Below are 57,671 nucleotides of genomic sequence, written 5' to 3' on the forward strand. Positions count from 1 at the left end.
TCAAAATGTCGGACAATTGAACAGGCAAAGCCTGTCCTTGTCCGAAGCCAATTCATCTCCCACTTTCACTGGTGCTAAAAGCACCTTCACGTTTAGAAGTGAGAGACTTCTTGGCTGTAAAGTTAAAACCAATCAAAAAACTTAATGATAAACATAATAAAACTAGCAACGCTTAACATCGAGGAACGAAATAAAATGCGCGGATCATCTTCCCCCGACGCTAGCGACTGGCGAAGCGATTTCGCAGTGAGACCTAAAAAAGTAGCAATGATTCCCCAAAGGAGGACGACGACAACCGTCCATAAAGAGAGCCACTCCTCTACTAATACGATCCCCGTCACGATCGTTCCAATCAGCGCAATATGTGCAAACAACATAATTGGTCGGTAAAGTTTTTTTATGTATATCGCACTCTCTCCCTTAATTCCCGCAATGAAAAACGGAAAAGGAATGAGCATAAAAAAAGCAATCGCCATGAACCAATGAATCGCTAAACTGAGAATGAATGTCCAATTCACACCTTCACTTCTCCTTTCTCCCTAGTCATTATATCAAAAATGAGATCCATTCACTATTCTTCAACCGATGAAATTTCTATGATATGATAGGAAACAAGAGGGGTATAAGAGGTGAAAGCAATGCCATCTGATTGGTTCATGTGGTTTATCGTTTTTTGGTCTGTCTTTCTCGTCGTTGTGATGTTTATCGGTGGATTTTTCATGTTTCGTAAGTTTCTAAAAAGCATGCCGAAAGAAGACGGAAAATCAACGCTCGATTGGCAAGACTATTACATAAGGAAAACACTTCATTTATGGTCACAAGATAAAAAAGATTTGTTAGAAGAACTCGTCGAACCTGTTCCAGAATTGTTTCGAGACGTGGCTCGGAATAAAATTGCAGGAAAAATTGGCGAATTAGCCCTCAAAGAGAATGCCGATCATATTAGTGAAGACTTATTAATTCGAGGATATATTATTGCAACACCGAAGCGAGATCATAAATTTTTGCGGAAGAAACTGAAAGAAAAAGAAATCGATATGCGTCCATACGAACATTTATTTTCTAAGTAAAAAGGCTGTCTCCTAACATTGAGGATCAGCCTTTTTCTTTATTTTTTATTTTGTTGCTTTTGCATCGCTTTCATCATTTGATTAATTTTTTTCTGAGACGGATTTTGTCCCATTTGCATCAACATCACACGCAACATTTGCTCATCAATTGGTGGATTTTTTTTCAAATAATTCATCATCGTTTTTCTCGCAATAAAAAAACCGAGTAAAGCTCCTACAACTAAACAGATGAAGCCTACGAGTACAAACCAAAACCAGTCCATGGTTGTAATGTCCTCCTTACCATTCCATAAAAATAAAATAAATATTCATGATAGATACGCATGACCCATACAATTATAACGTATCCGACTATTGATGGAAAGAGGAGGAGAGACATTTTGTTTTTACAAAACAGAAAATACTTTTAAAGGTTTCAACCAACCATATTTTTCTTTTTCTAAGCAAACAGCGAATACATACGGGGAAACCTTTCCGATCGCATCAAATACTTGCCATTCTTCTTTTTTCTCTCCCGCATGTTGATAGATGGCACAATGAGAATGGACATAAAGTGTGCTATCTGAATGTTTCGAATAATATTTGTATCCGCTACTTATTTCTTCTTCATAAAATCCGATTGCTTGTAGTTGACCCCGTTTTGGTATCGTCCATCCTGTATGCCAGTCGTTTTTCGTAATATATTGAATTTGTTTGTTTAATAACGGTTTCGCCCAATCATAAGACTCTTGATAATCTTTGAATAAACGATATAATTTATCTTCTGATTGATAGTATTGAAAAGCCACATCCTCCGAGATAATGACAAATTGATATTCTGTCACGTTTTTCTCTCCTTTCCGTACTTTCCTCTATTTTAACGAAAGTGAAATAAAAGGAGTGTCATTTTCTGAAAATAATAATAACTTGTTTTGTCGAATGGTTGGTTTTCCCAAAAACAATTGCTCAAAATGATTGATACCCAGATAAGCTGTCTTTAAAACTTAAGAGAAAAATTTCATTCATAGATTGAATTTGATAGAATGGACGGAAGGGAGGGATGAATTCATGAGTATCTATGATTACACGGTCACTACCATCCATGGAGAAGAAAAATCTTTAAAAAATTATGAAGGACAAGTACTACTCATCGTTAATACAGCTAGTAAATGTGGATTTACACCCCAATTTGAAGAACTACAACAACTGTACGAAAAATATCGCAACGAAGGCTTTGTCGTATTAGGTTTTCCATGTAATCAGTTTGGTAACCAAGATCCGGGAACGAACGAAGAAATCGAATCATTTTGTAAAATGAATTACGGTGTCACTTTCCCAATGTTTGCAAAAATTGATGTAAACGGTGAAAATGCTCATCCTCTATACAAATATTTAACAAAGGAAACGAGTGGCATTTTATCGGACAAAATCAAATGGAATTTTACCAAATTTCTCATTAATCGGGAAGGAAAAGTCGTTGACCGTTTTGCCCCACAAGTAAAACCTCATACTTTAGAGTCAAACATTGAAAAAGAATTACGTCAATAAGATACAAAAAGCAGACAAAGAGGACTTTCTCTTCGTCTGCTTTTCATCTTTATTTTTTCAACAATGCTTGTACGTGCGAAATGACATTCTCCACCGTAAATCCATATTCTTTAACGACTTGATCTCCCGGCGCTGAAGCACCAAAACGATCAATGCCAAGCACTTTCCCGTTTGGTCCGACATATTTATACCAAGGTTGCGTCGCTCCCATTTCCATTGCTAGCACTGGAGTATTTTTCGGAAGAATGGTCTCTTTATAAGCATCATCTTGTTGGTCAAACACATCTGTATTTGGCATGCTGACAACATTTACAGCGATCCCTTCTGCTTCTAATTGTTTGCTTGCTTCCACAGCAAGGGATACTTCAGAACCAGTTGCCAACAGGACGATATCCGGCGCTTTGACATCACCGTGAATAATATAGGCTCCTCTTTTCATTCCTTCTTCCGCTTTTTCTTTCGTTCCTGGAAGCGTCGGTACGCCTTGACGCGTTAAAATAAGGGCAGTTGGGGTGTTCTTACTTTGCAATGCAAATTTCCACGCAGCCACCGTTTCATTCCCATCTGCAGGACGTATGACATGTACATTGGGAATCGCACGTAAAGAAGCAATATGTTCAATTGGCTCATGAGTCGGTCCGTCTTCTCCGACTGCAATACTGTCGTGGGTAAAAATGTACGTGACAGGCACTTCCATTAAAGCACTTAAACGTAATGCCGGACGTAAATAATCAGAGAAAACGAGAAATGTTGCTACATAAGGATGGACGCCACCGTGTAATTTCATTCCATTGGCAGCGGCTGCCATCGCAAATTCCCGCACACCAAACCAAATGTTACGCCCTTGATAGTTATCACGTTGAAAGTCTGTTTCTTCTTTAATGAGCGTTTTGTTCGAAGACGCCAAATCGGCAGACCCTCCAAATAGCGAGGGAATGGAGGCAGACAACGCTTGTAACGCTTCCCCGGAAGCTGCTCTCGTCGCTAGTTTTTCATCGGTATATGTTGGAAGGGCGGAGTCCCAATTGTCCGGTAATTCTCCCTTCATTGCTTTCAGAAATTGCTCCGCAAGTTCTGGATAGGCTTTTTTGTATTGCTGAAATGTATCATTCCATGCTTCTTCCTTTTTTCTTTGTTCTTCTTTGATTGCGTGAAAATGTTCTTTCACTTTTGGTGGGACGTAAAAATCTTCCGGTGCCTCCCACTGATAATTCTTTTTGACAATCTCCATTTCTTCTTTTCCTAACGGTGCGCCGTGGGCAGCATTGGTACCACCTTTATTGGGAGATCCGAACCCAATTTCCGTTTTCACTTCAATCAACGTTGGACGATCGCTGGCTTTCGCTTCTTTTAATGCTGCTTCAATCGCTTCCACATTATTTCCGTCTTCCACAAAAATAGTGTGCCATCCATACGCTTCGTAACGCGCTAGCACATTTTCTGAAAAAGATTGATGTAAGTCTCCATCTAACGAAATGTCGTTGGAATCATACAACACAATCAACCGGTTTAATTTTAAATGACCAGCAAGAGACGCTGCTTCCGCTGATACGCCTTCCATTAAATCGCCGTCACCACATAAGACGTAAGTGTAGTGGTCCACGATGTTGAAATCATCCCTATTGTACGTTGCAGCAAGATGCCGTTCTGACATTGCCATTCCAGTAGCCATCGCAAGACCTTGTCCCAATGGACCTGTCGTTGCTTCTACTCCTGGTGTATCGCCAACTTCCGGATGACCCGGTGTTTTACTTTGCCATTGGCGGAAGTTTTTTAAGTCATCGATCGATACGTCATATCCACTGAGATGAAGCAAGCTATACAATAAGGCAGAACCGTGCCCCGCCGACAATACAAAACGATCTCTATTTACCCAGTCCGGATTGCCCGGATGATGATTCATACATTTCGTCCATAGTGTATAGGCCATCGGAGCTGCCCCCATCGGCAAACCAGGATGACCTGAATTTGCTTTTTCAATGCTATCAATTGAAAGCGTCCTGATCGTATTTATGGCAAGTTCATCGATTGTTCCCACTGCCATGCTCCCCATCCTTTCCATCAACATATATGTAACTTAACCCTACGTGTTTCATCATATACGTTCTTTCCTAATTGCACAAGGGATAGTGATGACTTTCGTAGGTATGTTTCAAAAAGCGTCATACTTCACAAACAATGATCCATGCTTTGAAACGCGGAAATGGCAGAAGTTATGAAAAATATCACAAAAACGAACCAACTGTCTTTTCAATTGGTTCGTTTTTCAACGATTATTTTTTTGTTGGTGTCACATCATTTCCTAATGGATCAATCACTTTTACATTTTCCAATTGGCTTTTAAAAGAAGAACGGAACTTCATTAAATATTCATTCCGCAATTCTTTTTGTTCTTCTCTTTCACTCGCTGTCAGCCCGGTTGTTTTAGCCCGTTTTGCTAGCTCATTGATGCGAGCAATTTTTTCTTGCGAGAGCATTGTTGACCTCCTCAAAACATGTAAGGTTTATTTTTTAAATGTAATATAAAAAGATACCATCATGCAACGTGTAAACATGAGCAAAAAGAAGCATTATTTCTGATTATTCTTACTTAGCAAAAGAAGTGTAGCTATTCCTCCGTATTGATATCACCTTTCTCTTTTACATACGCTTGATAACGACGATGTACCGTTGCTTTTGAAACATCATAACCAAAACCGCGGAGTGTCGCGGCAATTTCCGCAAAGGTTAGTTCCCTGCGACGCAAACGGATGATTTCTTCTATTGGCACCTCTTTCTTTTTGCGCCCGCCTTCCTGAAGGCGAGATAAGTTTTTTTCAGGGCGATACCCTTTTGCTATCGCTCGCTCCATTCCTCTTTTAATTTTCAAGTTATGTATTTTTCGTTGATACTCTTCCACGATTGATAAAATTTCCATCAACATATGATCGCTTTCTGATAGCTGTAACTCTCCGTCGTCCCGAACGGTATAAATGTCTATTCCTTCTTTTTTTAATTGATGAAGAAGGGCGATTTTCGCATGCCCCCTTCCTAGTCTCGTATCGTCTTGAATACACAAAACGGATGCTTTTTTGTCCGCAAATATTTCCAGCATTTCTAATAGTCCTTCTCGTTCAACCGTATAGCCGCTCGCTTGTTCTAGAATGATTTTTTCCACTTGAAAACCGCGTGTTTCCGCCAAATGCAGTAATTCTTCCTTTTGTCTTTCTAACGAGGTTCTTTGTTCCTCTTTCGTCGTGCTTACTCTTCCGTAAATAATACAGCGTTCTTTCACTCTTCAACCTCCATCACTTCTTCCAATTGTCCTCCTTGATAGCTTACCATCTCTCTTTCAAAAAGATCGCCTTGAGACAAGGACCATTTCGATGCAAACATAATGAAAACAATCGACAAAATAAATAATATCACAATCAACCATTCTTCTACCGTTAAATGTTTCATAGTGATCCTCCTAAACAGAATGTACGTTCTGATCTTTGTTTTTATTATAAACAAGAACCTTTGTTCCCGTCAACGATTTTTAGAACGAATGTTTGAGTACATACGTTTCCCATGGTATAATCTTGGTAATTGATAAACTGTTTCAATGGAGGTGGTAACAAGATGTCAAAACTATCAAAAAGACAGCAACAAATTTTAGATTTTATTAAAGAGGAAGTAAAGCAGAAAGGATATCCTCCGTCAGTGCGAGAAATTGGTAGTGCGGTCGGACTGGCCTCTAGCTCCACGGTGCATGGACATTTATCGCGATTAGAAAGTAAAGGGTATATTCGTAGAGATCCGACCAAACCACGAGCAATTGAAATATTGGAATTAGAAGAAGAAAACGTTGTAAAACAAGAGACAAAATACGTTCCCGTCATCGGAAAAGTTACAGCTGGTGAGCCGATTACCGCAGTTGAAAACATCGAAGAGTATATCCCTTTACCAGAGCGTATGATTGCTGATGAGGAAGTATTCGTCTTAACGATCGAAGGGGAAAGTATGATTGAAGCAGGGATTTTTGATGGGGATTTAGTGATTGTAAGACAACAACAGACGGCCAACAACGGGGAGATTGTCGTGGCAATGACAGAAGAGCATGAAGCGACGGTAAAACGTTTTTACAAAGAAGACAATTATATTCGTCTTCAACCAGAAAACGCAACAATGGAGCCAATTGTCGTTGAGAACTGTACGATTTTAGGGAAGGTAATCGGAGTGTTTCGAACCATCCACTAAATGGTTGTGCCCCCTCAAAAACTGAAGCAAATATAAAAGAGTCCGTTTTGAACGATTGGATCAAAACGGACTCGTGCTTTTTCATAACATCGTTAAGAAATGGAGAAACAATTGGTGTCGCTCGCATGTCGCAACACTTCTTTTATTTGGAACGGAATGGAGACACTAATATTTTCCCGTGATCAAACCGTTCGAAAGCATCATCGCTGACTACTTATTGAGACATTAACATGTACCAGGACCGCATCTAATCAGACAGCTTCAAAAAGGATCATCTGTTTTTAGCTGTTTGTATCATTCTCGTTCCAACGAGAGAAGCTGTTCATCTATTAACCTTTGCATGGCGTGAGTTACAGCTATTTTTACGTGGGTATATGTAAGACCTCCTTGAATATATAAGGCGTAAGGAGGACGAAGAGGACCGTCTGCAGATAATTCGATACTTGACCCTTGGATAAACGCTCCGGCAGCCATAATCACTTTGCTGTCATATCCAGGCATGTCGGAAGCAACAGGAGTCACGTAACTATCGACCGGGGAGGCGTGTTGAATCGCTTCTGCAAAAGTAATCATTCGCTTTTCGTCTTCAAAATGAATCGATTGAATCAAATCGGTTCTTTTTTCGTTTGAGGAAGGAAAAGCAGTGAGACCTACTTCTTCTGCCAACGAGGCGGTAAAATATGCTCCTAACAGCGCTTCTTGTACGACGTGAGGAGCAAGAAACAACCCTTGGTACATTTCCTGTAGCATATGTATCGTCGCCCCGGTTTCCAACCCGATTCCTGGTGCGGCAAAGCGTGCAGCTACTTCTTCGATATATTGTTCCTTACCCGCAATATATCCACCCGTTCTCACGATTCCACCACCGGGGTTTTTAATGAGAGAGCCGGCAAGTAAGTCTGCCCCAATGTGACCAGGTTCTTTCTCTTCCACAAACTCCCCATAACAGTTATCTACAAATATGATCATATCCGGGTAAGACGCTTTAATCTCTTGGATAAGCGTTTCCATGCGCGCAATATCAAGGGATGGTCGCTTCGCATATCCTTTCGAACGTTGAAAAGCGATCACTTTCGTTTCTTTTTTTACTCGCGAAAGTATTTCTTCCGCTTCTGGATATCCATCTTGATTTAATGGAGCAATGTCGCACGTCATCCCATACTCTTTCAATGTTCCTTTTTCATTCCCAGTCAAACCGATAACAGTTTGGAGCGTATCATATGGAAGACCGACATACAACAAATGATCTCCTGGACGCATGACCCCAAATAAGGCAGTTGTAATCGCATGAGTCCCGGAAACGAATTGTTGCCGAACAAGAGCGCTTTCTGTTCCAAATACTTTTGCATATATTCGATCCAACGTATCTCGACCGGTGTCATCGTAACCATACCCAGTGGACGATTGAAAATGAAAAGAAGCCACTTCTTCTTCTCGAAAAATTTGTAACACTCGTTCTTGATGATGTTCTTCTATTTGTTTCACTACTTTTTTCCATTGATTCACTTTTTCCTCTGCCCGCTCAATACACGCGGTAAGTAAAGATGATTGTTTCGTCATGTTATTCCAACTTTCTAGCTGTTCATTTTATATTTTGAAATCGTTCCGTGAACGGGATGTTCCTTTAGAACGTAGCCTTCTATTTCATATCGTTCTGTCGTCTTAGCCATTTTCTCATGCATGACCATCGTATACTGTTGAATATCAGCGATAGCTTTTCCATCTGCAATCGGAACGGAGACAGCGTAGTACGTCATTTGATCTTTTAAAACTTGCTCCATTCGTTCCAAAAGGCGATAAATATCTTTTTCTTCCAAGAGAGAGATGCGAAGAGACGGTTCTTTATCTGTCGGTAATAATAGAGGATCTTCCACCATATCCATTTTATTATAAATAGTGATGACCGGCAGGTGATCTACTTCCAACTCTTTTAACAATGCTTCTACCGTTTCCATTTGTGCCCTTACTTCAGGATGAGAAGCATCAACGACGTGTAGCAAAATATCTGCTTCTTTCACTTCTTCCAGTGTCGATCGGAAAGCAGCAATCAGGGTTGTCGGTAAGTCTTGAATAAAACCGACAGTGTCCGTCACCAAAGCAGGATACCCGGAAGGCAAAGTGATTTGTCTCGTTAACGGATCCAGTGTCGCAAACAATAAGTCTTCTTGAAACGTATCACTTCCGGACAATTTATTTAACATCGTTGACTTTCCGGCATTGGTATACCCAACGAGGGCAAATTGAACGACGTGATGTTTCCGCCGTTCTTTGCGATAACTTTCGCGATGGGATTCGATATCCGCTAACTGTTGCTTTAAGTCATCCATCCGTCGTTGGATGTGACGACGGTCTGTTTCTAATTTTGTTTCCCCTGGTCCACGGGTTCCAATTCCCCCACCAAGACGGGAAAGCACTTGCCCTTGACCGGCAAGACGAGGTAACAAATACATGAGTTGTGCTAGTTCTACTTGTATTTTCCCTTCTCTTGTTTGCGCTCTTTGAGCAAAAATATCTAAAATTAATTGGGTGCGATCGATCACTTTGATCCCTATTTCTTTATCTAAGTTGCGCACTTGAGCAGGTGTTAACTCATCGTTAAAAACGACCGCATCCGCATCACACGCGTGGATCGCACGTTTTACTTCTTCCACCTTTCCTATGCCAATATATGTCCTTGCATCTGGATGAGGTCGGGATTGCGTGACCGTTCCCACTACCTCTCCCCCAGAAGTATATACGAGCGATGCCAACTCTTCCATCCGAGACTGAAATAGTTCTTCTTTTATTTTTTTATCCCAACATCCGACAATCATGACTCGTTCCGGCATGGATACCCTCCATTCTATGAAAGCGTTGATTTTTCAAAATCAACATGAGTAAATGTCATGAGAGACTCGTCGTCTAACGTATTTTCTTCCAGCAAACGAAGCGCTTGCATTCGTAACATTCGTTCCATTAAATTTCTTACATATCTCCCATTATGACTTCTTCTTTCCTGTTCATTCAACTCTTCTAAATGTTCTTTTATTGTTTTTTTTAATGTAGGAGTACATACGTACCCTAATTCATCGGCTTGACGAAGAAATATTTCGAGAAGTTCTGCGGGGGAAAAATCATCGAAATGAAAACGATGGGGAAACCGGGACGGCAAGCCGGGATTTAGTCGTAAAAATCGCTGCATTTCTTCCGGATATCCCGCGAGAATTAAAATAAATTGATGTTTATGGTCTTCCATTGCTTTCACTAACGTATCCACCGCTTCTCGACCAAAATCTTTCTCCCCTCCGCGGGAAAGGGAGTACGCTTCATCGATAAATAAAATACCTCCCGCTGCTTTTTTAATGAGATCCCGCGTTTTTTGTGCCGTTTGCCCGATGTATTCCCCGACAAGATCCGCTCGCTCGGCTTCAATCAAGTGCCCTTTCGGCAACACGTTCATCTCCTGAAACATTTGCGCCAAAATGCGGGCGACGGTAGTTTTCCCTGTTCCCGGATTTCCGATAAACAGCATGTGTAAATTTTGTTCTGAAACAGGGAGGGATAATTCCTTCCGACATTGATTCACATATACGAACGCATAAATTTGCCGTACAAATGATTTTATTTTTTTCATTCCGATTAATTTATCCAAACTTTTCTCAGCTTTCCGAAGCGGATAATGCTCCGGCTGCATCACCCATGATCCGGCTTCTTTACTTCTTTTTTCTTGTTGCGGATGAATGGTCACTTGAATCTGCTCCGGTCGCTTTGTTTGTACTTTCATTTCGCTCCCTCATTTCTTACCAATGGGCTTTTAACTATACTATACAATACGTCAAAGGAGAAAATCGGTGATTCATTCTGGTATAATAGAAGAAACCAAAGGCACTTTCCGGAGAGGATAACATGGAAAAACAAACCGAACTCCCAAAAGAAGTAAACGAATTTTTCATGTACATAAAAAGCCGTGGACGAAAAGAAAGCACAGTAAAACGATACCGGTATGACTTAGAAGATTTCTATCGTTACTTACGGGTCACCGTTGGAGAGAAAGAAGCGATGACAAACGAAGCGCTTGACGGAAAAAATGTGGAAGCATACTTTTCCTTTTTACAAAACGAGCGCCAGTATGAAGTGCGCACATGGAAACGAATAGCTACTGTGCTTAAACAATATACCGCATTTCTGCAAGCACGTGGATTATTAAAACAAAATCCTTTCCAAACGATGGATTTAGATGCAATCGTGATGAATGAATTACGATCGGAGGAACTTATTCACAAAAAAGAAGAAAAACAATTGTATGATTCCCTGCGTTCAGATGCCGGTTTGTCCGATCGGCAAAGAAAAGCAAGGCCTTTACTGGCACCACGAAATATATGTATCATTCATTTGTTTTTGCAACACGGACTTCGCTTACAAGAGCTTGCTTCCCTTACAATCGGGGACATAAACCGTGGTACCGGGGAAATAAATATCCCAGAACATACCGGAAATCCAAGAACAATTGTTTTATCACGATCCCAAAAAACAGATTTGTTTTACTATTTAGACATGATTCCAGAAGCAGTGCGTCCTAACAAACCAACGGATCCTCTATTTGTCGCCTTTGATTTTCAACGAAATACGTACCGTTGGAGTTATGAAGACGATGCACCTAAAAATCTCACTGAAATTGCCATTCAAAAAATGATACGGGAAGAACGGAAACGAGCGAACATCCCGCGACCAATCACAGCCAGACATTTACGAAATACCTTTATTATTCGCGCGCTTCAAAAAGGCTGGACAACAAAACAACTTGTGAAATATTTAGGACTACAAACGGAACTGACACTAACAAAATACATTGAATATGTAGAAAAGCAACGATAAAATATTACTTTAAAAGAAAGCTCCCAACCTTTGGAAGCTTTCTTTTCTTCGCTCAATCCGACTCCGTTTCGTCGGATTGAAACGTAATATTTCGTTGTGGCGCAAACGTGGAGATCGCATGTTTATACACGAGTTGTTGTTTTCCATCACTGTCTAACACGACGGTAAAATTATCAAACGCTTTAATAATTCCGCGCAGTTGAAAACCATTCAACAAAAAGACCGTCACCGGCATTTTTTCTTTTCGCAACGTATTTAGAAATTGATCTTGAATATTAATGGGTTGCTTCATTTGTTGGTCCCCCTCTGAACTCTCTATATACTTCTCACTAGTTCGACGATGATGCTATTTTTCCTTCTATTCTACGGATCATTTCTTGAATTTTTTTCTGTTTCTCTTGACTGATATCAAACCATTCCACATTTTCTTTATTTCGAAACCAAGTCAGCTGGCGTTTCGCATAACGACGCGAATTTCGTTTCACTGTATCAATTGCTTTTTCTTTGGAAATCTCTCCGCGAAAATAAGGGAAAAATTCTTTATAGCCAATGGCTTGTGCTGCTTGTGCTGTTGCGGGATAATTGTCGTATAACATTTTAGCTTCTGCAATAAGTCCTTTTGCTACCATCTGATCGACTCTTTCATTAATTCGTTGATACAATTTTTCTCGTACCATGGTTAAACCAATCATCACTACTTCATATGGAGATTCTTTCTCCTGTTGTGCTTCAAAATCTCTATGATGATTGGTCTCTTTAAAAATTTCAAGGGTGCGAATCATTTTTTTTACGTTATTTGGATGTATTTTTGCCGCTGTTTTCGGATCGTATTTTTTTAATTGATCGTGGAGATAACGAGGACCGTATTTTTTTGCTTCTGCTTCCAATTGTTTCCGATACGTTGGGTTTTGTGGTGTTTCATGAAAATCTAAATCTCTCGTTAAACCACGAATATAAAAACCGGTACCCCCTACGATAAATGGCAATTTACCGCGGGAAGTCAATTCTAGGATTAACCGCTTCGCATCTTCTTTAAAGGCTGCTGCCGAATACGATTCCGATGGATTGAGCAAATCGATCAAATGATGAGGAACGATGCGACGTTCTTTTGGTGATACTTTCGCAGTACCGATGTCGAGACCGCGATAAATTTGCATTGAGTCGCCACTAATAATTTCTCCATCAAATTGTTGAGCAAGCGTTATTCCAATCTCGGATTTTCCTACCGCTGTAGGCCCAACGATGACGACGATGAGTGGTTTATTTCTTCCCCCCATTTGCGCTACTCCTTTGCTACCTCTTTCATTTCCAATGGTAGTATACCACGTTTTCATTTTCTTTTCTTACTTCCAACCTTTGAAATGCATAAATAGAAGAGAGGTGCTCGCTTTTTTTGTGAAAAAATGATGAGATCAATTTTTATTACATCGAGAAAAAAAGTGTTCGGATTTTTGGAGACTAATTTGTGTTTCTCACGTTTTTCGTTAAAAATGAACGAGAGAAACAATCACCCAATCATAGAAAAAAAGGGAAAAAACCATACAAAAATGGTTCCAAGCAAATTTTAGTACTTGGAACCATTCATTTTTGGCTAGTTATGTCCTAGGCTTGTCCTTTTAATTATCAGACTGTGATTGGCGTAGAAAAACAATGCCCATACTTACGTTCACAATAATAACAAATAGCGCAATGCCGACCACAGCGATGAGATCAACTGGTGTCATCAATAATTCCCCTCTCGTCTCTTTTTGCCCTCATTATAGCATGCACCTTCGCTCTATTCCGGCTTGAAATGTGACGAACGTGTGAAACCCCGACATGCTTAACTCATCACTCTTTTAAACATTTTTTCAATTTCATACTTAGAAAAGTGAATGATGACAGGACGACCGTGAGGACAAGTATAAGGAGACTCACATTCCCGTAAGCGGTCCAATAACGCTTCAATTTCATCTTTTCTTAAATATCGATTCGCCTTAATGGCTTGTTTACATGACATTAAAATCGCTGCTTCTTCCCTTAATTGATGAATACTAATTCGCTTTTCTCGGAGCAGTTGCTCGAGTAATTCGCGGATCATACTTTCCGCTTCTCTTTCCGGAACCCAAGTAGGATGGGAACGTACTCGATACGTTCGTTCCCCAAAAGGCTCTAAAAAAATCCCGACATCTTCTAGTTTCTCTTGATGTTGTTTGTAAATCAGAGCTTCACTTGGGCTAAATTCCAACGTGATTGGGACAAGCATATCTTGTACATGACGAGACGTTTCTCCTATTTTTTCACGATAAAACTCGTAAAAAATTCTCTCTTGGGCGGCGTGTTGATCAATCATATACATTCCTTCATCCGTTTGGGCAATAATATATGTTCCGTGCAATTGACCTACATATTCTAACGGAGGGATTTTTTTATCTTTTTCAACCTTTTCCTCTTCCATCGTTCCTTCCTCTGCTTCCTCCTTTTCATTCACAGAAAGGTCTGTATTCGTTTCATAGATGGTCGTTGTCGAAGGAGGAGGTGACGTTTTGCGATCTTTGTTTTCAGTAAAAGACGTGATGGACGTATTTATAAAATCCTCTTTTTTTTCCCGCTCCAACGGAAAGGAAAATTGTTCACTTGGTTGTTCTTTTCGTTTCGGTTCTTCCACGCTAGGGATGAGTCTTTCTTGTTGCAAGGTTTGTCGAATACCTTCTTCAATGATAGCAATTAATTCTTTTTCTTTACTCAAACGAACTTCTATTTTGGAAGGATGAACATTCACATCTACTAAGATCGGATCCATCGTAATATAAAGGACGGCAATCGGATGTTTCCCTATAGGAAGTAAAGTATGATAGGCTTGTTCAATTGCTTTTGTAATGGCAAAATGACGAACATAACGCCCATTAATGAAGATAGAGATATATTGACGATTTGCCCGGTAAATCTCCGGTTTGGCAATAAAACCTTGAATGGTATAATCCGTGGACGTTTCCTCCCATCTTAAAAACTTTTGCGCTGTTTTCCGTCCGTAAATGGAAGACAAAACTGCTAACGTAGAACCATTTCCATTACTAAAAAACAGTTCCCGCCCGTTGTGAACCAAACGAAAGGAAATATCAGGGTGAGCCAAGGCAAGCCGATGGACGATGTCACTGACATGTCCAAGTTCCGTATGAATCGATTTCATATATTTTAAACGAGCGGGAGTATTAAAAAATAATTCCCGTACCGTGATCTCCGTTCCTTGTCTTCCTTTCGCGGTAGTAAAAGCAATTCTTTTCCCGCCTTGATAACGCACTAACGTACCGACGCCTTTTTTCGTTCCCGTTTTCATTTCTAATTTGGAAACGGCGGCTATACTCGGAAGAGCTTCGCCGCGGAAACCTAATGTTTTTATTTGAAACAAATCCCGCTCTGTTTTCACTTTGCTCGTGGCATGACGAAAAAAAGCCAACTCCACATCTTCTTTATCCATGCCATCTCCGTTATCAATAACTTTCATCCATTCAAGTCCACCCTCTTCTACTTGAACTTCGATTCGGGTCGCATTGGCGTCAATGGCGTTTTCCACCAGTTCTTTCACAACAGAGGCAGGACGTTCTACCACTTCACCCGCAGCGATTTTGTTGGACAACTCACTAGGTAGTTGGGAAATATTCGGCATAATCCTCCCTCCTTATGACTGTAATTTTTTTTGGTACGTATACAATTTTTCTAGCGCTTCGATCGGGGATAATCGTAATACATCCAATTTTTTTATGTCGTTTACAATGTCTTCACGCTCATCTTCTTCGCTTTCTCTTTTTTCTTCCTCCACCCATGAAAATAAAGGTAACTGTTCGGCATCCTCTTTGACAGTTTCTTTTCTCGTTTGTTCCAAAACCGTGTCCATCTCTTTACTTTCATATTGGTATAGAAGTTCGTTTGCGCGCTCTACCACTCTTTCTGGTAAACCTGCTAATTTCGCCACATAAATTCCGTAACTCCGGTCTGCTTTACCTTCTTCTACTTTATGTAAAAAAACGATCTCCCCATCTTCTTCTACTGCTTTCACATGGACATTGTGCAACGTATCAAGCGTTTCTTCTAAAGCAGTTAGTTCATGGTAATGGGTCGAAAAAAGGGTTTTTGCTCTCGTGTAATCATGAATATATTCAATAATGGCTTGTGCTAGTGACATTCCGTCATAAGTAGAAGTGCCACGTCCAATTTCATCTAACAACAACAAACTATTCGGTGTTGCTTTCGTTAAGGCTCGCTTCGTTTCTAACATTTCTACCATAAACGTACTTTCTCCGGACGCTAAATCATCCGCAGCACCTATTCTTGTAAATATTTGATCAAAAATAGGGAGTTTGGCCGAAGTTGCTGGGACAAACGATCCGATTTGTGCCATGATAACTAGCAGCGCTGTTTGACGCATATACGTACTCTTTCCGGACATATTCGGTCCTGTAATTAATAGCATTTCTCTTTCATGATTTAATGTCATATCGTTTGCAACATATTCCCCTTGGCCAATCATCCGTTCTACGACTGGATGGCGCCCATTTTTAATTTCCAAAGAACGGTCGGTGGTAAAAGTTGGCCGGACGTAGTCGTATCGTTCACTAATCGTCGCAAACGAAAGCAAAACATCAATTTCACTAATGACACGCGCTGTTTCTTGGAGGGGGCGTAAATATTTCTTTACTTCTTCTCGGATTTCTAAAAACAACTCATACTCTAAATTCGTACTTTCTTCTTCTGCTTCTAAAATTAACCGTTCTTTTTCTTTTAATTCCGGCGTAATAAATCGTTCTGCGTTTGCCAGTGTCTGTTTTCGTTCATAACGATCTTTTTCCAAATAACGAATATTCGGCTTCGTCACTTCAATGTAATAACCAAATACTTTGTTGTATCCTACTTTTAATGATTTAATGCCTGTTTCTTCCCGTTCTTTTTGTTCCAATTGCGAAATCCACGCTTTTCCATTTGCACTTGCTTCTTTATATCGATCCAATTGTTCATGATAGCCTTTACGAATCATCCCACCTTCTGTAATAGAAACAGGCGGGTCGTCTACGATGCTTTTTTCAAGCAACGTTTGTAGTTCGTGAAAATCACCACACTTCTCGATCAGCTCTAAAAGATGAGGGTTATCAATTTTTTCAAGAATTTGTATGAATGCCGGTAACGTTTGAAGTGACGTTCTAAGTTGCACGAGATCGCGCGCATTCATATTGCCGTACGCTGTTTTTCCGGCAAGTCGTTCTAAATCGTAGACATCTTGAAGTTTCTCCCGTAGTTCTTCCCGTTCAAAAAAATGCTCCACAAAAGATGCGACAATAGCGTGCCGTTTTTCAATCGTCTTTCGATCTAATAACGGCGCTTCTAACCATGATTTTAACAAACGAGCACCCATCGCAGTAACGGTTTCATCTAAAACCCAAAGAAGAGATCCTTCTTTCTTTTTGTCGCGCAGCGTCTCCATTAATTCTAAATTTCTTCTTGTATGTACATCCAGCTGCATCAATTCGTTGACATCATAGACTTCTAGCGGTTGCAAATGATCCAATACCCGCTTTTGTGTACGTTTTAAATAATTGGTAAGTAACGCTACTCCTTTTTTTAATTTTTCATGATGAAGTTGATCACACAATGGCATAAATTCTTCTTGTAACTCCGTCGCTAACTCGGTAGAAATAACAACAGCATACTCGTCAAAAGAATTTTCCCATGAAGGAGGAACAATGAGTTCTTTTATTTCTTTCCGGACAATCTCCCGCTCCCATTCGGAAGCATCCTCCGATAACATCGTTCCTTTCATTTCTCCCGTCGTTAAATCCGCTTTAACAAAAGTAGCTGTTCCATCTTCAAAGGGAAACAAAGCAGCGATAAAATTGTTCTCTTTCTCATCAATCACATGACCGTCCATCACCGTTCCCGGTGTAATTAATTGAATGACTTCTCGTTTCACGACTCCTTTTGCTTTTTTCGGATCTTCTACTTGCTCACAAATAGCTATTTTGTATCCTTTTTCTATTAACGTTGCAATATATTGTTCCGCAGAATGATACGGAACGCCACACATCGGAATATCTTGATCGTTTTTATTTCCTCTTTTCGTTAACGTAATTTCTAATTCTTTCGCCGCTTTTATGGCATCGTCATAAAATAATTCATAGAAATCACCAAGACGGTAAAACAAAAAAGCATCTTCATACTGAGCTTTAATTTTTTTATACTGTTTCATCATCGGTGTTTCTTCAGCCACGTTCATTCCCCCAACGTTCCTAATCTCGTATCAGTCATTATAACATAATTAGTAGATTTTCCTTATCACGGAAACGATGATAACGTCTTGCAAGGCATGAAAAAACCAGCTTGGATCTCCCGAGCTGGTTTTTTATTTTTACTCTTCTTTTTCATCCAAAAAGTCTGTATCAATTTCTTTTAATTCTTCATCTGACACTTGCTCTTCCCAATTGATATCTTTATAATCATCATCTTCTTCATCAGGATGGACTTGGATGGTCACTTTTGTTTCTCCAACTACTTCCGCTGCAAATTCTTTTTCCACATCTACTTGTACGTCTTTCCCGTTCTCACCAATTGTCGCTTCCAATGTATTCGGTTGTTTTACCGTTCGGGCAATCACGTCCATGTCGTCTCCAATAAAATCTTTTTCTCTCATTGCAAGGGGAATGACTTCCGTGTATGTGACATTGTTCGTAAAGACGTCTGTTTTCGTATTATCATCATAAGAATACCAAACGTTAATGTCGTAACTGCCAATAATCTCCACAGCATCTCCTTTTCGGTCGGCATCATATTCATGATTAATGATCCAACATCCTAAAATGCTTGACGGCTTTTGAGGTGGTTTCATTCGATGCGTATCTTTACACTTCTTTTTTCCTTTCCCGCACACTGCTTTTGTAATAATTTCGCGGTACTTTACCTCTCGATTTTCCGATGTCATGAATTGCCCCTCCTTTACTCTCTAGCCAGAGTCGATTTTCCTCTTTAACCACTATATGCAGGATAAACGTCTAAGTTGTATCTTTTTTCTTTCATTTATTCAGCGACTGTCCATTTATTAATTCATATGTATGGTGACATATTTTAAAATATACCTATTCATTACGGTACGTGAAATTTTAATTAAAAATTCCTTAGAAGAGAGCGAATCTCTCCTAAGGAATTCGTGTTATTGTTGTTTCAGCTGGAGAAACGGATTTTTTGTCGTCGTTCCGCGAAGTTTGTCTCCTCCGGTGGATTCAATAATTTCATCGGTCACAGTATTGGAAATGGTCGTTGAAACTAGTTGCAAAAGATGATTGACTTCAGTTTGACTCTGTTTAAACTCTTGCACAAGGGGAATTTCATCTAACTCATCATGAAGCGCATCGATTTCTTTTTCTTTTTGCTCCAGTGCTTCATGTTTCCCGTAATGTTGTAAGTTTACCGCTTCTTTTTGTTTCTTTTTAATTTGAGCGATCAGCTCTTGCACGCGCAAGTTTTTATTTATTTTCAGTTCTGCTTGTTTAAAAAATGCTACTTCATCTGTCCCCGAAATGAGTTTGCCGAGTTCTTTCGCTTTTTGCAGGACTTCCTGTTTTGTATATTTCGCTTCATTCATAGCGGATTCACCTCTTTTATTTCCACCAATTCTCCGTCTAACGTCCAAGTTTTTGCTTCGGTAATTTTTGTGTACACAATCTCTCCAATGCATTCCCGAGGACCTTTAAAATTGACCAGTTTATTTGTGCGCGTCCGACCGGAAAGAACATTCGGGTCTTTTTTACTTTCTCCTTCCACAAGTACTTCCACAATTTGTCCTTCTAATTCTTTGTTGCGACGGGCGGAAATTTCATTCACGACTTCATTTAATCGTCTTAAGCGATCGCGCTTCACTTCCATCGGAACGTTATCTTCCATCCGTGCTGCCGGAGTGCCTTCACGGGGTGAATAAATGTACGTAAAGGCGCTGTCATAATCCATTTCCTTCACTAACGATATCGTATCTTGAAATTGTTCTTCCGTTTCGTTCGGGAATCCAACAATTAAATCCGTCGTAAAAGAAGCATGAGGAATCGCTTTTTTAATTTTGTTGGCAAGAGTCACATACTCTTCTCGCGTATATTTGCGACCCATAATTTTCAAAATATCGTTATTTCCTGACTGAACCGGCAAATGAATGTGTTCCACTAAATTTCCACCTTGGCTGAGCACTTCAATTAAATGGTCATCAAAGTCCTTCGGGTGACTCGTCGTAAAACGAATGCGGGGAATATCGATTTGATGAAGGGCATCCATTAAATGACCAAGACGATAATCTCCACCTAAATCTTTTCCGTACGCATTCACATTTTGACCGAGAAGGGTGATTTCTTTGTACCCTTGCCGGGCGAGATCTCGCACTTCTTCAATGATATCTTCCGGGAGACGACTCCGCTCTTTTCCGCGAGTATAAGGGACGATACAATACGTACAGAATTTGTCACAACCGTACATAATATTCACCCAAGCTTGCGTTTTCCCGACCCGTTTCCGTGGCATATTCTCGACAATGTCGCCTTCTTTGGACCATACTTCAATGACCATTTCTTTTCCTTGAATCGCTTCATATAATAAATGAGGGACGCGATGAATATTATGCGTACCAAATATAAGGTCAATATGTTGATGTTTCTCCATAATGCGATTCACAACGGACTCTTCTTGAGACATGCAGCCGCATACTCCTAAAATGAGTTCCGGCTTTTCTCTTTTTAATGTCTTTAAGTTTCCAATTTCACCAAATACTTTGTTTTCCGCATTTTCACGGATCGCACAAGTGTTTAAAAAGATCACATCCGCATCTTCTGTTTCTTCTGTTGCGGTAAAGCCTAATTCTTCTAAAATACCGGCCATATTTTCCGTATCGTGGTAGTTCATTTGACAACCGTACGTACGAATTAAATATTTCTTTCCATTCCCTATTCCTTTCATTTGTTCAGGAATCGAAAAATCGTAATGAACTTCCACGTCTTCACGCCGGCGACGTCTTCCTTTTTGATAGCTTGGCTGATCTTTAATTAAAATGCGCCGGCCACCAATCTTCATATATTGGCCTTTTTCATCTTCTTCAATTGTTGCATTAGAAAAATCAAAGTACTTGCTGTAATCTTTCTCGTTCTTTTCGGATTTTAAGTCCGGAGACGAGAGGTTTTTCTTCTCTGTCATGGTGCCGTTAACTCCTTTCGTTTCCTTCTATATATAGAAACATTTCATTGTCGTTTCAACAATATTGAAATGGTCCATCTAGAAATTATACCTTCTCTCACAAGGGAACACAACTAGTCACGAATTTTTAGACGTCGGAATCGGTTGATCGAAAGCGCCACTTCAAGCATACGAGGCATCGCCATGTCTCCTGGATGTCCTTCAAAAGGCGAAAGAGCATCGATCCCTTCTTTTTCTATGAATAAAGTAAGTTTTCTTAATACTTCCTGCATGGTAAGTTCTTCGCTCCATTTACCAATGAGACGAAGCATTTGGGCGATTGCATTCGTTTGACTCGGGTCCATTAATTGTTCAAGAGATGACAAGTCAATCATTTCTTTTCCATAAAGAATCGTGTTTTTCCCTTTCGTTCGTATTTTTTGTTTTCCATGGAAACGAAATGTTTCCGGGTCTATCTTTCTCTTTCCGATGGTTCTAAATGATGTCTCCGAGCAAGAAGTGCGTTTGTTCGGATAGGACGCGACGATTTCTTTTACTTCTTTTGTAACATCTTTTGGTATGTACTCGTCCATTAAAAGGACATGATCAGCAACATCAAAATAATCTCCAGCACCCCCGATGACTAATACGGTCGAAATACCGTGATCGCGATACAGTGCTTCCACTTGATCAATAAAAGGGGTAATCGGTTCTTTTTTCACGAGCGCATCCATGCGCGCATCGCGTATCATGAAATTGGTTGCCGACGTGTCTTCATCAATCAATAAACAATTTGCTCCCGCCTCGATACTTTCCATGATGTTTGCCGCTTGTGACGTACTTCCACTCGCATTTTCCGTAGTAAAACTGGTCGTGTCTTGTTTATTCGGAAGTTGACTAATAAATGGGGAGATATCTACTTTTGTTACTTTGCGACCATCTTCTGCTCGGATTTTTACTGCTTTTTCGGTGGTGATGACATATTCTCTCCCGTCTTCACTCCGATGATTATACACCCCTCGCTCCAGCGCTTGGAGAAGTGTACTTTTCCCGTGATATCCCCCGCCAACAATGAGATGAATCCCTTTTGGCAACACCATACCCCGGATCGTTTTTCCATTCGGTAAAGGAATGTCTCTCTCAAAAGAAGGAGGAGATTGAAAGGGGATGGCTTTCACTTTAGAAAGCGGGCGATTACTGACCCCACTTTCGCGCGGTAAAATGGCACCATTCGCAATAAACGCAATGCATTCATTTTTTTCCAAATAAGACCGAATGGTAACTTGTTCATCTACTAACAGAAGTTGCTTTTCTAAATCTTCTTTACGATACGATTCAATCGCTTCAAAAGCGAGTGTCGGTAGTTGTTTTGTGAGAAGCGCCATCGCTTTTTTTCCTAAAATCGTTCGTCCTTTCGCTGGTAATGGGATAGAAAGACGCACTTCTAACGTCTTTTCCTTTAATACAACGGCGGTGCGATCCAGAATTTCCTGGCCCGGCATATCAATGATAAATTGTTTGTTTTGGCCTGTCTTTCGAAGATAAGTTCCAACTAGGTATGCGAAAAAATCAATGGTTCCGATACGCCGGGCGTTCGTTTTGTCCACTTCTTCGTCAAGGTCAAGGGTATGACGATCATAAACGATTCGAACGCGTGAAGGCGGAGCATAAGGGTCTTTTTGGACGTGATCCACGTGAAAAGTAAAGTTGTGAAAGTAGTATGTACCTTTTATTTTCTCATATGCCTTGTATCCTTTTCTGTCCAGTTCCAACAGTTGTCGTTGTAACTCTTTCATGCCATGAATCCTACCTCTCTTTAAAAGACAAAAAAGTTTGACCAATCCTCTGGCCAAACAATTTTCCTCCCTACATATTTTTACATCGGTGTATGAAAAGCGGATACGCTACAAGTATCGAAAGAAGACTTCCATACTTGTAGCGACTTGTCTGTATCCTATTATCTCGGTTCTACAATTAATTTAATCGCTGTTCTCTCTTCACCATCAATTTGAATATCAGTAAAAGCGGGAATACAAACGAGATCAATACCACTTGGTGCAACAAAACCACGTGCAATGGCGATTGCTTTAATAGACTGATTAAGGGCACCTGCACCTATAGCTTGGATTTCTGCAGCGCCTCTTTCACGAATGACTCCTGCCAAAGCGCCTGCGACGGAATTGGGAGTAGATTTAGCTGATACTTTTAATACTTCCATATTTAGTACCTCCTTGTGTGGGTTCATGCCCGTGATACACTATTATTCAAGATGATCTGTCCTTATTCCTGCTTTCTGATCGACTTTCTACTTTTTTATCCAAGTCTGGCTCTTTAAGAATAAAATGGATGTTCTTCACTAATGCGAATTCGTTCTATGTGGATAGCTTTGCCAGTTTTTGGATCAGCTTCAATAAGGACTCCATTTAATTGTTCCCTTCCTTTCGCAACTTCAAACCTTGCTGGAAGATTTGTTAAAAAAGTGCTTAAAACGACATCTTTATTCATACCAATAATACTATCCATCGGACCGGTCATTCCAACATCCGTTAAGTAAGCCGTTCCCTCGGGTAAAATGCGTTCATCTGCGGTTTGCACGTGGGTATGGGTCCCGACCACCGCGGTAACGCGACCGTCCAAAAACCATCCCATCGCTTGTTTCTCACTCGTTGCTTCTGCGTGGAAATCGACAAAAATATGGGGCGTTCGTTCTCTAATTTTTTCTACTAATTCTTCTGCTTTTTGAAAAGGAGAATCGTTTGGAGGCATAAATGTTCGTCCCATTAAATTAATCACTCCTACTTCAATATCATTGACTTTGACAATGATATATCCGCTTCCGGGAGTACCTTCCGGATAGTTAGCCGGGCGAGCCATCCAATTTGCTTCTCCAATAAATTCAAAAATTTCTTTGTTGTCCCATGTATGATTCCCTAACGTAATTGCTTGCGCCCCACTTTCCAAGAAGCTTTTATAAATCTTTTCTGTAATCCCTTTTCCTCCTGCAGCATTTTCTCCGTTCACAATTGTAATGGTTGGTCGGTATTTTCGTTTTAATTTAGGAAGATATTCCCGAATCATCGCGCGACCAGGAGATCCGACAACATCCCCTACAAATAATATTTTCATGCCAATTCTCCTTTATTGCTCTTACTAATTTTATACCAAAATATTTTTCCGTTGACAAATCATTCCGTTTCTACATGATGAAAAAAAGCGGCTATCGCCGCTTTTTCATTTTGCATATTCTACTGCCCGCGTTTCTCGGATAACGGTAATGCGAATATGCCCTGGATAGTCTAGTTCCCGTTCAATCTGTTTCGTAATATCTCGCGCCAGTTTTTGAGCGAGGGCATCATCGACCATATCAGGTTTCACAATGATCCGCACTTCTCGTCCTGCTTGGATGGCGTACGTTTTTTCCACTCCATCAAATGATTCCGCTATTTCTTCCAATCGTTCAAGACGACGAATATACGTTTCTAACGTTTCTCGTCTTGCTCCCGGTCTTGCTGCCGATAACGCATCAGCGGCTGCTACTAATGTCGCAATCACAGATGTCGCTTCCGTATCGCCATGATGGGAGGCAATACTATTAATGACAACGGGATGTTCTTTATACTTCTCTGCCAATTCCACGCCAATTTCAACGTGGCTTCCTTCCACTTCATGGTCAATGGCTTTTCCGATATCGTGAAGGAGTCCGGCACGTCTTGCCAGCTGCTCATCTTCGCCGAGTTCTGCAGCCATCAGTGCCGTTAAATGACCGACTTCCATCGAATGTTTCAGCACATTTTGACCATAGCTCGTGCGGAATTTCAATCGGCCGAGAATCTTAATTAAATCAGGATGTAACCCGTGAATGCCCATTTCAAAGGTTGCTTCTTCACCGTATTCACGAATTAATTCATCCACTTCCCGTCTTGATTTTTCGACTGTTTCTTCAATGCGGGCAGGATGGATGCGACCATCTTGAACGAGCTTATTTAAGGCTGTCCGAGCAATCTCGCGCCGAATTGGATCAAATCCTGAAAGAATTACCGCTTCCGGAGTATCGTCAATGATGAGGTCAATCCCTGTGAGAGTTTCAAGGGTACGAATGTTTCGTCCTTCTCTACCAATAATACGACCTTTCATTTCGTCATTGGGAAGATTGACAACAGACACGGTTGTTTCCGCAACATGATCAGCTGCACAACGTTGAATGGCAAGAGACAAAATATGTCGGGCCTTTTTCGCTGCTTCTTCTTTGGCCCGTTCCGTCTCTTCTTTAATCATGACAGCAAGATCATGTTGTAGTTCTTTTTCCGTTTCTTTTCTGATCATTTCACGTGCTTCCTCACGGGATAATCCTGAAATTCTCTCTAATTGTGTTTCTTGTTCTTTTAAAATCTCCTCCACTTTGCTATAATTTTCGTCTATCTGCCGTTGTTGTTCATTGAGAGATTCTTCTCTCTTGTCCAACGCTTCTTCTTTCTTGTCCAACATTTCACTTTTACGATCAAGAATCTCTTCTTTTTGCATTAAGCGGTTTTCTTGTTTTTGAATTTCATTTCTTCGTTCTCGCAAATCATCTTCTGCTTCAGTTCGAAGTTGATGTGCCGCATCTTTCGCTTCCAGCACGGCTTCTTTTTTACTCGCTTCCGCTTGACGCTTTGCATCCTCTACGATTTGTTTGGCCGCTTGTTCGGCACTCGCTATCTTCGCTTCTGCTATTGATTTACGAACAAAATAACCAATCAATCCACTCAAAGCTGCAACGACAACAAGCAAAATGGAGATGAGAAAGATGTTATCCAAGTCTTTTCACCTCCTCTTGCTAGCTAGTTGTACCACCTAGAAGGTGCTTTGTTTCATTTGGTTCATTGAAATAGCTTGTAGATCTGAATGTTTCTTTGACGTGGTGTCGACCGGTTGTGCGTGATAAGAAGGCATATTCCAAAAAAATAGTAAAGCCTTTTAGCATAGTCGGTGAACATTCATCATGCAAAAAAATCGCATGACCTCTTCTCATTGTAGCTTTCTGCCATAACCATGTCAAGACTAACTGTGAACAAGCTTTCGACGCTATTTCCAAGCAAAAACGAGTGTCGTTCATTAGGCATATTTTACATTTTTAGCTAGGATTGTTTACAATTCTGTCATGAGTAGTTTGGAAATTTTCTATCGTTCGCGCCTTTTGAGATGAAATTCCCTTTCAAAAAAACTGTCCCAAAAAGTCACGATTGATGACTTTTGGGACAGCTCATCTTGATTATTCTTCTTTAAATAACAGGCTTTCGCTTTCGGAAGATTCGTCTTCCACTAACGGTTGGTCTTGATCGAGGCCATAATGATCTCGAATTTTCATTTCAATCTCTTCCGTCACTTCCGGGTTTTCTTTCAAATATTGTTTCGCGTTCTCTCTCCCTTGACCGAGTCGCTCCCCGTCATACGCATACCATGCCCCGCTTTTTTGAACGATATCCAACTCCGCCGCAATATCTAAAATAGAACCTTCTTTGGAAATGCCTTCTCCGTACATAATATCGACTTCTGCTTGCTTAAATGGTGGAGCTACTTTATTTTTCACAACTTTAATTCTCGTTTTATTCCCTACCATTTCATTCCCTTGTTTCAACGTTTCCGCTCTTCTTACTTCCAAACGAATCGAAGAATAAAACTTTAATGCGCGACCTCCCGTTGTTGTTTCTGGATTACCGAACATCACACCAACTTTTTCCCGAATTTGATTAATAAAGACAGCAATGGAATTCGATTTGCTGATGGCGCCGGATAATTTTCGTAACGCCTGGGACATTAAGCGCGCTTGAAGTCCGACATGACTATCTCCCATTTCTCCTTCTATTTCTGCCTTAGGAACAAGCGCTGCTACTGAGTCAATCACAATAATGTCGACCGCACCACTTCTTACCAATGCTTCAGCAATTTCTAGCGCTTGTTCTCCTGTATCAGGTTGTGACAGCAATAATTCATCAATATTTACCCCTAATTTTTCGGCATAAGTCGGATCCAGTGCGTGCTCAGCATCAATAAATGCTGCTTGACCACCTTTTCTTTGCACCTCGGCAATGGCATGTAAAGCAACGGTCGTTTTACCAGAAGACTCGGGACCATAAATTTCTATAATTCTCCCGCGAGGATACCCTCCTACGCCAAGAGCAATGTCGATGGCAAGCGCCCCACTCGAAACAGTAGAAACACGTTTTTCCGCCTGTTCTCCAAGTTTCATAATCGACCCTTTACCAAATTGTTTTTCTATATTTCTGAGTGCTTGATCTAACGCAGCTTTTCGTTCGCTCATACTATTACTCTCCTTTAATGATTAAACTGGCGCGCTCATTCCCCACAAATGAAGACGCGCATAGGAAACAGTCCAATGAGCTTTTCCCTCTTTTATCATACCTGTTTTCTTTTACTTTGCCAATAGATTTTACGAACATTTATTCGATTGTTTTTCCTGATGAAAAAGAAAGAGTAGTCTTTGACCGCTCTTTCTTTTTAGGAGTATTATTGTTTTTTATCGGTTCGGCGCGAACGAGACAAGGAGCGTTTTGGGCGTGGTTTGGCTGGTTCTAAATTCACTCTTGCCCCATTAATTTTTGAATATCGCAGTGCTTCATACACAAATGGAGCCACTTCTTCCGGTACTTCCACAAAGGTGAATTTATCAAAAATATCAATGCGTCCAATTGCTTGGCCCGGTATTCCGACCGCTTCAGATATTTCATCGATGAGAATCTTCGGACTCATGTTGACATTTTTTCCTACATTAATAAAGAAACGAACCATTCCTTTTGCTCCTCCGGTTTCTCCAAAATTATAACCGGAATCATATTCACCAATAGAAGCAGAAAAGTTCAGTTTCATTAAGGAAGTAATAATCTGCTTCGGTTCGTATTCTTCGAGTAATTCGTTCGTTAAACTTTCAAATAACGTTAAATCGTCGCCTTCATCGATTTGATCAACGATTAAGTTTTTCCACGAAATTTGTTGTTTTTCTACGACTTCTTCGATAGAAGGGATTTGTTGTGCGGGAATGCGCATGTGAATTTCTTCTTCAATGGAACGAAGATGTTTCATCTCGCGTGGAGTAACTAACGTGAGCGCTTGACCTCGACGACCAGCCCGACCAGTCCGACCAATGCGGTGGACATAACTTTCTGGGTCTTGCGGAATATCAAAGTTAATGACATGGCTAATGTTTTGCACGTCAATCCCTCGTGCCGCAACGTCAGTAGCGATTAAAAAGTCAATGGAATGGTCGCGGAATTTTCTCATAACCGCATCTCGTTGCGGCTGCGTTAAATCACCGTGCAAACCGTCAACGAGATAGCCACGGGCTTGAAGGGCTTCTGTAAGTTCTGCCACTCCTTTTTTCGTACGACAAAAAATAATGCCTAAATCCGGGTCTTGGCTATCTAATATGCGACAAAGTGCTTCTTGCTTATTTCGCTCTAACACTTTGTAGTAACATTGATCAATGGATGGAGCTGTCACTTCTTTTTTACTGATCGTGACCGTCACCGGGGTTTTCATATATTTGGTGGACAGCCTTCGAATGAGCGGTGGCATCGTTGCTGAAAATAATAACGTTTGTCGCTCTCGATTCATTTCTTTTAAAATCGCTTCAATATCGTCGACAAACCCCATATCTAACATTTCATCCGCTTCATCAAGAACCGCCATTCTTACTTCTTGCAGTCGAAGGGTTTTGCGACGTAAATGGTCCAATACGCGCCCGGGAGTACCAATGACGATTTGGACTCCTTGTTTTAACGCACGCACTTGTTGCGAAATGGATTGCCCGCCGTACACAGGAAGCGTGCGAATATTTAAATGGCGTGAAAGCTTTTGTATCTCGCCTGAAACTTGAATCGCCAATTCTCTTGTCGGAGTTAAAATAATCGCTTGTACAAAAGGTTCTTCCGTCACCCGATGAACGATGGGAATTCCAAATGCTGCTGTCTTCCCGGTACCGGTTTGCGCTTGGCCAATCACGTCTTTCCCTTCTAAAATGACGGGAATCGCTTTTTCTTGGACAGGAGACGGTTCTTCAAAACCCATGTCACTAATTGCTTTTTTAATTTCCTTTTTAATATCAAATTGTTCAAAGTACGTCATTTGTTACCACCTTTTCCTTAAGTAAAAACCAGCAGCCATAATAGACGGCTAGACGTCGTATTTGTCCTCTTCCACCAGACAGTTGTAAATGGTGTGAACGCGTTCCTTTTGGTCCAGCAATACTAATCCAAACTGTCCCCGGTTTTTTTCCTTCTAATGCTTCCGGTCCAGCCGATCCGGTGAAGCTGATCCCAATATCTGTTCCGAACAACTGCCGGACTTGGATGGCCATACTTTCCGCACATTCTTTACTGACCGTTCCGTACTGATCTAACAGCTGACGATCGATAGAAAGGATGTTTTCTTTCGCTTCTTTCGAGTATACCGTCGTACTACCTTCAAAAAAAGCAGAGGCACCAGGCATATCGACTAATATTTTTGAGAACCATCCCCCGGTCAAGCTTTCAGCCACCGCTATCGTTAAATTGTTCTCTTTTAAATACCGTGCCGTTTGAAGCGGAAGGGTATCTTCGTCCACACCGTACATGAAATGGCCAACTTTTTCTTTAATCTTTTGTTCCAATTCGTCTATGAGCTGGATTGCTTCTTCTTTTGTTGCCGCTTTTGCCGTTAAGCGAACGGTCACTTCCCCATCAACCGCCAAGGGAGCAACCGTCGGATTCGATTGCGTTCGGATAATATCCAAGATTTTTTCTTCTAACAAAGATTCTCCGATTCCAAAAAAACGCAAGACACGGGAGTGAACAATCGATGATCCTCCTAATTTTTGCAGTAAGTACGGTTTCACTTTTTCCACAAACATCGCCTTTAATTCTCGAGGTGGTCCCGGGAGTAAAATAAACAACGTGTCTCGATAAGAAATGGCCATCCCGCAAGCAAGCCCTACGTCGTTAAAAAACACGTCACTTCCTTCGACGTAATGCGCTTGTTTTTTATTGTTTGGAGACATGTGCAGTCCTCTTTTTTGAAAAAATGTTTCTATGTTTTTTAATGTTGGCCCATGATATAGAAGTGGTGCCGCTGTTAAGTTCGATACCACTTCTTTCGTAATATCGTCCTCGGTTGGGCCGAGTCCCCCAGAAATAATGGCGACGTCTGTCCGTTCGGAAACTTCCTTTAACACTTGCGTTAAACGTCCTTTATTGTCTCCAATTACCGTGTGGCGATACACATTGATCCCGATTCCCGCAAGCTCCGCTGATAAAAACTGACTATTCGTATCAGCAATTTGCCCTAACAGCAATTCCGAACCGACTGCTACAATTTCCGCGTTCATATATTCACCACTTTCATTTACATGGAATGTGTAAATACATGTTTGTTCTTGATGAAATAATCTATTCCCGAAATAATCGTTAATATGACGGCAATCCATAGGAGAATCATCCCTATCGGCCATCCGATGAATGCAAACGGTATATTATAAAAGAGCAAAACGATAATGGCCAACATTTGAAAGATCGTTTTCCATTTACCAAGAGGACTTGCTGCTATCACTTCTCCGTCAGCGGCTGCAACTAGGCGAATACCTGTAACGGCAAATTCCCGACTAAGAATGATAATGACCATCCAAGCAGGAACGACATTCCATTCGACCAGAGATAAAAAGGCTGCAGTAACGAGTAATTTATCTGCAAGGGGATCGAGAAATTTACCAAAATTAGTAACTAAATGGTATTTTCTCGCATAATAGCCATCTAACCAATCCGTCCCTGCGGCAATTAAAAAGATGATGGCGCCGATGAGATGAGCCAGTGGGATTGTCACTCCTCCGACTGAAAGGTCGTCCAAAGGGAAAGGTACGAACATGAATATCATAAAAAGTGGAATGAGAAAAATACGTGCCAATGTGATTTTATTCGGTAGATTCATTCTCGTCCCTCGTTTCTATTTCGCGACCGATGCGTTATTCCCTTTCTTCTTCCGTAAAAATAAAATATTGATGAGGAGTATCAATTGGATACTCTACCTCTTCTCCATTCACTCGTACAATGACATTAGGTGAGTTACCAATATTTAATTGGACGTACGTTTCACCGTTTACATCAAGTGAAATGGTATCCCCCGGCGTTACTTGAGACAAGTCTTGAATGATGTCACCTTGTTCATTTTTAACGTCTAAGTAGGATTCTCCCGTTAATTCAATGTCAATGTCAATGTCATCCATCTCTTCTACGTGGAAGGTGGAGCGGCGATTTTCTGTCGACACTAGTTCGATGGAATGTTCGGATTCCTCTTCTTCGGTTATTTTATCCTGTTCTTCTTCCTCATTGTCAACATTTGGATTCGTCTCTGTTGATTCATCCATTTCTTCATTTTCTTCGCTCATATCTTCTTCATTTGCATCCATTTCAATCGATGGTGCTTCTTCCGGTTCAACCCCACTCGAATCGCCGCCTGTGACTCCTTGTACGACGACGTAAATAAGTAAAGCGATCACAATGATAACGACAATGCCAATCAAATAGGACCACACATTGGATTTTTTCTTCGCTGTTTGATTTCTTTTGGGCTTCAGTCGTTCCGAACGAGAGGGAAGATCGGATGTTTGCTGGACCGGATGGGGTAGTTCTTTTCCGTATGTATGAAAGACCTCATCTGGGTCTAAGCCAAGTGCTTCCGAATAGCTTTTAACGAACGCCCGCGCATAAAACGCACCTGGTAAAACAGCATAATTTCCTTCTTCAATCGCTACCAAATAGCGTTTTTGAATTTTTGTTGCTTTTTGAAGCTCTTCCAACGTAAGACCTTGTTCTTCTCTCTTTTCTTTTAGGTAAAGTCCGAGTTCTGACAATATTAACACCTACCACCTAACTAATATCGAACGAAGAAAAATTCGTATCAATTGTATCGTAAGAAATCACTTCATCTTCCTCATTCCGCAATTCAATAATACAATCAAAATCTTCCAGTGTATAGTGTGATTCCCGTACAAAAATATCCGGATGTTCCACGACTTTCACTGCGGGAAGGCGCATGATTTGATCCACAAGCATACGATGTTTTTCCGAAGCTCTCATCATGGATACAATTCCATCAATAATATAAACATGACCTTCTTGTAACTCATCTTCTGATAGTTCATTACGAATCGTTTGTCGAAGTAACGTTGAGGAAATAAACGACCACCGTTTATTGGCACAAACACTTGCTGCCACGAGAGATTCGGTCTTACCGACCCGGGGCATGCCTCTCATCCCGACTAAATAATGGCGATCTTTTTTAAAAAGTTCCGCCATAAAATCAACGAGAATACCTAATTCGTCTCGCACAAAACGAAAAGTCTTTTGTGCGCTTCGATCTCTTTCAATGTAACTTCCGTGCATGACGGCCAATCGGTCCCTCAACCTCGGTTCCCGTAATTTTCTTACCGATATGCTATCCAATGTATCTAAAATGGCTGAAAAACGTTTAATATGATCATCATGTCGGCTGCGAATTAACATGACACGGCGGTTTTTTTCCACACCATTAATTGCCGATATATTAATCGATAAGTTTCCTAACAGGGAGGAAATATCTCCGAGAAGTCCTGGACGATTTTTATGAATTTCGTATTCTAAATACCATTCTTTCATTTTAGCCATCCTTCTCGCTCCTTTTTCCCTGATTCTGTAGATATATGTCATTTTACGCTATTTTTTCATTTTTGAACAGAGTTATCCGTCACAAAGATTTGGAAAAAAGATAACTGTTCTCCCGAATGAAGAACAGTTATCTTTTGATGACTACCGGTTGTTTTCATTTTGAACTAATTTTACCATGACATTCGCGATTGCTTTTTGCTCTTCAGGATCCGCCGCTTTCCACAAGTCAGACATGACTCGTTCTTGTTCGTTTTTTGGATCTACTTCACTTGCTAAATATTCTCCTACTTGATACGCAATGTCAGAGATGACTTGATCAGAGAGACCGCCTTCTTTTGCTTGATCAATTTTGCCATCAAGAAACTGTTTCCATTCGTTCCAATTGTCTAACACAGACATGTCTTTCCCTCCTTGAAGGTAGATTCAAGAGTAGCATGTCCAGACAAGAGGAAAATTATGTACAGAATAAAGCAACCTCTTTTTACCAAGCACCGTTCATTTGTAAAATATGGCCATTGATGTAACTTGCTTTCGGACTGATCAAAAACCGTACGGCATCCGCTATTTCTTCCGGATTGGCAAAACGTCCCGAAGGAATCTCTTCCATTAAAGCATTTCTTTCTTCCTCTGAAAACGAAGCCATCATTGGTGTCTCGACCGCACCGGGAGCAATGGCATTGACTCGCACCCCGGAACGTGCCGTTTCTTTGGCCAATGCCTTCACAAATGTATTTAAGCCACCTTTCATGGCCGAATACACGGTTTCGCATGCAGCGCCACGCTCTCCCCAAATCGACGATAACATAATAATATTCCCTTGTTGTCTACGAATCATTGACGGCAACAAATATTTCGTCAGTAATATGGCATTGAGTAAGTGCAAATGGGCGAGCGTATAAATGTCGTCTTCGGACATGTCTTGAAATAAACCGTGATAAGCAATCCCACAATTATAAATAAAAGTGTCTATCGGGGAATGGAGCGACTGAAATAACCGCTTCGCTCCTCCATCTTCTGAGAGGTTTTCTTGTATGATGGACACTGGCACTCCGTAAGATTCACATTGTTCTTTTAAAGCGAACGCTTGATCTTTAGAACGGTGAAAATGAAGAAAAAGCGGTTTCCCTAACGAAGCAAGTTCCAAAGCAATCGCTCTTCCAATCGCACCGCTTGCCCCGGTAATTAACGCATAATTACTCATTTTCCTCCTCCGATTTTTTTGGAACGATATAAGAAGAACTTTTCGTTGAAGGATCAAAGACATCATGAAGCAATTCTAACACATCGGTTACATCCATGTTCTCCAAGATAGGGACAACATCAAAGATATTCATTCCTGAAAAGGCGTACCTTGTGTATTGATTTGCGATAAACTCCAAGGAATTGAACTTTTTTAAAAAGGAGCCAATCATTTTCTTTCGAACTCGTTCTAGATCTTTTTTCGGTATCCCATTTTCTTTCACCTGTTGGACAATCTCTCCTATTCGTTCTTCCAGTTTGACCGGCTGCGGAGTGTCACCTCCAACAGAAATAAAAGAAAAGGTACGATCCATTGTAAATTCAAAGGCAAAGCTATCATCAATCAGTCCTTCTTCGTACAGCTTTTCGTAATGACCTGCACCTGGTCCAAATATTGCTTCCAGTAACATATCCATCTTTAGTTCGTAAGCGAGCAACTCTTTTCCAGTGTCATTGGGCGGAGCAATTTTCCATCCAATCAAACATTGCGGGGTATTAACGCTCATTCTTTTCGTTGTATTTGCTCTGACGGCTTCTTTTTGTTCGGTCGGAATGATCCGCTCCAATGGTTCCGCTTTTGGAAAACTTTTCTTTTCCTGATTTTCCCGAACAAGTGCCATCATTTCATCCACGTCTACATTTCCAACGATCACAAGCATCATGTTGGACGGATGATAAAATGTTTCATAGCACATGTATAAATCTTCCCGTGTAATTTCGTAGATCGATTCCGTCGTTCCAGCAATGTCAATTTTTACCGGATGATCACTGTACAAATTGCGCAGTAAATGAAAAAACACTTCCCAATCGGGATTATCATCATACATGCGTATTTCTTGGGCGATGATGCCTTTTTCTTTCTCGACACTTTCCTTCGTAAAATATGGATGTTGGACAAAATCAAGAAGTGTCACGATATTTTTTTTGATTTCTTGGGTGCTTGAAAACAAATAAGCGGTTTTGGTAAAGCTGGTATATGCATTGGCAGAAGCCCCTTGTTCTCCAAAAGTATGAAAAACATCGCCCCACTCTTCTTCAAACATTTTATGTTCTAAAAAGTGAGCAATCCCATCCGGAACGGTAACGGTTTCTTTTTTCCCAAGGGGACGAAAGGTACGGTCAATTGAACCGTAATCCGTTGTAAACATCGCATACGTTTTGTAGTAATGCGGTTTTGGTACAATCACTACCCGTAGTCCGTTCTTTAAAGTCGTTTGATAATAAGTCTCTTGTAAGGAACGCACTTCAAATTTTTCCACCATTAAGCATCCTCCCCTCGTAGTACGTAACACGTATCTAGCGTGACCAACTTCGCGACGTGAACGACCTCATCTTTCGTGACGCTTTCAATTCCTTTCATCCATGTGTTCAAGTCCCGTTCTTTTCCTAATACGTTTCCTTTGTATGCCATGGAAATGATACTGCGCGGTGAATCATATGCTTCCATTAATTGATTTTTTAACATCATTTTCGTTTGCGCTAATTCTTGGTCAGTAAACTTCCCTTGTACCATGTCTTCTAACTGTTCCTTAATAATACGTGTCGTTTTATCGTATTGGGAAGCATCGATGCCAGCGTACACAAACAACAGTCCTTTTGCGCTTTCGTAGCGGGAAGTCGCGTAATAGGCCAAACTTTCCTTTTCGCGCACGTTCATAAACAATTTGGAATGAGGAAATCCGCCAAATAATCCATTCATCACTTGTGCAGCGTAAAAGTTTTGATCTGCATGATATACTGGAAAACAAAAGCCCATGGATAACTTTGCTTGCCCGATCTGATCTATTTCTACAACTTCTCGTACTTCTTTTTCTTCTCGTCTTCGTTGTGATGGTATTTTTCTTTCTCGTTTCGGTCGCGGTGAAATGGAAATAGAAGCAACTGCATCTTGTACTTCTTCTTTCGTATGGTTCCCAACGATATACAATCGAATGTCGTCTTCTTGAAGCATCCGGTGATACTCTTCTTGTAATGACTGTTTCGTCACTTCAAATAGCATATTTTTATCCCCGTAAGGATGAATCGCAAACGGATCGTTTTTACACATTTCTTGAATTAACCGTTCATTGGCATAGCGGATTTTATCGTCATAAATGGAATCGATTCGTTGTTTCAATAACCGTTTTTCCTCTTCTATGATTTTCTCAGAAAAAAAGCCCTCTTCGTCAAGATATGGTTCAAATAAAACTTCTTGTAAGAAAGCAATGCTTTTTTTAAACAACTGAGAAGTCTCAATAAATTGGTCGTTTACAACCGTCAAATAAAAAGATAAAATGTGCCAATCACCGATTTTTTGTACGTTCGTTGCTAACGTCGCCCCATATAATTCATCTAAATATAAACGGATGTCTTTCCGACTTGGATAGTTTTTTGTGGCACTTTTTAATACATTGCTCAGTAAAGCGCGATGCGTTGCTTTTTCTTTTGTTAAATCGGTTTTTAAGTGAAGCGCAATGTTTGTCGTTTTATACTTTTCTGTTTTTAATAGATGAATCGGTAGTTCCTGTTGCTTCACAACGTATTCTTCTAACATGTTTGTCACACCTTTCTATTGCGTCTCTATAGAGGGAGTGTCGTTTTCTTGTTCTTTTGATAATAACACTTTCCTTGGTTTACTTCCTTCATAAGGGCCGACAACTCCGCGGCGTTCCATTTCGTCAATAAGTCGCGCAGCACGGGTGTATCCGATGCGAAAACGGCGTTGGAGCATGGAAACGGAGGCGCTTTGCATATGAAGGACTAAATCCACCGCTTCAGGATATAATTCATCTTCCACTTCTTCCTCAATTTCAGGTTCATCTTCCGGAATCATCTCTTCTTCATAGCTTGCTTTTTGCTGGGCAATTACTGCTTCCACCACTCGTTCCACTTCTTCGTCAGAAACAAAAGCCCCTTGAATCCGAGTAGACTTATTGGCACCAACTGGATGATAGAGCATATCCCCTTTTCCTAACAACTTTTCTGCTCCAGCTGCATCTAAAATAGTGCGTGAATCCGTTTGAGAAGAGACACCAAAAGCAATTCGAGACGGAATGTTCGCTTTAATGACTCCGGTGATAACATCGACAGAAGGGCGTTGGGTAGCGATAATCATATGAATGCCAGCAGCCCGTGCCATTTGGGCAAGGCGAGTGATGGCATCTTCTACGTCGCTTGATGCAACCATCATCAAATCCGCTAATTCATCCACGATGACGATGATGTATGGAAGAAGCCGTTCTTTTTCTTCTTGCTGTTTGTTTCGCTCTTGAATGAGCTGATTGTATCCTTCCATGTTACGGGTTCCTGACTCAGAAAACAATTCATATCTTCGCTCCATTTCCGCCACTACTTTTTTCAGTGCTTGTGCCGCTTTTTTCGGGTCCGTTACGACCGGTGCCAACAAATGAGGGATGCCGTTGTACACATTTAATTCAACCATTTTCGGGTCAATCATCATCATTTTCACTTCATCCGGACGAGCTTTCATTAAAATACTTGTAATCATCCCATTAATGCAAACGCTTTTCCCACTTCCTGTCGCACCAGCTACAAGCAAATGAGGCATTTTATTTAATGACGCCATCACTGGCTCCCCGGAAATATCACGGCCAAGGGCAACGGATAAAACGTGATCATTTTCTTTTCCAGCCGACTCCAGCACTTCCCGTAGCGTGACCATGGAAACGGATTGATTCGGTACTTCAATTCCGATCGCTGCTTTACCAGGAATTGGCGCTTCCATTCGAATATCTTTTGCAGCAAGGGCTAATGCTAAATCATCCGCAAGGTTTACAATTTTACTTACTTTCACTCCAGTGTTCGGCTGTACTTCATATTTCGTCACAGCCGGACCAACATGCACTTCATTGACACGAGCATGAACCCCAAAACTATGTAACGTTTCTTCAAGTTTTCGTGCATTGCGGGAGACGAAACGCGTTTCCTGCTGCTCTTGATTGGGAGATGCTGCCCGTAGTAATGAAATGCTCGGTAACTCATAGGATTCATTATTTTTCTCTTCCAAATGAAATTCCAATTCTTTCGATTTCTCTTCTTTTTGGTCGGCGGTAGATGATAAAGATTGTTTCGGCTTTGAAGGAGTCGCAGGTTCTTCTTCTAAAGTGTTTGTATCTTCTGCGAAATTATAGATAATCGGTTCTTGTGCTGGTTCTTCTCTTTCTTCCGTAGGCAATTCTCTTTTTACGCGTTTGTTCTCTTTTGGTTGAGGGGATGGTTGTTTTTTTTGTTTGAGCCATTCCTTCGTATGATTCGACCACTTGGTCACTTTTTTTCGCGCTGATTTCCAAATGGGGACACTTTTTTCTTTGACATATCGCATCACATCTTGAATGGATAAGCCAGTAATCAGGAGAAATGATAATAAAAACAGCAAAATGGAGACAATCCGCGTGCCGCCCATATCAAATAAAAAGTACATAAAAATAAAAAGAAGGGCGCCAATCATACCTCCACCAAGATCGCTCACAATTCCCCGGTCAAATGGATCAAGGATGAATAAATCCCACGTCGTAACTAACGCGCTTTCTTGTTGAAATTCTCCTAATGCTTGTAAATTCTCAAACATTTTCACGTGACTTAATAATAGGAAGGTAAGTAGGGCAAGATACAATCCCATCATTCTTCTTCCCGTCATGCGAGGAAAAGAACGTTTCACAATAAAAGTCGCAGCAATGATTAATACGGCAATATTAATGATAATATGCCACTCTCCTGCAAGAAAACGAAACAATGATAACGTAATATCGCCCACACGTCCAAGTTGAAACAGCGAAAGCAAACCAATGGTAAAAAGAATAAGACCGGTAATTTCAAATTTTAATTGTTTTTTCCATTCTTTTTTGGAAGTTCTTCTTTTTCGTTTTGTTTTCTTTGCCACGTTGCCACCTCGCTTTCCATCCGCTGATATATGTAAACTGTCACAAGAAGAGGGCTGTCTTTATGATGACAGGCCCTTTCTTTTAAACAGTTCGTTTCGTTCTTGTATGATTATAACATATCTTACCTTTATTTCTCTTCTAAGGGAGCGGACCAAATCGTACCTGGTTGATAGTCCGAGCGTAGATAATCGGCAGGATTCGAACTATGAAGAGAACAAACGAGCCACGTTTCTTCCCGTTTTTCCAACGTAATGACACCATGTTTAATCGGAATTGTTTTTTTGTTGTTGAATTGCGTAGGATCGGTTGGAAACACCTCGTCCATTGTAAGAGGAGTGTAGATAATCATTGCAATTGCCCTCCTTGTTCGTTGTGATGACGAATCAGTTCATTTAATTTCGAAAGGGCACTGCCAATTCCACCTACTTCATTAATTAAACCGTGGGAGACTGCTTCCGGACCGATGACATTGGTACCGATATCTCTCGTTAAATTTCCTTTCGCAAACATCAGTTCTTTAAAAGTTTCTTCTTTTACATTGGAATGTTGAGAGACAAAACGAATGACTCTTTCTTGCATTTTATCTAAATACTCAAAGGTTTGTGGGACTCCAATAACAAGTCCTGTCAAGCGAATCGGGTGAATCGTCATCGTGGCGGTTTCCGCAATGAAACTGTAATCGGCAGCCACCGCAATGGGAACACCAATCGAATGACCTCCTCCAAGCACAAGAGTAACGGTCGGTTTGCTCATACTTGCAATCATTTCAGAAATCGCAAGACCAGCTTCTACATCCCCTCCTACTGTGTTTAAGACGATTAACAGCCCTTCCACCTTCTCATTTTGCTCTGCTGCTACAAGCTGTGGGATAATATGTTCATATTTTGTTGTTTTGTTTTGAGGAGGAAGTTGCATATGCCCTTCCACTTGTCCAACAATCGTAATACAGTGAATGTTTGATTGTTCCATATCAATGACATTCGTCTGACCGAGTTCCCGAATTTTATTGACTAAGCCCCCGTCTTTGTTTTCGTTTTCTTCTGGTTGGGTCGGCGCCGGAGACGATGGGGTCGTACTTTTTATATTTTCTTTATCATACATCTTCATTCCTCCTTTACAACTAGTATGACGCTCCCTTTTTGAATCATGCATCCTCTTTCTATTTCTCATGTCGGAAACGAAAAAAGCATACTACGTCTAGAAGTCATTTTCTATCCGTAGTATGCTATCATCTATACTTCCATAATAATCGGTAAGATCATCGGTCGGCGTTTCGTTTTTTCGTATAAATAACGACTTAATACGTCGCGAATATTGCTTTTTAACGTAGACCACTCATTGACATTTTCACTCATGCATTCCTTTAACGTAGCAGTTACTTTATCGTTTGCTTCTTGCAGTAATTTTTCGGACTCTCGCACGTAAACAAACCCACGAGAGATGATGTCCGGTCCAGAAGCAATCGCACCATTTTTTTTATTTAACGTAACAACAACTACTAAGATGCCATCTTCTGACAATAAACGTCGGTCGCGGAGAACAATATTTCCTACATCGCCAATCCCTAACCCATCAATTAAAACATTCCCCGCCGGCACTTTTCCGCTTCGTTTTCCTTGTCCATCGACAAATTCGACGCAATCCCCTTTATCCAGTAGAAAGATGTGTTCACGCAGCACTCCTGTTTTTTCGGCCAATTCACCGTGAGCAAATTGCATGCGATATTCCCCGTGGACAGGAATAAAATATTTCGGCTTTAAAAGATTCAGCATAAAAAGTAATTCCTCTTGGCTAGCATGACCGGACACATGGATATTTTTATCCCCATAAATCACGTCAGCTCCCGCTTGGTATAAATGGTCAATGGTTTTCGCTATCGTCTTTTCATTTCCTGGTGCAGGATTGGCAGCAATAATGACCGTGTCATTCGGACGAATGGAGATATGACGATGGGCTCCTTTTGCCATTAATGCAAGCACAGACATCGGTTCTCCTTGACTTCCGGTACATAATATCGTGATTTCATCATCCTTTAACTGATCGACTTTATCAATGGGAATCAACAGATCATCATCACAATGAAGATGTCCTAATTGACGAGCAATATGGACAATTTTTTGTAAACTTTTTTCCGATATGACTACTTTTCTTCCTTGTTCCAGAGAAGCATCGAGTACTTGTTGAATGCGATGAATATTTGAGGCAAAGGTAGTAACGATTAATCGTCCTTCTGCTTCTTGAAATACTTCGCGAATGCCTTGTCCAGCCACTGTTTCTGAAGGAGTGTATCCGGGAACCTCTGCATTCGTGCTGTCCGATAACAAACAAAGAACGCCTTCTCTTCCGAGGCGAGTGAGTGTTTCAATATCAGTAAATACCCCATCCACTGGCATTTGATCTAATTTAAAATCACCGGTATAAACAATCGCTCCTTGAGAAGTGTGAATAGATACACCGAGAGAACCGGGAATGCTATGCGCAGTGCTAAAAAATCGCACTTCTAACTTTCCGGCTTTTAACGTCGTGTTTTCATGAATGACACGTAAATCAGCTTTTTGTTTCACTTTTTTTTCTTTCAACTGTTCTTCGACGAGACCGAGCGTTAATTTTGTTCCATATATCGGGGGATTTAATTTTTTAAAAATATAAGGTAAAGCCCCGATATGATCTTCATGACCGTGCGTTAACACGATGCCTCTAATCCGATCTTTATTTTGGACAAGATAAGAAATGTCAGGGATGACAATATCAACGCCAAGCATGTCCTCTTCTGGAAATATCAGTCCTGCATCTAAAACGAGAATATCTTCGTCTAATTCGATGACGTACATGTTTTTTCCAATTTCTCCAACACCGCCCAGAGAAAAAACACGCACGACTTCCTTTGTATCGTTTACCAAATCAATTTCCTCCTACTATTATCCATTCTTTCACTTACTTTACGATATCGATGATGATTCCTTTTGAAACGACCCGAACCGAAGCACTTGGTTGTAGTATAACGCAAATCAAATTGGAAATACAAGACATATTCATGAACGTAAAAAAAGCCTAGTGTTACACCAGGCTAAATAATTGTTTCATTTTGTTCCAATCACTCTCTTTTAACGGTAACAATGGTGGGCGGGGATAAGAAGTGATAATTCCTAATTCATTTAACATCGCTTTAATAGGCGTTGGATTCGGTGCGACAAAGCAACCTTTCATTTTTGGAAGCAGTTTTCGATACAGTGTTGCTGCCTCCTGGATGTTTCCTGCCGAAAATTCTTCCATCATTTGTTTTAAATCCCGACCGATTAAGTGAGAAGCGACGGATACTACTCCTGTTCCTCCGACGGACATGATTGGTAACGTCATGGAGTCGTCTCCGCTATATACGTGGAAGTTTTCCGGGGTGTTTTCAATGACGGTGGCAATTTGTTCGATGTCGCCGCTTGCTTCTTTTACCGAAGTAACATTCGGGATGCTAGAGAGCCGAACAATCGTTGTCGGATCCATATTAATGACACATCTTCCGGGGATGTTATAAATCATTACAGGTAAATGTGTTGCTTTTGCGATCGTTTGAAAATGATGAAAAAGACCTTCTTGGTTTGGCTTATTGTAATAAGGAGTAACAATCATCACACCGTCCACGCCTTGTGTGGTCGCTTTTTCTGTCAGTTCGACGGAATAACGGGTATCATTGGTACCCGTTCCTGCTAATACGTAGGCACGATCAGCAACGATTTCTTTCACGCGTTGAAACAAAAATAATTTTTCCTCGGTAGAAAGCGTTGGGGACTCCCCCGTCGTACCTGCCACTACAATCCCATCCGTACCGGTGGAAAGCAAGTGTTCAATTAACGGTTCTAAAGCGTCTTTATCTAAGTTTCCTTGCTGATCAAACGGGGTGATCATTGCCGTTAGCAATTGTCCAAAATTCAATGACTCTCGCCCCTTTCTTTCGCCTGCCGTCCATCCGGGAAAGTCGCGTTGGCTAAGTCAAACGCTTCGTGAATCCGTAGTACTGCTTTTTCCATATCTTCACCTTTAATGAGTACCCAAATGGTCGTATGAGAATCAGCCGATTGTAAAATTTCAATCCCTTCATTGGCTAAAGCAGTGGCAATTTTTGCTGCTACTCCTGGTACTCCTGTCATCCCTGCTCCGACTGCAGACACTTTTGCACAACCTGAAATTGCTTCCGGTTCATACCCTTTATGACGAAGTAACGTGATTGCGCGATCTTTTTGTTCATCGGAAACAGTAAAACGAATGAGTTTCGGTTGGATATTAATAAAATCGACCGATATATCCGCTTTGGCAATCGTATCAAATACTTCTTTTTGGAGATGAACGGAAGCTTCTCCTTTGACCGTAATCTGGGTGACATGAGATAAATGTGCGACACCTGTAATTAACCGTTCCTTCACTCCTTTTTGGTCCGTAATGGTCGTTCCGATTTCTCCCTTATACAAGGAACGAACATAGATGGGGATTTTATTTTGCATCGCAATCTCTACTGCCCGTGGATGAATCACTTTCGCTCCTTGATAAGCAAAATTACATATTTCTTCGTATGTCACTGTTCGTATCGTGACAGCGTTTGACACAATGCGAGGATCTGCGGTCATGACGCCTTCCACGTCCGTGTAAATATCAACATACTCAGCATGTAAAGAAGAGGCCAATGCCGTGGCAGACGTATCGCTACCTCCTCGACCGAGCGTCGTAATTTCGTCGTTTCGAGACTTGCCTTGAAACCCTGCCACGACGATTACCTCATAATCAGACGAGAACAAATCCATGATTTTCGTTGTGTCCACATCTACAATACGAGCCTCTCCAAATGTGTCATCCGTAGTAATTCCTGCTTGAAAACCAGTAAGAGCCATTGCTTTTAAACCAACGGAACAGAGAAGATCCGTAAACACCACCGCGGAGATTATTTCTCCACAAGAAAGAAGCATATCCCTTTCGCGTGGCATCTCTTTCATTGCCGTAGAACGTATCAGTCCGAGGAGCGTATCCGTCGCATATGGATCTCCTTTACGGCCCATTGCCGACACAACGACAACCACTTTCTTCCCTTGAAATACAGCACGTTTCACGTGACTAGCTGCAACCTTTCTCGTTTCATCCGTTTGAACGGACGTGCCGCCAAATTTTTGAACGACAATGTTCATATAGGCCCCCTTATGATAGAGCTCCCAGTTTGATAATACTTTCTGCTATTTGTATCGTATTATATGCAGCACCTTTTATTAAGTTGTCAGAAACAACCCAAAAATGGTATCCTTGTTCATTATCTAAATCGCGACGGACTCTTCCTACAAACACATCCGGTAATCCGACACAATCGACAGCCATTGGATACTCTTGTTCTGCTGGATTATCTTTTAACGTAATCCCTGCTCCATTCGCAATGACTTCTTTTAATTCTTCCACGGATGGAGAACCGTTTTCCACTTCCACATAGACAGACTCAGAATGTCCTGTTTCTACCGGAAGACGAACGCAAGTTGCTGCCACCGCGAGTTGATTGTCTCCCAAGATTTTTTTCGTTTCATTTATCATTTTCATTTCTTCAAAAGTATAGCCATTCTCTTGAAATTTATCGATTTGAGGAATCGCGTTAAAAGCAATTTGATAATGCTTTTTGTCACTGCCTACTGGTAAAATTTCAGGCTGAACATCTTTTCCTGCTAACACATCTTGTGTTTGACTCTTCATTTCTTCCACGGCGGAAAGACCGGCTCCAGATACGGCTTGATAGGTGGAAACAATGACACGTTTTAAGCCGTACTTTTCTCGAATGGGCTTGAGTGCCACTACCATTTGAATCGTGGAACAATTTGGATTGGACACGATTCCTTGATGATTTTTTACCGCTTCTTCATTCACTTCCGGGACGACGAGCGGAACGTTTTCATCCATCCGATAAGCGCTCGTGTTATCAACAACGACCGCGCCATGTTTCACCGCTTCCGGTGCAAGAGCTTTGGAAACCGAACCCCCAGCCGAAAAGAATGCGATATCTATTCCTTGAAAAGATGCAGGCGTTGCTTCTTCTAATGTATATTCTTTATTTTGAAACGTCATCTTTTTTCCAGCAGAACGTTTCGATGAAAGTAAACGAAGTTCATTAATCGGAAAGTTCTTTTCTTCTAAAATACGAACAATTTGTTGACCTACTGCACCTGTTGCTCCTACTACTGCAATATTAAACTCATTTTTTGACATCTATGAATACCCCTTCCAGTACAATTTACAGCTATTTCGATGAATAACTGTTTCTATTGTAACATAATAGATTCCATCTCATTTCGCAATATTCCTCTCGTTTTAATCTTTATATTTTTCTATGATGACAGGCTGATATTGACGACCAGAAAGCGCTTCTTCCAATGTCATAGCGATTGCTTCCATTCTTGCAACAAGTGATGTTGGTTTTTTGATTGGATTATCTTGCCCGAAAGGTACAAAGTAAATATTTTTAGCATTCATCAACTTCATTAGGTTTTGTCCATTTAACCCGAGGGCATCATTAGTAGAGATTGCTAATACAACTGGTTTTTGGTTTCGTAGTGTCGCTTTCGCGGTCATAAGCACTGGGCTATCGGTGATGGCATTGGCGAATTTACTGAGCGAATTTCCGGTTAATGGTGCAATGACCATTGCATCCAATGGCGTTTTCGGTCCAAAAGGTTCTGCTTTTACGATGGAATCGACAATGTCATTTTTCCCAGACGCCTCTTTGATTTTTTTGATCCACTTTTCCTTCGAACCAAATTTTGTGTCAGTAGTTAATACAGTAGGGGTAACAATGGGATAAATATCTGCACCTTTGTCGCGTAACTCTTTCATGTATGGGATGGCTTCTTCCAAGGTGCAATGACTTCCCGTGACTCCGAAACCAATCCGTTTCTTTTGAAAAGGCATGGTTACGCCTCCTTTTCTAATAATAGATCAATTAATACTTGCGCGAGTATCCGCCCGGCTGTCACTGGTGCGACTCTTCCGGGTAAACCCGGTGCCAGCAACGCTTTCATTCCTCTTTTCTTTGCATAGTCAAAATCCGTCCCTCCCGGCGCGGAAGCAAGATCGATAATTAACATTCGCGAGGAAGCATGAGTGAGAACTTCTTTTGATAAGACAAGGGCGGGGATCGTATTCACGCAAATATCTCCGTCCTTGACGATATCACTTAACGCATTTGTATGAAATGTCGTAAACCCCATCACTTCCGCTCTTGCTTTTTCAGAAGTAGCGTTTGTGACTACTTTTACATATGCACCGAGGGAGGAAAAGGTGTCTGCAATCGTCTGACCCGTGCGGCCAAAGCCTAACACAATGGTACGTGAACCGTGGATGGTGATATCCGTTTCTTGAAGCGCCATGAGTAACGTTCCTTCCGCAGATGGAATGGAATTATAAATGGCAATATCATCTCTTTCTAACAACTTGTGATATGGACGCGGATATTTTGTTAACAACGCATGCAATGATGTTGTATGAATACCAGTTATGACGACACAATTTGATTTTGTTCTTTTCACCCATTCCTCTTGAAGAATCACGTTCTGTTTAGCAAATACCGCTTCCACTTTATTTCCTTCTTTCAATCCACTAACCGGTAGCAAAATCGCATCCACATCCGGCCACGGAACATCTCCGTATCCATTCGCTTTTACGATATCAAAAGCATGACGATTCCATTTTTCAAAACCGATGAGATATACGCGTATTCCGTGACGTAAACATTGTTCCGCAATTTCTGTTTGTCTCGCATCTCCTCCAATAATGACGAGCTTTTTCTTTTTCATTTGTTGTCTCTCTCCTTCAGCGTCGAGTCGACTCTTATACTTTATGAAAAAGCACATGATAAGTGAAAACTTCTATCCGAATACAAAAAAGAGCGGCGATGCGCCCCTCTTTTTGCTTCGATATGCTATTGTAAATGCGTTGGATCAATAATAATACAGTCATCTCCAATACGGTCGATATGTTTCCACGGAATCATCCACTCTTTTCTTTTTTTTCGAAGGAAACGAGGACTTTGCGGAAAAACAAGGGATGTAATTTTCCCGGTTTTCTCATCAAAAATGACATCAACATCTCCTGGAACCCCAAGCTTTTCCCCGCGCTTTCGATCAATCACTTCTAATTTGCTTATTTCGCTCAAACGCACAAATGTTCCCTTCCTCTCTTTCTCATATTAAAAGGATGACGAATGCGTTGTGACAGATGATGGCAATGTTCCTTCTCGACTAATCAACGAGAAGGCATAGTCCTCTCGTATTATGTACTGTGCGATTCTATCGATATCTTCCAAAGTGACTCGATCAATATGTTCCATCACTTCATCTAATGTAAAGTGTTTGTTTTGCAGTAATTCATTTTTACCATTGCGATTCATTCGACTGTTTGTGCTCTCTAAATTTAACATAAAGCTTCCTTTTAATTGTTCTTTTCCGTTTTCTAATTCTTTGTTGGTCATCCCTTCTTTTCGCAACTTATTCAGTGACTGCATCGTTTTTTCCACTAATTCATCGACCTGTTCGAGGGCTGTTCCGGCATAAATTGTTAACAACCCTGTATCTTGAAAAGAAAGATGGTAAGAAAAAACAGAATAAGCAAGGCCACTTTCTTCTCTTATATCTTGAAATAATCGACTGCTCATGCTGCCACCAAGGGCGTTATTCAACAAGGTCAGTGCATACATGTCGTCGTGACCAAGCGGAAGGCCAGGAAAACCAAAACAAACATGGGCTTGTTCTGTATCTTTTTCCCGAACAATTTTGTTTGTAGATATCTTTGGTCGGGTGAGAGAAACGGAAGAAGAGAACGTAGTAACATGCCCAAATTTCTCTTTGATTGCTTCTATCACCTTTTCTGAAATGTTTCCTGCCAGGGAAATAACAATGCGATCCGCTGTGTAAAATTGCTCTTTATAACGAAGTAAGTGCTCTGGAGTGAAGGAAAGAACGGATTCTTTCGTTCCTAAAATAGGGCGCCCCAGTGCATGACTACCAAAATATGCTTCTCCTAACATGTCATGAATGATATCATCCGGAGTATCTTCTACCATTTTTATTTCTTCTAATATGACATTTTGTTCTTTTTTAAATTCTTCCTTTTGAAAAGTTGAATGAAAAAACATATCTGCTAAAATGTCGAGCGCAACGCTTGCATGTTGATCCAGTACCCTTGCGTAAAAACAAGTGTATTCTTTTGAAGTAAAAGCATTCACTTGCCCACCGATTTTATCAAAACTTTCCGCAATTTCTGTGGCCGTCCGGCTCGTCGTTCCTTTAAAAAACATATGTTCTAAAAAATGAGAAATTCCACGATTTTCCACTGTTTCATAGCGAGAGCCGGCACCAACCCAAATCCCGATTGAAAGAGATCGCATCGATGGCATATGTTCGGTAACGATGCGCACGCCATTGTCTAATATGATTTTTTCTACCAAAAAAAATCCCCCTTGTTTCACGAATCAACTTCCGGTATTCTCGTCTCGTCCAATAAATGACCAACTGTGTTTATGTGAATACCTTTTTCTTTGATCTGGTGGATCATGTCTGTCAGTCCTATTTTCGTAGCAGCGGTCGGATGCATTAAAATAATAGAACCATTTTCTACTTCGGCTGCTACACGGGCTGCCATGTGATGTGGTTCTGGATTTTTCCAGTCAATCGTATCCACTGTCCATAAAATCGTATACATATCCATCTGCCGCGCTATTTTGACGACATCGTTATTATAGCTACCTGAAGGTGGAGCAAACAATGTTGGCTGAACAGACAAAACTGCTTCTAACACTTCATTCGTCTTGGAAAGCTCTTCTTTGATTTTTTCTCGCGAAGATTGGTTTAAATCAGGATGAGAATACGCATGACTGCCAACTTCATGGCCTTCTTCCATAATCATTTTAGCTAATTTTGGATGTTTTTGCACCCATCTTCCTTCCAGAAAAAAAGTAGCTCGAACATTTTCTTTTCTCAACGTTTGTAATATCGCGGGAAGATGTTCTTCTCCCCATGAGACGTTTACTGCAAAGGAGGCCATTGGTTTATTTGGATTCCCTCGATAAATCGGTGCCGGTGGTAAATCTTTCAATTGCACTTCCGGTTGAATATTTTTAAATACAATTTTTTTCTCATCAAATACACCTTTTTCCGCCATTTTCTCATAAGAAGCTTTCATATCCACTACTCTCCCGCTATATCCTGGAATAGCTTTCCACACTTTATCGACCACCGCATTCATCGGGGCTTCATTATATGTTTTAGCGGCTTCTTCTAATTCTGTATATAAAGATGTTATGTTCTGAGTGACCACAGCTGTTTCTTTTTCCAAGCCGATCTCTTGATAGGACGAGAATGATTCTTCATGCATAAATAAAATGACACTTACTACTAAAAAAAGTATCGTCGTCACAAATTGCTTCTTCATTTCGTTTCCCCCTCGCTTTATTCTATGCGCGAAGAAGGAATCTTTAGAACAACAGAAGAAGCCTAGACAAAAAGAACTTGGCTATTGCCAAGCACCTTTTCGATTATTTTTCTTTTTTACTTTCTTCCATTAATACTGCTTTCCGGGATAAATTAATTCTTCCCTGTTGATCAATTTCGGTGACCCGTACGACAATCTCATCACCAACTTTGACGACATCTTCCACTTTATTCACACGGTCTTTCGAGAGTTGGGAAATATGGACGAGTCCATCTTTTCCTTTAAATAATTCGACGAACGCTCCGAATTTTTCAATTCGTTTCACTACTCCTAAATACGTTTCTCCTACTTTGACTTCTCGGACTAAGTCTTCAATCATTTGTTTTGCTTTCTTGTTTGCTTCTACATCGGAAGAAGAAATATAAATGGTTCCGTCTTGTTCAATGTCAATTTTAACTCCGGTATCTTCAATAATCTGATTAATCGTTTTCCCACTTGGACCGATGACTTCCCTAATTTTTTCTGGGTCAATCACCATCGTTAAAATTTTAGGAGCATATTCGGATAATTCTTTTCTCGACTCCGCAATCGCTTCGTGCATGTTTTCCAACACTTTTAAACGAGCTTCTTTTGCTTGTGCCAATGCTTCTTTTAAAATGTCTTCTCCTATGCCGGTAATTTTAATGTCCATTTGCAAAGCGGTAATTCCATTTTCTGTCCCGGCTACTTTAAAGTCCATGTCCCCTAAAGCGTCTTCCATCCCTTGAATGTCCGTTAAAATGGTAACATCATCGCCTTCTTTCACAAGACCCATCGCAATCCCTGCCACCGGTGCTTTAATCGGAACACCCGCATCCATCATGGCTAAAATGCTCGCGCAAATACTCGCTTGGGAAGATGAACCATTGGATTCAAGTACTTCCGAGACGAGTCGAATCGTATAAGGAAATTCTTTTTCATCCGGAACGACCGGTTCTAATGCTCGTTCTCCAAGGGCACCATGACCGATTTCACGTCGTCCTGGAGCGCGCATCGGACCGGTTTCTCCTACGCTAAATGGCGGGAAGTTATAATGATGCATGAATCGTTTTGATTCTTCCATGCCAAGTCCATCAATAATTTGAACGTCGCCGAGTGCTCCCAACGTACAGACGCTTAACACTTGCGTTTGTCCCCGTGTAAATAAACCTGAACCGTGCGTACGCGGTAATAAATTGACTTGAGAATCTAAATCTCTAATTTCTTCCGGTGCACGACCATCTGGACGGATACGTTCTTTCGTAATTAATTTGCGCGTCTCTTCTTTTAACATTTGTTGAAAAATGTCATTGACTTCTTCCTGTTCCTCTTCATCAAATTCCGTTAAAATGGCTTCCAAGACATCGTCAATTGCTGCTTCTCTTTCCTGTTTGTCTTTCGTTTGAATCGCTTCTTTTAAACGAGCTTCACCAAGTTCATGCACTCGTTCAACGAGTGATTCATCAGGAAGTTGCAACTCCACTTCCATTTTTTCTTTTGCGCCAACTTGTTCAATAATTTCTTCTTGAAAAGAAATCAATCGTTTAATTTCTTCATGGGCAAAGAGAATCGCTTCTAACATGACATCTTCCGAAACTTCTTTTGCCCCCGCTTCCACCATGTTAATGGCTTCTTTTGTTCCAGCGACGGTTAAATCCAGATCACTTTTCTCCCATTGTTCGGAAGTCGGGTTAATGATAAACTCTCCGTCAATTCTTCCAACGTGGACACCACCAATTGGTCCTGAAAACGGAATATCAGACAAACAAAGGGCAAGGGAAGAGCCAATCATCGCCGCCATCTCCGATGAACAGTCTTGATCCACACTCATAACCATGCTGACCACTTGCACTTCATTTCTGAATCCATCAGGAAAAAGCGGACGAATTGGGCGATCAATTAATCGACTAGTTAATACCGCTGCTTCACTCGGTCTTCCTTCCCGTTTAATAAACCCTCCCGGGATTTTCCCGGCAGCATACAACCGTTCTTCGTAATTGACGGTGAGCGGGAAAAAAGGTAAATCTTTCGGTTCTTTTGACGCGGTGGCAGTCGCTAATACAGCCGTATCACCGTATCTTACTAATGCCGCGCCATTTGCTTGTTTTGCAAGTTGACCGGTTTCAATTTTCAGTTCTCGACCTGACCAGTTATAGACAAATGTTTGTTTCTTTTGTTCCATATTTCAACTAATGCCTCCTGAATTTACTGTCTTCATATTGTGTCCACTCTTTCCCTATTTTACAATTATATAAAATGAAAAGAAAGGACATGGTTCTACTCCATAAAATAACCCCCGTACCACAGCACAAGTGATACAGGGGATGAGGTTGCTTTCATCTTGAAAAGCCTGCGTCTTCCGTATCTACGCTCCCCGATGTCCGATGTGACTATCGGCGTAGGCCGAGCTTTTGAATCAAATTCCGATAACGGACAACGTCTTTATTACGCAAATACGTTAATAAATTCCGGCGTCTACCAACCATTTTCAAAAGACCACGACGTGAATGGTGATCTTTTTTATGTTCACGCAAATGTTCGTTTAAGTTGTTAATTTGCTCCGTTAAAATTGCCACTTGAACTTCCGGAGAACCCGTATCATTTTCATGAGTTTTAAACTCTTCAATAATTTCTTGTTTACGCTCTTGTGTCAATGCCACAATCACTACCTCCTTTCATATTCTTACCGCCAATTCCCCTAGCCAAACGTCGGAGGCACGTCTCGCCAAGGCAATGGCTATTCATTACAATGTATAGCGTACCGTTTTTTACGTTCAAATGCAAGAGAATTCCTTAATTTGCGCGAAAAAATTGTTGTGCTACGTGCACATCTCGATGCATTTGAGCAATCAATGCATCGATGGAAGAAAATTTTTGTTCCGAGCGAATAAATTCGTACCAATCAACGATGACCTTTTTCCCGTAAATGTTTTGATGGAAATCGAATATATATACTTCAATTTCCGGGTCTGCTGTTTTTTCTTCATGAAATGTTGGTTTATAGCCGACGTTACAAACCCCTTCATACCACCTGTCATTCACTTGTAGTTTCACTGCATACACCCCTGTTTTTGGGAACAAATAAGGTTCGGATACGGCTATATTCGCTGTCGGAAAACCGATCGTTCTTCCTCGCTTTTCTCCGTGTACCACAGTCCCTCTCATGCGATAAGGACGACCAAGTAAACGATGAACAAGCGCCATGTCCCCTTCTTCAATTCCGTCTCTAATTTGACTCGATCCTATCTTTTCTCCGTTTTCACTAATTTTTTCAATGACCGTGTGGGACACTTTTCCCTTTGCGTGTTCAGGAAACGAGGCCATGTCCCCTTCTCCCTTGTACCCGTAAGTATAATCAAAACCAGCAACGACGTGTTTGACACCAAGGTTGATAATATATTGCTCGACAAAAGTAGACGGAGCGATGGAAGCAAAGGCTTTATCAAACTTGACTATAAAGAGATAATCCACTCCAAGGGCTTTCATTTGCTCTTTTTTTTCTTCCACCGGGGTAATGTAACGAAACGAATCGACGGAAAGAGTGGGAGACAACACCACTTTTGGATGCGGATGAAACGTCATCACCCCAAAAGAAATATTTTTGTTTCTTGCGATGTTTTTTGCTGTTTCTAACAACGTTTGATGCGCTCGGTGTACCCCGTCAAAATAGCCCAAAGCCAATACCATATCGGGATAGGGGAGAGGGAATGTTTGAATGGAGTCGTTTAAATAAATCGTTTCCAATGGATTCACCTGCCAATCTCATCTTTACATTTTTTATCCTTCCTCTGGGACGATTAACATCGTTTTTGGTTTTATGTACCCATCTTTTCTTGGATGTTGCTCATAAACAGCAAGGGCCTTCCCGTCATAAACAAACAAAAAACAAGAAGGAAGTGATTCCCAAGCCGGCAGTACTTGGCCGTGTCGAATTTTATTTAATAATTCATCATCTGCTTCAATATGCGGTAAATGAGGCAAAGCCGCTTTCAGAGGTCGAATTGATTCATGCAATATTCCATTTTTTTTCATTTCTTCGAGTTCAGTAAAAGTAAGACATTCATCTATCGTAAAAGAAGCTGATTTTATGCGGGTTAAATCGGACATATGGGCCGGATATCCCAGTTTGCGTCCTATATCGGTAGATAATGTGCGAATATATGTCCCTTTACTACATGTCACCGTAAAACGAAAAGAAAACGTGTTCTCAGTGAAACGAATCGTCTCTTCATGGAGAGAGATGTCATAAATATAAATCTCTTTTTTCGGACGTTCTACCTCCACTCCTAGCCGTGCATATTCGTACAATTTCCTCCCCTTCACTTTCATTGCCGAATATTTTGGCGGAGTTTGCGTTTGTTTTCCGAGAAACGAATGTAAAACGCGCCGAATATCATCTCGGGGGAAGGGAGCTGTTACTTGTTTACGATGAACAACCTCTCCATCTTTATCTTCTGTTGTGGTAGATATGCCAAGGGTGACTTCGCCTTCATACGTTTTCGGTGCTTCGGTTAAATAGGAAGCAATTTTCGTTCCTCTTCCAATACAAATCGGTAAAACCCCGTCTACTTCCGGATCTAATGTTCCTGTATGACCTACTTTTTTCGTTTGAAAAAGACGGCGAATTTTCATCACACAATCGTGAGAAGTCATTCCTTTTGGCTTATATAGTGGGAGAACACCATGATGCATATGTAACCACCTTTTTCTCATATCACGTAAAAAGCTGTCTTGAAACAGGATGTTTCAAGGTAGCCACACCTCTTCCTGTTTCAGTGACAGCTCCATCGGAGATTTCTATGACTCGTTTTCATTGATTTCTTTTAATAGTTTTTCAATGCGATAACCGTAGTCAATCGATTCATCAAAATGAAACTCTAATTCGGGAACTTTTCGAATGGTCATTCGTTTCCCAATTTCACTTCGGATAAAGCCCTTGGCCTTATTTAGTGCTTGTAATGTTTCTTCTTGTTCCTTTTTTTCACCTAATACTGTAATAAACACTTTCGCTTGTTGGAGGTCGCCAGTTACCTCCACATCCGTAATTGTCAGAAATTCTATTCGTGGATCTTTCAGTTCGCGACGAACGATGTCTGCGAGTTCTTGTTTCATTTGTTCACCAACACGTTCTTTTCGTACATTACTCATCGCGGGTCCCCCTTATAGCCATTCATACTCGGTAGTCATTCGCTCCATTTCGGCCGTACGATCAATGAGGGCAAGGGCTTTTTGAAGTTCTTTTTCTGCAATAATTCGATTGTTATTAATCGTGACGATAGAAATGGTCGTCCTTTGCCAAAGCTCTTGATAATCGACTTCAGCAACCGCTACGTTTAGTGTTTGTTTTAATCTAGTCATTATACTTTTTATGACAGAGCGTTTTTCTTTTAAGGAATGAGTGTTGTACAAGTAACATTCACAATGAACGACACCAATGATCATACTCGTTTTCGTTCCTCCATGACGTAGGCTTCGATAATATCCCCTTCTTTAATGTCGTTATAATTCTCTAACGTCACACCACATTCATACCCTGCTTGGACTTCTCTTACGTCATCTTTAAAACGTTTTAACGCCTTAATTTCTCCTTCATGGACAACAACACCATCACGAATCAAACGAACGGAAGCGTCTCTTGTAATTTTTCCTTCCAAAACATAACTACCGGCAATTGTTCCGATTCGGGATACTTTAAACAATTGTCGCACTTCCAGTTGACCGATGACTTTTTCTTCGTATTCCGGATCAAGCATTCCTTTCATCGCTGCTTCTATTTCTTCTAATGCATCGTAAATGACGCGATATAAGCGAATATCCACTTTTTCCGCTTCTGCGGTTCTTTTCGCATTGGCATCTGGTCGGACGTTGAATCCTACAATGAGCGCATTGGAAGCGGAAGCTAAAATAACATCGGACTCAGTAATCGCACCAGCACCCGCATGGATAATATTAATTTTGACTCCTTCTACATCAATTTTTTCAAGAGAGCCTCGCATCGCTTCCACTGAACCTTGCACGTCTGCTTTTACGATGACGTTGATCTCTTTGACATCCCCTTCTTGAATTTGACTAAATAAGTCGTCAATGTTCACTTTGGCAGTTTGGCTGCGCTCTTCTTCCCGGGCGCGTTCTTTTCTTTTTTCTCCAATTTGACGCGCTTTCTTTTCATCTTCAAAAACGATAAAGGCATCGCCTGCTTGTGGGACGTCATTTAAGCCAGTAATCTCCACCGGTGTCGATGGTCCTGCTTCTTTCACTCTTTTTCCCATATCATTGACCATTGCACGAATTTTACCGTACGTATTTCCGACAACAATCGGATCTCCGACATGCAACGTTCCTTCTTGCACGAGAAGTGTTGCAACGGGACCACGGCCTTTATCAAGTTCCGCTTCTACTACTGTTCCTCGCGCCCGTTTATTCGGATTTGCTTTCCATTCTTCAATTTCAGCAACGAGAAGTATCATTTCTAATAGATCGTCGATTCCGTCGCCTTTTAACGCTGAGACATTCACGAAGATCGTGTCACCGCCCCAATCTTCCGGCACAAGTCCGAATTCCATTAGCTCTTGTTTGACACGATCCGGATTGGCTGTTTCTTTATCCATTTTGTTCACAGCAACAATAATTGGTACTTCCGCCGCTTTCGCATGGTTAATCGCTTCTTTCGTTTGTGGCATCACACCGTCGTCCGCTGCAACGACAAGAACTGTAATATCCGTCACTTGTGCCCCGCGAGCACGCATCGTCGTAAAAGCAGCGTGTCCTGGAGTATCAAGAAACGTTATTTTTTTTCCATTGGCTTCCACTTGATAAGCCCCGATATGTTGCGTAATACCACCGGCTTCTTTGGCCGTTACTTTCGTGTGACGAATGGAGTCTAACAGGGTTGTTTTTCCATGATCGACATGCCCCATAATCGTTACGACCGGCGGGCGAGCTTCTAAATCATTTGGATCATCTTCTTCTGTTTGTAATTCAAAGTCTAATTCATCAATGACGACTTCTTCCTCTACTTCTACCCCATAATCTTCTGCAATTAACTCAATCGTCTCTTTTTCTAAGTCTTCATTTTTTGTCGCCATGACACCGAGAAACATTAATTTTTTAATGATTTCTGAAGCGTCTTTATTCAACTTTTCGGCTAGTTCTCCTACGGTGAGACTTCCGGAATACGTGATTTTCTCAGGTGTTTCCGTGTTGCTTTCATTTTTTGAATGATGATCTCGTCTTCCTTTGCTTCCTTTATGTTTCTTTCCTTTTGCTTTTTTATTTTTTTGATTGGTCATTTTTTCCTCTTTCTTTGTTTGTTTATTTCCTTTTCCTTCTAACTTTTGAATCGCTTCTTCATCGATGACGGACATATGATTTGAAACGTTCACGCCGATCTCTTTTAATTGTTGCACCACTTCTTTACTAGATTTATCAATTGATTTGGCATATTCGTACACTCTCATTTTTTTCATAACATTCCCTCCACTTTCTACTGATCTAGCATCGTTATCAGCCTTTCTGCGAAGCCTTTGTCCGTAATTCCAAGGACAACCCGGCTTTTTTTCCCAATTGCCAAACCGAGCTTTTCCCGTTCTCCTACTACACGGCAAGGGACTTGATAATAGCTAGATTTATCACAAATCTTTTTCATCGTATTTTTGGAAGCATCATTTGCGACAAGTACTAAATGAACTGTCTGATTGCGAATATGTTTAAGTACCAATTCTTCTCCAGTTTTCACTTTACCTGCTTTTGCAGCTAACCCGAGGAAAGAATAGAGTGACTTATCCATGGATAACTTCCTTCGCTTCTTCCCAAAGACGATCGTAATCTTCGGGGGTTAGTTTCACTTTTAAATGACGAGAAAGCGCATCTTCTTCTTTCGCCTGAAGAAAGCATTGTTTACTGTTGGTCAAATAGGCCCCGCGCCCGTTTTTCTTGCCAGTGGGATCCACAAAGACCTTCCCTTCCGGACTTCGAACCACTCGCAATAATTCTTTCTTTTCTTTGACTTCCCCAGTTACGACACACTTTCGCATCGGCTTTTTACGTTTCAACGCTTCTCTCCCCTTTATGATTTATTCATCTAGACTAGCTTCTTCGTTGACGCTTTCCTCGCTTTTCTCCATTTCGGCTTCATCCAACAAACCAAGTTCTTTCGCTTCTGTTTCGCTTTTAATATCAATTTTCCATCCCGTTAATTTCGCTGCCAATCGAGCATTTTGTCCCCGTTTTCCAATAGCAAGAGACAATTGATCATCAGGTACAATAACCTGGGTACTTTTGTCTTCTTCATTGACGATTACATCGATCACATCCGCTGGACTTAGCGCATTAGAGACATATTCCACCGGGTCTTCGGACCACTCGACAATGTCTATTTTTTCTCCTTTTAATTCTTCCACAATCGCTTGTACTCGCTGTCCTCGTTGTCCGACACATGCGCCGACCGGATCAACATCCGGGTCTTCTGCATACACAGAAATTTTAGAACGATCTCCCGCTTCTCTCGCTACCGATAAAATTTCCACAGTGCCATCATAAATTTCTGGGACTTCTAATTCAAACAGACGTTTTAACAAACCGGG

The 57,671-nt window shown here is 40.9% G+C and carries 57 protein-coding genes (1 of these 57 running past the window's edge); 4 read left to right on the plus strand and 53 right to left on the minus strand.

Annotated elements, in window-relative coordinates:
• Nucleotides 1–122 precede the first annotated feature (122 nt).
• Entirely contained in the window at nt 123–518 is a 396-nt protein-coding gene (locus GJS40_RS11045; protein WP_270897914.1) for a hypothetical protein, read from the minus strand.
• A gap of 120 nt (nt 519–638) precedes the next feature.
• Here GJS40_RS11045 and GJS40_RS11050 point away from each other — a divergent pair, with 120 nt between their 5' ends.
• On the plus strand, nt 639–1,070 hold the full coding sequence (locus tag GJS40_RS11050) for a DUF2621 domain-containing protein (protein WP_270898063.1): 432 nt from the start codon (nt 639–641) through the stop codon (nt 1,068–1,070).
• 38 nt (nt 1,071–1,108) lie between these two features.
• On the opposite strand, the gene GJS40_RS11055 is transcribed toward GJS40_RS11050, so the two are convergent.
• Together GJS40_RS11055 and sirA are read right to left on the minus strand one after the other, a co-directional pair.
• Nucleotides 1,109–1,333 (minus strand): YneF family protein, encoded by a 225-nt coding sequence (locus GJS40_RS11055; protein WP_270897915.1) that lies wholly within the window; start codon nt 1,331–1,333, stop codon nt 1,109–1,111.
• Between the two features lie 123 nt (nt 1,334–1,456).
• Entirely contained in the window at nt 1,457–1,894 is a 438-nt protein-coding gene (gene sirA / locus GJS40_RS11060; RefSeq protein ID WP_270897916.1) for a sporulation inhibitor of replication protein SirA, read from the minus strand.
• Nucleotides 1,895–2,117: 223 nt separating this feature from the next.
• Between sirA and GJS40_RS11065 the strand changes: the two genes are divergently transcribed.
• Nucleotides 2,118–2,597, plus strand: coding sequence for a glutathione peroxidase (locus tag GJS40_RS11065; RefSeq protein ID WP_270897917.1), 480 nt, complete (start codon nt 2,118–2,120; stop codon nt 2,595–2,597).
• 49 nt (nt 2,598–2,646) lie between these two features.
• Here GJS40_RS11065 and tkt read toward each other — a convergent pair whose 3' ends face one another.
• The 4 genes from tkt to GJS40_RS11085 all read right to left on the minus strand — a co-directional run bounded on the left by tkt (nt 2,647) and on the right by GJS40_RS11085 (nt 6,038).
• Nucleotides 2,647–4,641: a transketolase gene (gene tkt / locus GJS40_RS11070; protein ID WP_270897918.1), complete on the minus strand. Its 1,995-nt coding sequence runs from the start codon at nt 4,639–4,641 to the stop codon at nt 2,647–2,649.
• A 229-nt stretch (nt 4,642–4,870) separates the two neighbouring features.
• Nucleotides 4,871–5,074 (minus strand): DUF896 domain-containing protein, encoded by a 204-nt coding sequence (locus GJS40_RS11075; protein WP_270897919.1) that lies wholly within the window; start codon nt 5,072–5,074, stop codon nt 4,871–4,873.
• A gap of 131 nt (nt 5,075–5,205) precedes the next feature.
• Nucleotides 5,206–5,871, minus strand: coding sequence for a YneB family resolvase-like protein (locus GJS40_RS11080; RefSeq protein ID WP_270897920.1), 666 nt, complete (start codon nt 5,869–5,871; stop codon nt 5,206–5,208).
• Nucleotides 5,868–6,038, minus strand: a complete 171-nt coding sequence (locus tag GJS40_RS11085) for a hypothetical protein (protein ID WP_270897921.1) — start codon at nt 6,036–6,038, stop codon at nt 5,868–5,870. The genes GJS40_RS11080 and GJS40_RS11085 overlap by 4 nt, the downstream gene beginning before the upstream one ends.
• Before the next feature lie 162 nt (nt 6,039–6,200).
• Here GJS40_RS11085 and lexA point away from each other — a divergent pair, with 162 nt between their 5' ends.
• Nucleotides 6,201–6,818 carry a transcriptional repressor LexA gene (lexA, locus tag GJS40_RS11090; RefSeq protein WP_270897922.1) on the plus strand — a complete coding sequence of 206 codons (618 nt, stop codon included), beginning with the start codon at nt 6,201–6,203 and terminating at the stop codon, nt 6,816–6,818.
• Nucleotides 6,819–7,112: 294 nt separating this feature from the next.
• Here the strand turns inward: lexA and GJS40_RS11095 are convergent, their stop codons facing one another.
• From GJS40_RS11095 to GJS40_RS11105, 3 genes are read right to left on the minus strand one after another with little or no spacing between them, the layout of a single operon-like run.
• Nucleotides 7,113–8,378: a methionine gamma-lyase family protein gene (locus GJS40_RS11095; RefSeq protein WP_270897923.1), complete on the minus strand. Its 1,266-nt coding sequence runs from the start codon at nt 8,376–8,378 to the stop codon at nt 7,113–7,115.
• Between the two features lie 14 nt (nt 8,379–8,392).
• Nucleotides 8,393–9,646: a GTPase HflX gene (hflX, locus tag GJS40_RS11100; RefSeq protein ID WP_270897924.1), complete on the minus strand. Its 1,254-nt coding sequence runs from the start codon at nt 9,644–9,646 to the stop codon at nt 8,393–8,395.
• A gap of 14 nt (nt 9,647–9,660) precedes the next feature.
• Nucleotides 9,661–10,581, minus strand: coding sequence for an AAA family ATPase (locus tag GJS40_RS11105; protein WP_270897925.1), 921 nt, complete (start codon nt 10,579–10,581; stop codon nt 9,661–9,663).
• Nucleotides 10,582–10,703: 122 nt separating this feature from the next.
• Between GJS40_RS11105 and GJS40_RS11110 the strand changes: the two genes are divergently transcribed.
• Complete coding sequence (locus GJS40_RS11110) at nt 10,704–11,672, plus strand: tyrosine-type recombinase/integrase (protein ID WP_270897926.1); 969 nt, start codon at nt 10,704–10,706, stop codon at nt 11,670–11,672.
• A gap of 52 nt (nt 11,673–11,724) precedes the next feature.
• Here GJS40_RS11110 and hfq read toward each other — a convergent pair whose 3' ends face one another.
• The 43 genes from hfq to nusA form a co-directional block, all read right to left on the minus strand.
• A complete protein-coding gene (gene hfq, locus GJS40_RS11115; protein ID WP_270897927.1) occupies nt 11,725–11,964 on the minus strand; it encodes an RNA chaperone Hfq in 240 nt (79 codons plus the stop codon).
• Between the two features lie 37 nt (nt 11,965–12,001).
• Nucleotides 12,002–13,006 carry a tRNA (adenosine(37)-N6)-dimethylallyltransferase MiaA gene (miaA, locus tag GJS40_RS11120; protein WP_270897928.1) on the minus strand — a complete coding sequence of 335 codons (1,005 nt, stop codon included), beginning with the start codon at nt 13,004–13,006 and terminating at the stop codon, nt 12,002–12,004.
• Nucleotides 13,007–13,494: 488 nt separating this feature from the next.
• Nucleotides 13,495–15,318 (minus strand): DNA mismatch repair endonuclease MutL, encoded by a 1,824-nt coding sequence (gene mutL / locus GJS40_RS11125; protein WP_270897929.1) that lies wholly within the window; start codon nt 15,316–15,318, stop codon nt 13,495–13,497.
• 12 nt (nt 15,319–15,330) lie between these two features.
• Entirely contained in the window at nt 15,331–17,910 is a 2,580-nt protein-coding gene (gene mutS, locus GJS40_RS11130) for a DNA mismatch repair protein MutS (protein WP_270897930.1), read from the minus strand.
• Nucleotides 17,911–18,048: 138 nt separating this feature from the next.
• Nucleotides 18,049–18,618, minus strand: coding sequence for an outer spore coat protein CotE (cotE, locus tag GJS40_RS11135; RefSeq protein WP_270897931.1), 570 nt, complete (start codon nt 18,616–18,618; stop codon nt 18,049–18,051).
• Nucleotides 18,619–18,846: 228 nt separating this feature from the next.
• On the minus strand, nt 18,847–19,278 hold the full coding sequence (locus GJS40_RS11140) for a RicAFT regulatory complex protein RicA family protein (protein WP_270897932.1): 432 nt from the start codon (nt 19,276–19,278) through the stop codon (nt 18,847–18,849).
• Complete coding sequence (gene miaB, locus GJS40_RS11145; RefSeq protein WP_270897933.1) at nt 19,275–20,864, minus strand: tRNA (N6-isopentenyl adenosine(37)-C2)-methylthiotransferase MiaB; 1,590 nt, start codon at nt 20,862–20,864, stop codon at nt 19,275–19,277. Before miaB ends, GJS40_RS11140 begins: the two co-directional genes overlap by 4 nt.
• A gap of 113 nt (nt 20,865–20,977) precedes the next feature.
• Nucleotides 20,978–22,639: an ABC-ATPase domain-containing protein gene (locus GJS40_RS11150; protein WP_270897934.1), complete on the minus strand. Its 1,662-nt coding sequence runs from the start codon at nt 22,637–22,639 to the stop codon at nt 20,978–20,980.
• 161 nt (nt 22,640–22,800) lie between these two features.
• Entirely contained in the window at nt 22,801–23,061 is a 261-nt protein-coding gene (locus GJS40_RS11155) for a stage V sporulation protein S (RefSeq protein WP_270897935.1), read from the minus strand.
• 113 nt (nt 23,062–23,174) lie between these two features.
• Complete coding sequence (locus tag GJS40_RS11160) at nt 23,175–23,969, minus strand: TIGR00282 family metallophosphoesterase (protein ID WP_270897936.1); 795 nt, start codon at nt 23,967–23,969, stop codon at nt 23,175–23,177.
• 105 nt (nt 23,970–24,074) lie between these two features.
• Entirely contained in the window at nt 24,075–25,640 is a 1,566-nt protein-coding gene (gene rny / locus GJS40_RS11165) for a ribonuclease Y (protein WP_270897937.1), read from the minus strand.
• A 454-nt stretch (nt 25,641–26,094) separates the two neighbouring features.
• A complete protein-coding gene (gene recA, locus GJS40_RS11170) occupies nt 26,095–27,144 on the minus strand; it encodes a recombinase RecA (RefSeq protein ID WP_270897938.1) in 1,050 nt (349 codons plus the stop codon).
• 206 nt (nt 27,145–27,350) lie between these two features.
• Nucleotides 27,351–28,964 carry a DEAD/DEAH box helicase gene (locus GJS40_RS11175; RefSeq protein ID WP_270897939.1) on the minus strand — a complete coding sequence of 538 codons (1,614 nt, stop codon included), beginning with the start codon at nt 28,962–28,964 and terminating at the stop codon, nt 27,351–27,353.
• Nucleotides 28,951–30,201, minus strand: coding sequence for a competence/damage-inducible protein A (locus GJS40_RS11180; RefSeq protein WP_270897940.1), 1,251 nt, complete (start codon nt 30,199–30,201; stop codon nt 28,951–28,953). The genes GJS40_RS11175 and GJS40_RS11180 overlap by 14 nt, the downstream gene beginning before the upstream one ends.
• Before the next feature lie 17 nt (nt 30,202–30,218).
• Entirely contained in the window at nt 30,219–30,797 is a 579-nt protein-coding gene (pgsA, locus tag GJS40_RS11185) for a CDP-diacylglycerol--glycerol-3-phosphate 3-phosphatidyltransferase (RefSeq protein WP_270897941.1), read from the minus strand.
• Between the two features lie 34 nt (nt 30,798–30,831).
• On the minus strand, nt 30,832–31,719 hold the full coding sequence (locus GJS40_RS11190) for a helix-turn-helix domain-containing protein (protein ID WP_270897942.1): 888 nt from the start codon (nt 31,717–31,719) through the stop codon (nt 30,832–30,834).
• Nucleotides 31,720–31,735: 16 nt separating this feature from the next.
• Nucleotides 31,736–32,503 (minus strand): DUF3388 domain-containing protein, encoded by a 768-nt coding sequence (locus tag GJS40_RS11195; protein ID WP_270898064.1) that lies wholly within the window; start codon nt 32,501–32,503, stop codon nt 31,736–31,738.
• A 150-nt stretch (nt 32,504–32,653) separates the two neighbouring features.
• Nucleotides 32,654–32,911, minus strand: a complete 258-nt coding sequence (locus GJS40_RS11200; RefSeq protein ID WP_270897943.1) for a DUF3243 domain-containing protein — start codon at nt 32,909–32,911, stop codon at nt 32,654–32,656.
• Nucleotides 32,912–32,993: 82 nt separating this feature from the next.
• Complete coding sequence (gene ymfI / locus GJS40_RS11205) at nt 32,994–33,713, minus strand: elongation factor P 5-aminopentanone reductase (protein ID WP_270897944.1); 720 nt, start codon at nt 33,711–33,713, stop codon at nt 32,994–32,996.
• Nucleotides 33,706–35,013 (minus strand): EF-P 5-aminopentanol modification-associated protein YfmH, encoded by a 1,308-nt coding sequence (yfmH, locus tag GJS40_RS11210; RefSeq protein ID WP_270897945.1) that lies wholly within the window; start codon nt 35,011–35,013, stop codon nt 33,706–33,708. Before yfmH ends, ymfI begins: the two co-directional genes overlap by 8 nt.
• Complete coding sequence (yfmF, locus tag GJS40_RS11215; RefSeq protein ID WP_270897946.1) at nt 35,013–36,284, minus strand: EF-P 5-aminopentanol modification-associated protein YfmF; 1,272 nt, start codon at nt 36,282–36,284, stop codon at nt 35,013–35,015. The genes yfmH and yfmF overlap by 1 nt, the downstream gene beginning before the upstream one ends.
• 15 nt (nt 36,285–36,299) lie before the next feature.
• A complete protein-coding gene (locus GJS40_RS11220; RefSeq protein ID WP_270897947.1) occupies nt 36,300–38,630 on the minus strand; it encodes a DNA translocase FtsK in 2,331 nt (776 codons plus the stop codon).
• A gap of 128 nt (nt 38,631–38,758) precedes the next feature.
• Nucleotides 38,759–38,980: a YlzJ-like family protein gene (locus GJS40_RS11225; RefSeq protein ID WP_270897948.1), complete on the minus strand. Its 222-nt coding sequence runs from the start codon at nt 38,978–38,980 to the stop codon at nt 38,759–38,761.
• A complete protein-coding gene (locus tag GJS40_RS11230) occupies nt 38,977–39,732 on the minus strand; it encodes a ClpP family protease (RefSeq protein ID WP_270897949.1) in 756 nt (251 codons plus the stop codon). The genes GJS40_RS11225 and GJS40_RS11230 overlap by 4 nt, the downstream gene beginning before the upstream one ends.
• 131 nt (nt 39,733–39,863) lie before the next feature.
• Complete coding sequence (locus GJS40_RS11235; RefSeq protein ID WP_377901893.1) at nt 39,864–41,531, minus strand: ribonuclease J; 1,668 nt, start codon at nt 41,529–41,531, stop codon at nt 39,864–39,866.
• A gap of 157 nt (nt 41,532–41,688) precedes the next feature.
• Nucleotides 41,689–42,558 (minus strand): 4-hydroxy-tetrahydrodipicolinate synthase, encoded by an 870-nt coding sequence (gene dapA / locus GJS40_RS11240; protein WP_270897950.1) that lies wholly within the window; start codon nt 42,556–42,558, stop codon nt 41,689–41,691.
• Nucleotides 42,555–43,799 carry an aspartate kinase gene (gene dapG, locus GJS40_RS11245; RefSeq protein WP_270897951.1) on the minus strand — a complete coding sequence of 415 codons (1,245 nt, stop codon included), beginning with the start codon at nt 43,797–43,799 and terminating at the stop codon, nt 42,555–42,557. The genes dapA and dapG overlap by 4 nt, the downstream gene beginning before the upstream one ends.
• Nucleotides 43,800–43,809: 10 nt before the next feature.
• Nucleotides 43,810–44,856 carry an aspartate-semialdehyde dehydrogenase gene (gene asd / locus GJS40_RS11250; RefSeq protein WP_270897952.1) on the minus strand — a complete coding sequence of 349 codons (1,047 nt, stop codon included), beginning with the start codon at nt 44,854–44,856 and terminating at the stop codon, nt 43,810–43,812.
• A gap of 102 nt (nt 44,857–44,958) precedes the next feature.
• Nucleotides 44,959–45,555, minus strand: coding sequence for a dipicolinate synthase subunit B (locus GJS40_RS11255; RefSeq protein ID WP_270897953.1), 597 nt, complete (start codon nt 45,553–45,555; stop codon nt 44,959–44,961).
• 2 nt (nt 45,556–45,557) lie between these two features.
• Nucleotides 45,558–46,439 carry a dipicolinic acid synthetase subunit A gene (gene dpaA, locus GJS40_RS11260; protein WP_270897954.1) on the minus strand — a complete coding sequence of 294 codons (882 nt, stop codon included), beginning with the start codon at nt 46,437–46,439 and terminating at the stop codon, nt 45,558–45,560.
• A gap of 125 nt (nt 46,440–46,564) precedes the next feature.
• Nucleotides 46,565–46,804: a YlmC/YmxH family sporulation protein gene (locus tag GJS40_RS11265; protein WP_270897955.1), complete on the minus strand. Its 240-nt coding sequence runs from the start codon at nt 46,802–46,804 to the stop codon at nt 46,565–46,567.
• Nucleotides 46,805–46,831: 27 nt separating this feature from the next.
• Nucleotides 46,832–48,088 (minus strand): M16 family metallopeptidase, encoded by a 1,257-nt coding sequence (locus tag GJS40_RS11270; RefSeq protein WP_270897956.1) that lies wholly within the window; start codon nt 48,086–48,088, stop codon nt 46,832–46,834.
• A 17-nt stretch (nt 48,089–48,105) separates the two neighbouring features.
• Complete coding sequence (locus GJS40_RS11275) at nt 48,106–49,071, minus strand: polysaccharide deacetylase family protein (protein ID WP_270897957.1); 966 nt, start codon at nt 49,069–49,071, stop codon at nt 48,106–48,108.
• A 103-nt stretch (nt 49,072–49,174) separates the two neighbouring features.
• Nucleotides 49,175–51,271, minus strand: coding sequence for a polyribonucleotide nucleotidyltransferase (locus tag GJS40_RS11280; RefSeq protein WP_270897958.1), 2,097 nt, complete (start codon nt 51,269–51,271; stop codon nt 49,175–49,177).
• 208 nt (nt 51,272–51,479) lie between these two features.
• Nucleotides 51,480–51,749 carry a 30S ribosomal protein S15 gene (gene rpsO, locus GJS40_RS11285; protein ID WP_270897959.1) on the minus strand — a complete coding sequence of 90 codons (270 nt, stop codon included), beginning with the start codon at nt 51,747–51,749 and terminating at the stop codon, nt 51,480–51,482.
• A 133-nt stretch (nt 51,750–51,882) separates the two neighbouring features.
• Nucleotides 51,883–52,842 (minus strand): riboflavin biosynthesis protein RibF, encoded by a 960-nt coding sequence (gene ribF, locus GJS40_RS11290; protein WP_377901887.1) that lies wholly within the window; start codon nt 52,840–52,842, stop codon nt 51,883–51,885.
• Between the two features lie 24 nt (nt 52,843–52,866).
• Entirely contained in the window at nt 52,867–53,781 is a 915-nt protein-coding gene (truB, locus tag GJS40_RS11295) for a tRNA pseudouridine(55) synthase TruB (RefSeq protein ID WP_270897960.1), read from the minus strand.
• 105 nt (nt 53,782–53,886) lie between these two features.
• Nucleotides 53,887–54,237 (minus strand): 30S ribosome-binding factor RbfA, encoded by a 351-nt coding sequence (gene rbfA, locus GJS40_RS11300; RefSeq protein ID WP_270897961.1) that lies wholly within the window; start codon nt 54,235–54,237, stop codon nt 53,887–53,889.
• A gap of 12 nt (nt 54,238–54,249) precedes the next feature.
• Entirely contained in the window at nt 54,250–54,531 is a 282-nt protein-coding gene (locus GJS40_RS11305; RefSeq protein WP_270897962.1) for a DUF503 domain-containing protein, read from the minus strand.
• Entirely contained in the window at nt 54,528–56,555 is a 2,028-nt protein-coding gene (gene infB, locus GJS40_RS11310) for a translation initiation factor IF-2 (protein ID WP_270897963.1), read from the minus strand. Before infB ends, GJS40_RS11305 begins: the two co-directional genes overlap by 4 nt.
• 17 nt (nt 56,556–56,572) lie before the next feature.
• Nucleotides 56,573–56,875: a YlxQ family RNA-binding protein gene (locus tag GJS40_RS11315; protein WP_270897964.1), complete on the minus strand. Its 303-nt coding sequence runs from the start codon at nt 56,873–56,875 to the stop codon at nt 56,573–56,575.
• Nucleotides 56,868–57,140, minus strand: a complete 273-nt coding sequence (gene rnpM / locus GJS40_RS11320; protein ID WP_270897965.1) for an RNase P modulator RnpM — start codon at nt 57,138–57,140, stop codon at nt 56,868–56,870. The genes GJS40_RS11315 and rnpM overlap by 8 nt, the downstream gene beginning before the upstream one ends.
• Nucleotides 57,141–57,161: 21 nt before the next feature.
• A protein-coding gene (nusA, locus tag GJS40_RS11325) for a transcription termination factor NusA (RefSeq protein WP_270897966.1) crosses the window boundary here: on the minus strand, nt 57,162–57,671 show its 3' end. It continues 600 nt past the right edge of the window; only the last 510 of its 1,110 coding nucleotides appear in the window; its start codon lies off the right edge, out of view — the gene reads right to left on this strand; it ends in the stop codon at nt 57,162–57,164.

Source organism: Aliibacillus thermotolerans (assembly GCF_027853235.1).
GTDB lineage: Bacteria > Bacillota > Bacilli > Bacillales > Marinococcaceae > Aliibacillus > Aliibacillus thermotolerans.

Coding starts and splice junctions, on each gene's coding strand:
- ymfI (WP_270897944.1), bottom strand. CDS start 33,713: ATGAGTAATTATGCGTTAATTACCGGGGCAAGCGGTGCGATTGGAAGA.
- recA (WP_270897938.1), bottom strand. CDS start 27,144: ATGAGCGAACGAAAAGCTGCGTTAGATCAAGCACTCAGAAATATAGAA.
- lexA (WP_270897922.1), top strand. CDS start 6,201: ATGTCAAAACTATCAAAAAGACAGCAACAAATTTTAGATTTTATTAAA.
- miaA (WP_270897928.1), bottom strand. CDS start 13,006: ATGAAAACGTGGTATACTACCATTGGAAATGAAAGAGGTAGCAAAGGA.
- asd (WP_270897952.1), bottom strand. CDS start 44,856: ATGTCAAAAAATGAGTTTAATATTGCAGTAGTAGGAGCAACAGGTGCA.
- GJS40_RS11275 (WP_270897957.1), bottom strand. CDS start 49,071: ATGAAGAAGCAATTTGTGACGACGATACTTTTTTTAGTAGTAAGTGTC.
- GJS40_RS11225 (WP_270897948.1), bottom strand. CDS start 38,980: ATGATTATCTACACTCCTCTTACAATGGACGAGGTGTTTCCAACCGAT.
- GJS40_RS11180 (WP_270897940.1), bottom strand. CDS start 30,201: ATGAACGCGGAAATTGTAGCAGTCGGTTCGGAATTGCTGTTAGGGCAA.
- GJS40_RS11155 (WP_270897935.1), bottom strand. CDS start 23,061: ATGGAAGTATTAAAAGTATCAGCTAAATCTACTCCCAATTCCGTCGCA.
- GJS40_RS11255 (WP_270897953.1), bottom strand. CDS start 45,555: ATGCCTTTTCAAAAGAAACGGATTGGTTTCGGAGTCACGGGAAGTCAT.
- GJS40_RS11305 (WP_270897962.1), bottom strand. CDS start 54,531: ATGATCATTGGTGTCGTTCATTGTGAATGTTACTTGTACAACACTCAT.
- GJS40_RS11050 (WP_270898063.1), top strand. CDS start 639: ATGCCATCTGATTGGTTCATGTGGTTTATCGTTTTTTGGTCTGTCTTT.
- GJS40_RS11095 (WP_270897923.1), bottom strand. CDS start 8,378: ATGACGAAACAATCATCTTTACTTACCGCGTGTATTGAGCGGGCAGAG.
- GJS40_RS11280 (WP_270897958.1), bottom strand. CDS start 51,271: ATGGAACAAAAGAAACAAACATTTGTCTATAACTGGTCAGGTCGAGAA.
- dapG (WP_270897951.1), bottom strand. CDS start 43,799: ATGAACATTGTCGTTCAAAAATTTGGCGGCACGTCCGTTCAAACGGAT.
- GJS40_RS11175 (WP_270897939.1), bottom strand. CDS start 28,964: ATGACGTACTTTGAACAATTTGATATTAAAAAGGAAATTAAAAAAGCA.
- mutL (WP_270897929.1), bottom strand. CDS start 15,318: ATGCCGAATATTTCCCAACTACCTAGTGAGTTGTCCAACAAAATCGCT.
- GJS40_RS11075 (WP_270897919.1), bottom strand. CDS start 5,074: ATGCTCTCGCAAGAAAAAATTGCTCGCATCAATGAGCTAGCAAAACGG.
- infB (WP_270897963.1), bottom strand. CDS start 56,555: ATGAAAAAAATGAGAGTGTACGAATATGCCAAATCAATTGATAAATCT.
- GJS40_RS11315 (WP_270897964.1), bottom strand. CDS start 56,875: ATGGATAAGTCACTCTATTCTTTCCTCGGGTTAGCTGCAAAAGCAGGT.
- hflX (WP_270897924.1), bottom strand. CDS start 9,646: ATGCCGGAACGAGTCATGATTGTCGGATGTTGGGATAAAAAAATAAAA.
- yfmH (WP_270897945.1), bottom strand. CDS start 35,013: ATGGTGGAAAAATTTGAAGTGCGTTCCTTACAAGAGACTTATTATCAA.
- rbfA (WP_270897961.1), bottom strand. CDS start 54,237: ATGAGTAATGTACGAAAAGAACGTGTTGGTGAACAAATGAAACAAGAA.
- GJS40_RS11150 (WP_270897934.1), bottom strand. CDS start 22,639: ATGAAAGAGTTACAACGACAACTGTTGGAACTGGACAGAAAAGGATAC.
- GJS40_RS11085 (WP_270897921.1), bottom strand. CDS start 6,038: ATGAAACATTTAACGGTAGAAGAATGGTTGATTGTGATATTATTTATT.
- dpaA (WP_270897954.1), bottom strand. CDS start 46,439: ATGAAAAAGAAAAAGCTCGTCATTATTGGAGGAGATGCGAGACAAACA.
- miaB (WP_270897933.1), bottom strand. CDS start 20,864: ATGACAGAGAAGAAAAACCTCTCGTCTCCGGACTTAAAATCCGAAAAG.
- cotE (WP_270897931.1), bottom strand. CDS start 18,618: ATGACATCGGAAAATCGAGAGGTAAAGTACCGCGAAATTATTACAAAA.
- GJS40_RS11230 (WP_270897949.1), bottom strand. CDS start 39,732: ATGTATGATAAAGAAAATATAAAAAGTACGACCCCATCGTCTCCGGCG.
- GJS40_RS11195 (WP_270898064.1), bottom strand. CDS start 32,503: ATGAAAGAATGGTATTTAGAATACGAAATTCATAAAAATCGTCCAGGA.
- truB (WP_270897960.1), bottom strand. CDS start 53,781: ATGCATCATGGTGTTCTCCCACTATATAAGCCAAAAGGAATGACTTCT.
- GJS40_RS11140 (WP_270897932.1), bottom strand. CDS start 19,278: ATGAATGAAGCGAAATATACAAAACAGGAAGTCCTGCAAAAAGCGAAA.
- GJS40_RS11065 (WP_270897917.1), top strand. CDS start 2,118: ATGAGTATCTATGATTACACGGTCACTACCATCCATGGAGAAGAAAAA.
- GJS40_RS11160 (WP_270897936.1), bottom strand. CDS start 23,969: ATGAAAATATTATTTGTAGGGGATGTTGTCGGATCTCCTGGTCGCGCG.
- yfmF (WP_270897946.1), bottom strand. CDS start 36,284: ATGTTAGAAGAATACGTTGTGAAGCAACAGGAACTACCGATTCATCTA.
- GJS40_RS11200 (WP_270897943.1), bottom strand. CDS start 32,911: ATGTCTGTGTTAGACAATTGGAACGAATGGAAACAGTTTCTTGATGGC.
- hfq (WP_270897927.1), bottom strand. CDS start 11,964: ATGAAGCAACCCATTAATATTCAAGATCAATTTCTAAATACGTTGCGA.
- GJS40_RS11110 (WP_270897926.1), top strand. CDS start 10,704: ATGGAAAAACAAACCGAACTCCCAAAAGAAGTAAACGAATTTTTCATG.
- GJS40_RS11055 (WP_270897915.1), bottom strand. CDS start 1,333: ATGGACTGGTTTTGGTTTGTACTCGTAGGCTTCATCTGTTTAGTTGTA.
- tkt (WP_270897918.1), bottom strand. CDS start 4,641: ATGGCAGTGGGAACAATCGATGAACTTGCCATAAATACGATCAGGACG.
- GJS40_RS11105 (WP_270897925.1), bottom strand. CDS start 10,581: ATGAAAGTACAAACAAAGCGACCGGAGCAGATTCAAGTGACCATTCAT.
- pgsA (WP_270897941.1), bottom strand. CDS start 30,797: ATGAATCTACCGAATAAAATCACATTGGCACGTATTTTTCTCATTCCA.